We start from the raw sequence: 55,465 nt of genomic DNA, 5'->3' as shown, positions 1-55,465 counted from the left end.
AGCGCGTACGCGAGCAGCAGCCCGGCCACCAGGACCAGCGTGGAGTGCCGGTAGCCGAAGGACTTCTGGATGGTGCCGACCACGGGCGAGTGGTCGAGGTCGTAGTGGAAGTGCCGGAAGACCGGCCGGAAGACCTCCAGGTACTCGTTGAACAGCCGCCGCACCGCGTCCTGGCTGTTGCTGAACCTCCACACCGCCACCGCGACCAGCACGATGAACACCCCGCGAACGGCCCGCTCGATCGCCAGGAAGCGCAGGATGAACAGGTCGCGCAGCACCTTGCCGCGCGGCACGAGCGGGGCGTCGCCGGCCGGCCCCGAGCCGTGCGGCTCGCCGAGCACGAAGTCCCCGCAGCGCAGGCAGCGCCACACGTCCCCGAGTGCGGTCTGGGCGTGCAGCCGGATCCGCAGCCGGGGGTCGTCCGGCGCGTAGGTCACATGCCCGCGGCGCGCGCAGGTGCGCCGGTCCCAGTCGATCTTCATTGCCCCCGTGCCTCCCGCATGAAGGTGCCGTGCCGGTCGTTCCGGCACGGCACGGTAGTGCATGTCCTACGAGACGTAGGGCCAGCGCGCGGGGTTCCCGTCGAGGTCAGTGGCGCTCGGCGGTGACGAGTTCCCGCTCCGCGGCCTGTTCCTCAGCGGGCTGCGCGGGGCGGCTCTTGCGCGGCAGCAGCGCGGCAACCAGGACGGTGCCGACCCCGAGGATCACCGCGCCGACCAGGCTGGTGTGGGCGACGGCGTCCGCGAAGGACGAGCCGACCGCGTCGGCCATCTGCCGGGCGCCGTCCGCGAGCCCGCCGGCCTGCGCCTTGAGCTGTGCGGCCTGCTGGGCGCTGCCCGCGTGTGCGGCCTGCTCGGCGAGCTGCCGGGCCTTGTCGCCGATGCCCTGGGCCACCGCGTATCCGGCGCCGACGGAGTCCTGCGCGGTGGCCAGCGTGTTCGCCGGGAGCCGGCTGCCCGCGGTGGCGTCGGCCAGGTGCGAGGAGTAGGAGTCGGCGAGCACCGAACCGAGGAGGGCGATGCCGAGCGAGCCGCCGAGTTCGAGAGACGTGTCGTTGACGGCGCCGCCGACGCCCAGCTCGGACTCCGGGAACGCCCCCATGATCGCGTCGGTGCAGGGCGAGAGCGCGAGGCCGATCGCGAGCCCCAGGATCACCAGGGGCAGCACGAAGTCGCCGTAGGTGGATCCGGCGTCGACGCGGGTGAGCAGCGCGAGCGCCACCGTGCCGCCGACCATGCCCGCGGTGACGGTGATCCTCATCCCGACGCGCGGGGTGAGGAACCCGGTCAGCGCCGAGCCCACGAACACGGCTCCGGCGAGCGGCAGCATGCGCACCCCGGTCTGCAGGGCGTCGTAGCCGAGGACGAACTGCAGGTGCTGGGTGAGGTAGTAGAAGGCGCCGAAGACCGCCAGGAAGAACAGCGCGACGGCGAGGTTGGAGCCGGCGAAGCGGCGGTGGGCGAAGCGGCGCACGTCCAGGACCGGGCGCGGGTGGCGCAGCTCCCAGGCGACGAACAGCACGAGGCCGACGCCCGCGACCACGGCGGCCGCGACGGCCTTGGTGCCCCAGCCGAAGTGCGGTCCCTCGATGATCATGTAGACGAGCGAGCCGATCCAGACCACCGACAGCAGTCCGCCGACGACGTCGATCCGGTCGTGGTGGGCGGCCTTGGACGGCGGGACCAGGACGAGGGCGGCGACCAGGGCGACGGCGGCGATCGGCACGTTGATCAGGAAGGTCGAGGACCAGCCGTGGTCCTTGAGCAGCGCTCCGGCGACGACCGGTCCGGCCGCGATGGCGAGCCCCGCGGTCGCGGTCCACAGGGTGATCGCCTTGGCGCGTTCGGCACGCGGGAAGGTCGCGGCGAGCAGGGAGAGCGTGGCCGGCATGATCAGCGCGGCGCCGACTCCCATCACGGCGCGCGCCGCGATCACGGTGGCGGCACTGTCGGCTAGGTAGCCGAAGACGGCGCCTCCGCCGAAGACGACGAGCCCGAGGACCAGCGCCCCGCGTCGGCTGTACTTGTCGCCGATCGCGCCGAGCAGCAGCATCAGCGCCGCGTACGGGACGGTGTAGCCGTCGATGACCCACTGCAGGTCGGCGCTGGACAGGCCGAGGTCACGGGTCATGTCGGGGGCGGCGACGGTGAGGGCGGTGTTCGCCATCACGATGATCAGCAGGCTCAGGCAGAGCACGAGCAGCGCCCACCATCGCCGGGGGTAGGGCCGGTCCGTCCTCTCGACCGGTTCGTTCATGACGAGACGCATGAGTGCGGGCCTTCCTCTCCTCCATCGCCCATGACATGCACAGCGACTTGCACATCACCGTGCAACTGCACAACACTGTGCAAGGTACGGCATTGCACAGTTGTGTGCAAATAGAGGAGGTGGAGGCCCTGTGGAGGCGTACGGACACCACGCGGGGCCGTGCACAATGGCAGCCATGACCACGGGTAACGCCAGCCGGGCCGATGTAAACCGCCGCCGCATCCTGGACGTCGCGCTGGCCGAGCTGCTGCGCGACCCGGATGCGTCCATGGACCAGATCGCCCGGGCCGCGGGCGTCGTACGGCGCACGGTGTACGGGCACTTCCCGAGCCGCGAGGTGCTGATCAGCACCCTCGTCGACGGCGCGGTGGAGGCGGTGGCGGCGGCGCACGCGGCGGGCCGCGAGGGCGTCACGGACCCGGCCGAGGCGCTGGCCCGCTCTGCGCTCGCGGTGTGGGAGGTCGCCGACCGCTACCGGATCCTGGTGGCGCTGGCCCAGCGCAGCGTCACCGTGCAGGGCATCCGCGACCGGCTGGCACCGGTTCGCAAGGCGTGTGCGGAGATCCTGGCGCGCGGTCTGGAGCAGGGCGTCTTCACATCGCCGCTGCCGCCGCAGGCGCTGGCGTACGTCCACGAGCAGATGCTGTTCGCGCTGATGGAGGCGGTGAACGACGGCCTGCTGGCAGCGCGGGAGGCGGGCGGCTCGGCCGCGGTCACGCTGCTGACCGCGGCGGGGGTGCCCGCCGAGCGGGCCGGCGAGCTGGTGGCGGCGCTGAGGGGCTGAACTCCGAAAGGGTCCGGACATACGAAAGAACCGAGCGGCCGGGCCCACGGGGGGAGGCTCGACCGCTCGGCGTTCTTTCGGGAGGGCTGGGCTCACGCGCCCATAAGGGGCGCGAGGCCCGACCTCAGGGGCGCGGGGCCCGACCGCAAAGGGCGCGGGGCCCGACCGTCATGGGTGCGGGGCGCACTTCATGTGGCTGCGCCGCGGTGGGGGTCCCCCTGTTCGAGCGAAGCCGCGAACTTGGGGACCGGCCACAGACGGTCCGGGCTCCGGACCGCCGTTACAGCGGAGCGCCTACGCCTTGGCCAGCTCCTTGTCGCCGTCCTGCCCGGCCACCTCGGCCTCGTCGGCGGGGACCGCCGAGCGGCCCTCGTCCAGCAGCGTGGTCTCGTCGAAGGGCAGCTGTCCGGCGAGCACCTGCCGGACCCGCTCCTTGTCGATCTCCTTCGTCCAGGTGCCGATCAGGACGGTGGCCACGGCGTTGCCCGCGAAGTTCGTCAGGGCGCGGGCCTCGCTCATGAAGCGGTCGATGCCGACGATCAGGCCGACGCCGTCGACCAGCGCGGGCTTGTGGGACTGCAGACCGCCGGCCAGCGTGGCGAGGCCGGCGCCGCTGACGCCCGCCGCGCCCTTGGAGGCCACGAGGAGGAAGAGCAGCAGCGGGATCTGCTCGCCGACGGACATCGGCGTGCCCAGCGCGTCGGCGATGTAGAGCGACGCCATGGTCATGTAGATCATGGTGCCGTCGAGGTTGAAGGAGTAGCCGGTCGGGACGGTGATGCCGACCACCGGCTTGCTGACACCCAGGTGCTCCATCTTGGCGATGAGCCGCGGAAGGGCGGACTCGGAGGAGGACGTGGACAGGATCAGCAGGAACTCGCGGCCCAGGTACTTCAGCAGCGAGAAGATGTTCAGGCCCGAGACGATCCGCAGCACCGTGCCGAGCACGACGAAGACGAACAGGACACAGGTCACGTAGAAGCCGAGCATCAGCACGGCGAGGCTCTTGAGCGCGTCCAGACCGGCGGAGCCGACGACGGCCGCGATGGCACCGAAGGCGCCGATCGGCGCGGCCCACATCACCATGGCGAGGATGCGGAAGACGAGCCGCTGGATGTGCTCGATGCCGCGCAGCACCGGCGTGCCGACGGGGCCCATCGCCTGCAGCGCGAACCCGGCGAGGAGCGCGATGAGCAGGGTCTGCAGGACCTGGCCCTCGGTGAAGGCGGAGACGAACGTCGTCGGGATGATCGAGAGCGCGAAGTCGACCGGCGGCAGCGCGTCGGACGACACCTGCGCGTGGCCCGCCTGCTTGATCGCGTTCGTCAGGTGCAGGCCCTCACCCGGGTGCAGGACGTTCCCCACCACCAGGCCGATGGTGAGCGCCACCAGGGACATCACCAGGAAGTAGCCGAGGGCTATGCCGCCGACGGCCCCGACCTTGGCGGCCTTCCGTACCGAACCGATGCCCAGCACGATCGTGCAGAAGATGATCGGCGAGATCATCATCTTGATCAGGTTCACGAAGCCCGTGCCGAGGGGCTTGAGCTGGACCGCGGCATCGGGGGCGGCCAGGCCCACGGCGATGCCGAGCGCCACCGCGACGATCACGGCGATGTACAGGTAGTGGGTGCGGTCCCGCTTGGCTGCGGGCGCGGCAGGTGCCGTTCGGGCTGTGCTGGCCACGGCTGCCCTCCTCGACGACGTCGTCGGTTGATCCGGCGTGCGGCTCACGTCCGGGGGATGGCGGGAGGCGTAACTCCCGGGGTCCGGGAGGCGTGCTCCCAGGCTTCCGGGAGGCGTACTCCCGTGATCCGGGAGGTGTACTCCCGGGGTCCGGAAGGCGGCGCACGCCCCCCGGGGGATGCGGTGACTATCTCCCGGCCGTGTGAGGGCGGTCACCCTTCCGTTCATTTAGTTCTCACTTATACGGAGAGCGGGAACGGCGAGGCAGACTGAACCCATGCGCGTGCCCCACATACCGAGACCCCGCAGCCTCGCAGGTCAGCTCTTCGCCATGCAGGCCGTGCTGATCGCGGTGCTCGTCGCCGGGTACGCGCTCTTCACCTACCTCAGCGACCACAGCCAGGCCCGCCAGGCGGCCGACCGGCAGGCGACGGCGGTGGCCCGCTCGGTCGCGGACTCCCCGTCGGTCCGGGCGGCGATCCGCACCGCCCACCCGACGAAGTCGCTCCAGCCCTACGCGCTCCAGGTGCAGCGGCACACGGGCGTGGACTTCGTCACGATCATGAACCCGCAGGGCATCCGCTGGACCCACCCCAACCCCGAGCGCATCGGCGAGCACTTCCGCGGCCACATCGAGCGCGCGCTGAAGGGCGAGACCTTCACCGAGAGGTACACCGGCACGCTCGGCCCGTCCGAGCGCGCGGTCACCCCCATCTGGGACGGCGGCCGCATCGTCGGCCTGGTGAGCGCGGGCATCAAGGTCGAGACGGTCACGGCCCGGGTCCAGGACCAGGTGACCGCCATGGCCGGCGTCGCGGTCGGCGCACTGGTCCTGGGCGGCATCGGCACCTACGTGATCAACGCCCGGCTGCGCCGCTCCACCCACGGCATGAACGCCACTGAGCTGAGCCGTATGCACGACTACCACCAGGCCGCCCTGCACGCCGTGCGCGAGGGCCTGCTCATGCTGGACGGCCAGTTCCGGGTGGCGCTGATCAACGACGGCGGCCGGGAGTTGCTCGGGGTGAGCGGCGAGGTGGTGGGCCGCTCGGTGGCGGACCTCGCACTGCCGGCCCCGCTGACGGGTGCGCTGCTGTCCTCCGAGCCCCGGGTCGACGAGGTGCATCTGACGGCGACCCGGGTCCTGGTGGTGAACACCTCCCCGGTCTCCGGCGGCGAACGCCGGGGCACCGTCGTCACCCTGCGCGACGTGACCGAGCTGCAGGCGCTGACGGGCGAGCTGAACTCGGAGCGCGGCTTCACCCAGGCGCTGCGCTCCCAGGCGCACGAGGCGGCGAACCGGCTGCACACGGTGGTCTCTCTGATCGAGCTGGGCCGCGCCGAGGAGGCGGTCGACTTCGCCACGGCCGAGCTGGAACTGGCACAGGCCCTCACGGACCAGGTGGTCGCCGCGGTCAACGAGCCGGTGCTGGCGGCGCTGCTGCTCGGCAAGGCGGCGCAGGCGAACGAGCGGGGCGTGGAGCTGGTGGTGTCGGACGACAGCAGCATCGACGACGGTCTGCTGCCGCCCTCCCTCCCCTCCCGGGACCTGGTGACCATCCTCGGCAACCTGATCGACAACGCGGTGGACGCGGCCCAGGGCTCGGTGGGCGCCCGGGTGACGGTGACCGCGTACACGGAGGGCCCGGACCTGGTCCTGCGGGTGTCGGACACCGGGGACGGGGTGGACCCCGCGCACGCGGAGGCGGTGTTCGAACGCGGCTGGTCGACGAAGCCCGCCACCGCCTCGGGCGGCCGCGGCCTGGGCCTCGCCCTGGTCCGCCAGACGGTACGCCGCCACGACGGCACCCTCACGGTGTCGGAGGCGCCCGGAGGCGGGGCGGAGTTCGAGGCCCGGGTGCCGTTGCCTACCGTGGGGGCGGCCATCGCGGCTCCGCGGACGTCACCGGGCGCCGAGGCCGCCCTGCCCGGAGGTGACGCATGAGACGCACCCGCACCGCGCCCGCGCCCGGAGGTGACGCATGACCGAGCCCATCCGCGTCCTGGTCGTGGAGGACGACCCGGTCGCCGCCGACGCGCACGTGATGTACGTGGGCCGGGTCCCGGGCTTCACGGCGGTCGGCAAGGCCGCCACGGGCGCGGAGGCGCGCCGCGCCCTGGAGCGCACGCAGGTGGACCTCCTCCTGCTGGACCTGCACCTGCCCGACGTGCACGGCCTTCAACTGGCGCGCTCTCTGCGGGCGGCCGGGTACCACGCGGACGTCATCGCGGTGACCTCGGCGCGGGACCTGGCGGTGGTGCGGGAGGGCGTCTCCCTGGGGGTCGTCCAGTACGTGCTGAAGCCGTTCACGTTCGCGACGCTGCGGGACCGGCTGGTGCGGTACGCGGAGTTCCGCGAGGCGGTGGGCGAGGCGAGCGGCCAGGACGAGGTGGACCGCGCCCTGGCCACCCTGCGGGCGCCGGGCCCGGCGGCGCTGCCCAAGGGGCTCAGCGCGCCGACACTGGAGCGGGTGACGGGGGTGCTGCGGGACGCGGAGGAGGGGCTCACGGCGGCGGGGGTCGCCGAAGCCGTGGGGATCTCGCGGATCACGGCCCGGCGGTATCTGGAGCACCTGGTGGACGCGGGGCGGGCGGGGCGGAGTCCGTTGTACGGGCAGGTGGGGCGGCCGGAGTTGGTCTACCGGTGGGTCACGGCGGCGGAGCGGGGGCGGTAGCTTCTCGGGCCGGGCAGGCGAAGGATCCGTAGGTTCCTACGATGCGTGAGTATGGCTGAACAGTCCGTAGTCACAGGAGCCCCGCCGCTCTACCTTGTGCCCGTGCACCCACCGCAGGCCCAGCAACCGCCCCCACCCACCCCGCCCTTCGACGCCTCCGCCGCCCACCGCCTCCGAGTGGCCCTCGGCATGGAACCCGAGCACGTCGCCCACACCATGCGCTCCTCGTACGGGCTCCCCCATGTCACGCCCGACCTCGTGGTCGACTGGGAGGACGGGGCCGCCACTCCGAGGCCGCACGAACTGACCGCACTCGCCGGCGTGTTGTGGTGTGCCCCCGGCGAACTCGTCGGCGCGCCCCGCACCCTGCGCGAGCACCGTCTCGCGCGCGGGCTCGCGCAGGAGGACGTGGCGCACGCCGTGGGCCTCGAACTCCTCGCCTACGTGCGGATGGAGGAGGCGGACGCGTGGCGGGGCAACGACCGGCAGTCCGCCGCCCTCGCCGAGGTGCTCCAGCTGTCCCTGCCCGACTTCGTCACCGTGACGGGGCGCGACGCCCGGCTCGCCCAGCTGCTGCGCGGCGCGGTCACCACCCGCTGGCAGGCCCACGTCCGCCAGGTCGGCAAACTGCTGCCCCTGGAGCGGCCGCTCCTCGAGGACGTCCTCGAGGAGATGCACGCCGACTACCAGGGGCGGACGACCGCCACGCCGAACTGGGGCGCGGGATCCGCCGGGGCCGACGCCGGTGAGGCCGGCCGCGACTACCTCGACCGCGTGGTGGAGATCTTCTGGGAGACGGTCGAGAGGAACTCCTAGCGGCGGAGGCGGTGTTCTAGAAGACCGATTCCGCCTCGTCCATCCGGTCCTTCGGCACCGTCTTCAGCTCGGTCACCGCCTCCGCCAGCGGCACCATCACCACGTCGGTGCCGCGCAGCGCCGTCATCCTGCCGAACTCACCGCGGTGCGCCGCCTCGACCGCGTGCCAGCCGAAGCGGGTGGCGAGCACCCGGTCGTAGGCGGTCGGTACGCCACCGCGCTGGACGTGGCCGAGGATGACCGGCTTGGCCTCCTTGCCGAGCCGCCGCTCCAGCTCGTACGCGAGGGCCGTGCCGATGCCCTGGAAGCGCTCGTGGCCGTACTGGTCGATCGCGCCCTTGCTGTAGTCCATGGTGCCCTCGGCGGGGTGGGCGCCCTCGGCGACGCAGACCACCGCGAACTTCTTGCCGCGGGCGAAGCGTTCCTCGACCATCTTGACCAGGTCGGCCGGGTCGAAGGGGCGCTCGGGGAGGCAGATGCCGTGGGCGCCGGCCGCCATGCCCGACTCCAGGGCGATCCAGCCGGCGTGGCGGCCCATGACCTCCACGACCATCACGCGCTGGTGGGACTCGGCCGTCGTCTTCAGGCGGTCCATGGCCTCGGAGGCCACGGTGACCGCGGTGTCGAAGCCGAAGGTGCGGTCCGTGGAGGAGATGTCGTTGTCGATCGTCTTGGGCACGCCGACGACCGGCAGGCCCGCGTCGGAGAGCATGCGCGCCGCCGTCAGGGTGCCCTCGCCGCCGATCGGGATCAGGGCGTCGATGCCGAAGTCGCGGATCATGTCCGAGGCGTTCTCGCAGGCCTCGCGCAGCCGGTCGCGCTCCAGCCGGGAGGAGCCGAGAATGGTGCCGCCACGGGCGAGGATGCCGCTCACGGCGTCGAGGTCGAGGGTGCGGTAGTGGCCGTCGAGCAGGCCCCGGTAGCCGTCCTCGAAGCCGATGACCTCGTCGCCGTACTGCGCTACCGCTCGGTGCACGACCGACCGGATCACTGCGTTCAGGCCCGGGCAGTCGCCGCCTGCGGTGAGTACTCCGATGCGCATCGTGCTGTGTCTCCTGCTCGCTGTCGATACCGGTGAGCCAGTCCGATTGTTTCACGGCTCACAGGCCGGTGCCGATCGCGCATATCCACCCTTGATCCCTGGTACCTGAGGGGCGCCTTATCCGCGCCCAGGGGTATTGTCAAGAGGGTTCTGCTCACCCGCATGGAGGATTTTCAGCCTCCGCAGAACTCCACAAAAGCATTCGGAATCGGTCAAGACCACCCCCCTCGAGAGACGAAACGGAGAGCACGCGTGACGCGCTGCGTGTACGTGACCGGGATCGACCGCGGCGACGGCCGCCAGGTCGTCGAGCTGGGAGTCATGGAGCTCCTGACCCGGCAGGTCGACCGGGTCGGCGTCTTCCGTCCGCTCGTCCACGACGGCCCCGACCGCCTCTTCGAGCTGCTGCGCGCCCGGTACCGGCTGGCCCAGGACCCGGCGACCGTGTACGGCATGGGCTACCAGGAGGCGGCCGCGCTCCAGGCCGAGCGCGGCGCGGACGAGCTGGTGTCCACACTGGTCGACCGGTTCCACGCGGTGGCCCGCGACTACGAGGTCGTCCTCGTCCTCGGCACCGACTTCGCCGACACCCAGCTCCCGGACGAGCTGTCCCTGAACGCCCGGCTCGCCAACGAGTTCGGGGCGTCGGTGATCCCGGTCGTGGGCGGGCGCCGGCAGACCGCGGAGTCGGTGCGCGCCGAGACGGCGAACGCCTACCGCGCCTACGAGGGGCTGGGCTGCGATGTTCTCGCCATGGTCGTCAACCGGGTGGCCCGCGAGGACCGCGACGAGATCGCCGAAGGGCTCGACTCCCGGCTCCCGGTGCCCTGTTACGTGCTCCCCGACGAGCCCGCCCTCTCGGCGCCGACCGTGGCCCAGATCGCCCACGCCCTCGGCGCCAAGGTGCTGCTCGGCGACGACTCGGGCCTCGCGCGCGACGCCCTCGACTTCGTCTTCGGCGGCGCCATGCTGCCGAACTTCCTCGCCGCCCTGACCCCGGGTTGTCTGGTGGTCACCCCGGGCGACCGTGCGGACCTCGTCGTGGGCTCGCTGGCCGCGCACAGCGCCGGGACCCCGCCGATCGCGGGCGTGCTGCTGACGCTGAACGAGGTGCCCCGCGACGAGGTCCTCGCCCTCGCCGCGCGCCTCGCGCCGGGCACCCCGGTGCTCTCGGTCTCCGGCACCAGCTTCCCCACCGCCGAGCAGCTCTCCTCCATGGAGGGCAAGCTGAACGCGGCCACCCCGCGCAAGGCGGAGCGGGCGCTCGGGCTCTTCGAGCGGTACGTCGACACCGTGGACCTGAACAAGCGGGTGTCCGCGCCGAGCAGCGACCGGCTCACGCCGATGATGTTCGAGCACAAGCTGCTGGAGCAGGCTCGCACCGACAAGCGCCGGGTGGTCCTCCCGGAGGGCACCGAGGAGCGGGTGCTGCACGCCGCCGAGGTGCTGCTGCGCCGCGGGGTGTGCGACCTCACGCTGCTCGGGCCCGTCGACCAGATCCGCAAGAAGGCCGCCGACCTCGGCATCGACCTCGGCGACTCGCAGCTGATCGACCCGGCCACCTCTCAGCTGCGCGACGCCTTCGCCGAGAAGTACGCGGCGCTGCGCGCCCACAAGGGGGTCACGGTCGAGCTGGCGTACGACGTCGTCTCCGACGTGAACTACTTCGGCACCCTGATGGTCCAGGAGGGGCTCGCCGACGGCATGGTGTCCGGGTCCGTGCACTCCACGGCCGCCACCATCCGGCCCGCCTTCGAGATCATCAAGACCAAGCCGGACGCGAAGATCGTCAGCTCGGTCTTCTTCATGTGCCTCGCCGACAAGGTCCTCGTCTACGGCGACTGCGCCGTGAACCCGGACCCGAACGCCGAGCAGCTCGCCGACATCGCCATCCAGTCGGCCGCCACCGCCGAGCAGTTCGGGGTGGAGCCGCGGATCGCGATGCTGTCGTACTCCACGGGCAGCTCCGGCTTCGGCGCCGACGTCGACAAGGTGCGCGAGGCCACCGAGCTGGTGCGGCAGCGCCGCAGCGATCTGAAGATCGAGGGTCCGATCCAGTACGACGCCGCCGTCGAGCCCAGCGTCGCGGCCACCAAGCTGCCGGGCTCGGAGGTCGCCGGGCAGGCGTCGGTGCTGATCTTCCCGGACCTGAACACCGGCAACAACACCTACAAGGCCGTGCAGCGCTCGGCCGGCGCGATCGCCGTCGGACCGGTCCTGCAGGGCCTGCGCAAGCCCGTCAACGACCTGTCCCGGGGCGCCCTCGTCTCCGACATCGTCAACACCGTCGCCATCACGGCGATCCAGGCCCAGACCCCCGAGCAGAAGGCAACCGCCCAGTGAGCCCGACCCGTGTCCTCGTCCTCAACTCCGGCTCGTCCTCGGTGAAGTACCAGCTGCTGGACATGCGCGACGGCAGCCGGCTGGCCGTGGGCCTCGTCGAGCGCATCGGCGAGCAGACCTCGCGGATCAAGCACACGGCGCTCACCACGGGCGACACCCGGGAGCAGAACGGGCCGATCGCCGACCACCAGGCCGCCCTGAAGTCGGTCGCCGAGGAGCTGGGCAGGGACGGGCTGGGCGTCGACTCGCCGGAGCTCGCCGCCATCGGCCACCGGGTGGTGCACGGCGGCATGTTCTTCACCGAGCCCACCGTCATCGACGACGCCGTTCTCACCGAGATCGAGCGGCTGATCCCGGTCGCGCCGCTGCACAACCCGGCCAACCTCACCGGCATCCGCACGGCCATGGCGCTGCGCCCCGACCTGCCGCAGGTCGCCGTCTTCGACACGGCCTTCCACACGACGATGCCGGAGTCCGCGGCGCGCTACGCGATCGACACGAAGATCGCGGACCGGCACCGGATCCGGCGGTACGGGTTCCACGGGACCTCGCACGCGTATGTGTCCCGGGCGACCGCGAAGCTGCTGGGCAAGGCGCCGGAGGACGTCAACGTCATCGTGCTCCACCTGGGCAACGGGGCGTCCGCCTCGGCGGTCAGGGGCGGGAAGTGCGTGGACACCTCCATGGGGCTCACCCCCCTGGAGGGTCTGGTGATGGGGACGCGCTCCGGTGACCTGGATCCGGCCGTCATCTTCCATTTGCAGCGTGTTGGCGGAATGTCCATGGACGAGATCGACACTCTTCTCAACAAGAGGAGCGGTCTGTTCGGTCTGTGCGGCGACAACGACATGCGGGAGATCGGCCGGCGGATCGACGAGGGCGACGAGGAGGCGCGGCTCGCCTTCGACATCTACATCCATCGACTGAAGAAGTACATCGGCGCCTATTACGCGGTACTCGGCCGGGTGGACGCGGTCGCCTTCACGGCGGGTGTGGGCGAGAACGCCGCCGCGGTGCGTCAGGCCGCCGTCGCGGGCCTGGAGGGGCTGGGCCTTGCGGTGGACGGCGACCTCAACGCCGTGCGCGGCGACCAGCCGCGGCTGATCTCGCCCGCGTCCGCGCGGGTGGCGGTCGCGGTGGTGCCGACCGACGAGGAACTGGAGATCGCCACGCAGACCTACGCACTGGTCGGCAAGGGCGCCGAAAAGGGCAACTGAAGAAATTCGACGGCTCTCGCCTGAGCGCGAACCCGCCCATTTGTATTTTCCGCCAGACGGAATATTCCGTAGCGAAACAAACCGATAGGATCGCCCCATGCGCCGTTCGAAAATCGTCTGTACTCTCGGCCCCGCGGTCGACTCCCACGAGATGCTCGTCTCGCTGATCGAAGCCGGCATGAATGTGGCCCGCTTCAACTTCAGCCACGGCACGCACGAAGAGCACGAGAGCCGGTACGTCCGGGTCCGTGCCGCGTCCGCCGAGACCGGCAAGGCCATCGGTGTCCTCGCCGACCTGCAGGGCCCGAAGATCCGCCTGGAGACCTTCGCCGAGGGTCCGGTCGAGCTGGTGCGCGGTGACGAGTTCACCATCACCACCGAGGACGTGCCGGGCGACAAGTCGATCTGCGGCACGACGTACAAGGGCCTGCCGGGGGACGTCTCCAAGGGCGACCAGATCCTGATCAACGACGGCAACGTCGAGCTGAAGGTCCTGGACGTCGAGGGTCCCCGGGTGAGGACGATCGTCATCGAGGGCGGCGTCATCTCCGACCACAAGGGCATCAACCTGCCCGGTGCCGCGGTGAACGTGCCGGCGCTGTCCGAGAAGGACATCGAGGACCTGCGGTTCGCGCTGCGCATGGGCTGCGACATGGTCGCGCTGTCCTTCGTGCGGGACGCCAACGACGTCAAGGACGTCCACCGCGTCATGGACGAGGAGGGCCGCCGCGTCCCCGTCATCGCCAAGGTGGAGAAGCCGCAGGCGGTGGCGAACATGGAGGACGTCGTGATGGCGTTCGACGGCGTGATGGTCGCCCGCGGCGACCTGGCCGTCGAGTACCCGCTCGAGAAGGTCCCGATGGTGCAGAAGCGGCTCATCGAGCTGTGCCGCCGCAACGCCAAGCCGGTGATCGTGGCGACCCAGATGATGGAGTCGATGATCACCAACTCCCGCCCGACCCGTGCCGAGGCCTCCGACGTGGCCAACGCGATCCTGGACGGCGCCGACGCGGTCATGCTCTCCGCCGAGTCCAGCGTGGGCGCGTACCCGATCGAGACGGTCAAGACGATGTCGAAGATCGTCCAGGCGGCCGAGGAGGAGCTGCTCGCCAAGGGCCTGCAGCCGCTGGTCCCGGGCAAGAAGCCGCGCACACAGGGCGGTTCGGTGGCGCGCGCCGCGGCCGAGATCGCGGACTTCCTCGGCGGCAAGGGCCTGGTGGCCTTCACCCAGTCCGGCGACACCGCCCGCCGGCTGTCCCGCTACCGCGCGGCCCAGCCGATCCTGGCGTTCACCACGGACGAGTCGACCCGCAACCAGCTCACGCTGAGCTGGGGCGTGGAGTCGCACATCGTGCCGTTCGTGAACAGCACCGACGAGATGGTGGAGCTGGTCGACCAGGAGATGGTCAAGCTCAACCGGTTCAACGAGGGCGACATCGTGGTGATCACCGCCGGCTCCCCGCCCGGCGTCCCCGGCACCACGAACATGGTCCGCGTCCACCACCTGGGCGAGGGCGGGCGCAACTGACACACGCGAGGGCGCCCCCTGCCGTGCGGCGGGGGGCGCCCTCTGTGTGCGGCTCCCGAACGGGTTTTCAGGGGCGCTCAGTTCGCGCCGGTGACGTACTGGTGCATACCCGGGATGGTCAGCGTTCCACCGAACTGGCCGGCCTGGGTCACCTTCACGTTGGTCATGTAGATGAACGGGATGTTCAGCGGCGGCGGGCTGTCGGGGGTGAACGTGACGTGGACCAGACCCAGCAGGTTGCCGGAGATGCTCTCCGTGTACATCACCGTCTTGCCACCGGTGATCGTGGAGTCCATGCCCTTGGCGGACTGGACGTGGTAGGTCACGCCGTTGGGGCCGTCGACCAGCTGGTGCAGGTCACCGATGATGGTGCCGTCGGAGATGACGTACTTCAGGACGCGCTTGACCGTGCCGCTCGCGGTGCGCACCTTGACCACGCCCTGGTAGTCCGCGCCCCTGAGGGTCAGCGAGCTGGCCTCAAGGTGCCACGGCTTGTCCGGCAGGGCCACGATCTTCTCGACGCCGCCTTCGTCGTCGGTCGCCGCCGGGCAGTCCTCGGCGGACGTGCTGGAACTCGGGGACGGGCTCGCGGCCGCGGACTCGGCCGCCTTGACGGTGTCGCCCGCCGCCTTGGTCACCTGGGAGGCCGCCTTCGACGCCGTGTCCGTCGCGCCCTTCACGGTGTCCTCGACCGTGCCGGTGACCTTCCCGGTCGTGTCCTTGACGGTGCCGGACAGGTCCTTCGGCGCGTCGGTGCCCTTCGTGGCGGACGCCGAGGCCGAGGGGGACGGCGTGGCGGAGGGGCTCGCGGACGAGCCGGCACCGGATCCGGAGCCGCCGGTGAGGACGCCCGTGATGGCGTCGCCGATCGTCTCCAGCAGGTTCCCGCCGCTCGCGGAGGCCGAGGGGGTCGGTGCGGACGCACCGCCGCCCGACGACGTCCCGGACGCGCTCTTGGACGGCGTGGGCGCGGCCTTGTCGCCGGAACCTGAATCCGGCGAAGAGGTCGTGTCCGACGTCCTGCCCGAGGCCTTCCCAGCACTCGCCGCCGGGGACGCCGAGGACGTCGGCTCCGGCGTGCCGGTGGACTTGGAGGGGCTCGCCGAAGCGGACGACGACGGCGACGGCGAGGCCGAGGCGTCCTTGGAGTTGTCCAGGGCCTCCACGCACTTCTGGTACTCGTCGACCGTCAGGCTGTTGGACGACGGCGAGTGGTCGGCGGCACTGGCGAGCGTCGGCGTGAGCCCCATTCCCATGAGGACCGCCGTCGGCATCGCCGCCAGGGCTATCGCCTTCCCGGCCGGCATGTGGAACCTGGTGAACAGCGGCTTCCTGGGGGCCGCGTGGCGCGGCCCGGTTCTCACACGGGACGCGTCCACGTCCGTCCCGTGGGTCACCTCGTCAGCCGGCACTGTGCCTCCCGTTCGTCCCGTTGGCCGGGCTCGTTCCTGACAGATGGTTCGCCTCGCCCATCCCGTCCACGGCCCCGGGGGCGCCACCCTCGCCCAGGCCGTCCTCCTGCACCGCCTGCGGCTCGGGCGGTACACCTGGCGCCCACGCCACGGCCATCGCCCCACCGATGAGGGCAAACAGGAATCCGACGACGAAACCACCGAAGTTGGACACCGGAATGGACACCAGTGCCAGCAGGATCGCCGCGACGCCCGCGAAGACCCGTACGTGCTGCTGGAACCAGAGGGTCAGGCCCAGGACGACGAGGAGCACGCCGATGATCAGGGAGCCCGCCCCCGCGGTGGTCGCCATCGCCACCGTGAGCGCACCGATCTTTATGTGCGCGTAGGGGAAGTACATGATCGGGAAGCCGCCGAACAGGACGAAGAGTCCGGCCCAGAACGGACGGGCGCCCCGCCAGTCGCGGAAGCGCTGCCGGAAGACGCGGAGATAGTGCTCGTTCTGCGCGGGCGACTCGGCGTTCATCGAATAGCTCCCTGGAGCGGTGTTGCTGTGGTGAGGGGAGGTCCTGCGGCGGGGGTGGGTCGGGGGACGAGGTCAGAGAGACGACGGGCGGGGAGACCGGTGGCTCCCTCGCCCGTCACCGAGTGCCTAGTAGCACTCGATTCCCTCGCCGCTGCCCCACTGCAGTCCCATGTGCAGGTTGGCGAGCTTGAACGTGCCGGCGGTGGTCGCCCACGCCGTCTGGTGCACGTCGGTCAGCACCGCCTCGTCGGCCTGCTGGGCGAACCCGTAGGGGCTGGTCTTCTGCTGCTTGTACTCGTCGGCCTTGGGCTTCGGGCCCTTGGTGACGCTTCCGGCCGCGACGCCGATGTCGATGTTGCTGAAATCAGCCGTCTTCGCGTCGAGGTTGGCGACGTCGATGTAGAGCTGTTCCGCCTCGACGTCCGTTCCCTTGTCACCCGCGGTCAGCTTCAGGGTGACCGACTTGTCCAGGAACGGGATCGGGGTGACCACGGACTGGCACATCTTGGTGATGGTGGCGTTGTTGAACGCCGAGATCGCCACCGGGTGCGCCTGGTCCTTGCCGTCCAGACCCTTGCCCGTGTCGAGAGCGCCGTACTGGGTGAAACCGTGGCCGACCAGCTTCCCGGCACTGACCTTGAAATCCTGCCCCGACACGCTGAACGACGCGGCGAGAGCGCCCTGCGCGAGGGCGACACCTATTGCTGCTGTCGCGGCGACGCTGGGCACCATGACCACAGCGAACCGCTTCCATCTGGTCCCGCCACGCACCTGGGACTCCATATTTCCTCCTTCTCGGACGTACATCTCCTGATCCCGGCTTGCTGCCGGTCGGCGGCCTGGCCGGGCAGGGATGGGAGAAGTGCTACGTCCTCGGGAAGGAGAGCGCCCGCGCTCGGAGGCGCGAACCGCGCCCCAATCACCGGCGATCACCCCCGAGCGACAACCACTGGTCGCGCCTGACACGCATCACGCACAACCTCCGGACAGGCTCCGCCGCGGCGGAGACCCCCCTGTCCAGGAGCCGACGCCACTGCCGCCGGCTCCTGCTCGGTGGGGATCCACGAAAAGCCGTTGCCCCGGCTGGGTGTCGGGTACGGCGATGGACCGAGCGTGGCCGATCGTGGTGCATTCTCGCCGCCCCCGCAAGGGGGTTCGTTACTCACTAGTAACGGCCGGATAACCGCCCGACGACCACCCGGCATCGCCCGGCAACTCTTCGTGGCACAAAGGGAGATGGCGAAACGGTTGAAGAGCGGACAGAACCCGACAGAACAACGGGCTCGCCTTACTCGCAGTAACAGCGGCCGCGATTACCAAGATTTGGTAAAGCGCGACCGCCGTCAACCTCTGTCGGCAAATCTTTCACCCGGGCATCACAACCCCGGGCGTTTAGCGACTGGTCAGAACAAGGCCCTCGCGAGGGCCCTCCGCGCCGCCGCCACACGCGGGTCGTCGGCGCCCACCACCTCGAAGAGTTCCAGCAGCCGCAGCCGTGCGGCGTCCCGGTCGTCCCCCGCCGTGCGCCGCACCGTCTCGATGAGCCGCCCGAACGCGTCCTCCACGTGTCCGCCCACCAGATCCAGGTCGGCCGCGGCGATCTGTGCCGCCACGTCACCGGGCTTCTCCGCGGCCTCCTTGCGCACCTGCTGCGGGTCGGCCCCCTGCACCCGCTGCAGCAACTCGGCCTGGGCGAGGCCCAGTTTGGCCTCCGTGTTGCCCGGGTCGTCGCTCAGCACGTTCTTGTACGCCTGGATCGCGCCGCCCAAGTCGCCCGCGTCCAGCGCCTCCACGGCCGCTTCGAGCGCCGCGTCATAAGGGCCCACCGGGGCCTGAGGGGCCGGCTGGGCGGCGCCCGGCTCGGCGTCGGGGTCGACGGTCAGACCGGTCAGGCCGAAGCGCTGCTCGGCGACCTGGACGAGCTGGTCGAGGGTCGCGCGGATCTGCTGTTCGGGGGCGGCGCCCTGGAAGAGGGGCAGCGCCTGCCCGGCGACGACGGCGAAGACGGCCGGGATCCCCTGGATGCCGAACTGCTGCATCAGCATCTGGTTGGCGTCGACGTCGATCTTGGCGAGCACGAACCGGCCGCTGTACTCGAGGGCCAGCCGCTCCAGGACCGGGCTCAGCTGCTTGCAGGGCTGGCACCACTCGGCCCAGAAGTCGATGACGACGGGCACCTCGGTGGACCGCTGCAGGACGTCGCGCTCGAACCCCGCCTCGTCGACGTCGATGACGAGGTCGGCCGGGGAGACCGCCCCTCCCCCGCCCTGCCGGGCCGCTTCGGCGCGCGCCTGCTCCGCCTTCGCCTTCGCCTCCTGGGCTGCCTTCACCGCGGCGAGGTCGACGACTCCGCTCATGGACATGTTCCGTGGCTGCATGAGTACATCCTCCCCCTTCCGTACGCCGCTGTGAAAAGCATGGTCAAAGCCGTGCCCGGGACCGCCCCCGGCGGGTGGTGCTCCGTGGCCGGGTCCCCACCCGGCGCCAGTGGTCGTCGCTCGCGAACACGGCACGCCCGGTGCGCGCGCACGCTTTCGCTACGAGTCGTAGCGTAACTGCCTCCGGGGGTGGTTGTGACCAGTCCGCCGGTGATCTCCCTCACCACTTCACACGACGCACGGATATCGCCATCGACGGGGCCGGATATGGTCACTGACATGCAGAGCAGCCCGTCAGCCGGCCGACCGGGGCGCCCCCGCAGCGCCGCGGCGGACGCCGCGATCCTGCAGGCCACGCGCGAGGCGCTGGTCGAGCTGGGCTGGTCGAAGCTCACGCTGGGAGACGTGGCGACACGGGCGGGGGTGGCGAAGACGACCCTCTACCGCCGCTGGGCGGGCAAGAACGAGCTCGTGGTCGACGCGGTGGCCGAACTCTTCGACGAGCTGGAGCTGCCCGACCGGGGCAGCCTGGCCGCGGACATCGAGGGCGTGGTGCTGCAGTTCGCGGCGATCCTGGACCGACCGGAGGCCAAGAGCGGCCTGATGGCGGTGGTGGCGGAGTCCACCCGGGACGACGCCCTGCGCGAACGGATCCGCGCCTTGATCGTCGACCGCCAGAAACGCCTGGTCCTGGCGGGCCGCGCCCGCGCGACGGCCCGCGGGGAGCTGCCCCCCGAGACCGACCCGGAGGAGACGGCCCGCACGGCCGACCTGATCTTCGACATGGTGGCAGGCGCGGTGGTCCACCGCACCCTGGTGAGCGCCCGCCCGGCGGACGAGGAATGGGTGCGGAGCTTCACCCGAGTCCTGTTGCTGGGGCTGACCGCCGACGGCTCGTCCGGCGCTTGAGGACGAGGCCGTTCAGCCCGAAGCGGGGGTTCGGGGGCGCAGCCCCCAGGGACGGGACGGGCAGGGGCGGCGCGGGCGAACCCGGACAACCGCCACCCCCGCCCACCCGCGCCTAGAAACCGGCCGGCTCCGTGTACACCCCCCACTCGTCCCGCAGCACGCCGCAGATCTCCCCCAGGGTCGCCTCCGCGCGTACGGCGTTCAGCATCGGCTCGATCATGTTGGAGCCGTCGCGCGCCGCAGCCAGCATCACGTCCAGAGCGGAGCGAACCGCCGCCTCGTCCCGCGCCGCCCGCCGGGCGCCCAGCACCCGCACCTGCTCCCGCTCCACCTCATGGCTGACCCGAAGGATCTCCAGGTCCCCGGTGACCGACCCGGTGTGGACGTTCACGCCCACCACCTTCTTGTCGCCCTTCTCCAGCGCCTGCTGGTACCGGAACGCGGACTCCGCGATCTCCCCGGTGAACCACCCGTCCTCGATGCCCCGCAGGATCCCGGAGGTCATCGGCCCGATCGGGTGCTGCCCGTCGGGGTGGGCCCTGAGGCCCCGCTCCTTGATCTGCTCGAAGATCTTCTCCGCGTCCGCCTCGATCCGGTCCGTCAGCTGCTCCACGTACCAGGAACCGCCCAGCGGATCGGCCACGTTGGCGACCCCGGTCTCCTCCATCAGCACCTGCTGGGTCCGCAGCGCGATCTCCGCCGCCTGCTCGGACGGCAGCGCGAGCGTCTCGTCCAGGGCGTTGGTGTGCAGGGAGTTGGTGCCGCCGAGCACCGCCGCCAGCGCCTCCACCGCCGTACGCACCACGTTGTTGTACGGCTGCTGCGCGGTCAGCGAGACCCCGGCCGTCTGCGTGTGGAAGCGCAGCCACTGCGCCTTCTCGCTCGTCGCCCCGTACACGTCCCGCATCCAGCGCGCCCAGATGCGCCGCGCCGCGCGGAACTTGGCGATCTCCTCGAAGAAATCGACGTGCGCGTCGAAGAAGAAGGACAGGCCCGGCGCGAACACGTTCACGTCGAGCCCGCGGCTGAGCCCCAGCTCCACGTACCCGAACCCGTCGGCGAGCGTGTACGCCAGCTCCTGCGCGGCCGTCGCGCCCGCCTCCCGGATGTGGTAGCCGGAGACGGACAGCGGCTTGTAGGCGGGGATGCGGGACGCGCAGTGCTCCATCAGGTCGCCGATGAGGCGCAGATGCGGCTCGGGCTGGAAGAGCCACTCCTTCTGGGCGATGTACTCCTTGAAGATGTCGGTCTGGAGCGTGCCGTTGAGCACGGAGGGGTCCACGCCCTGGCGCTCGGCGGCGACCAGGTACATGCAGAAGACGGGGACCGCCGGCCCGCTGATCGTCATCGAGGTGGTGACGTCGCCGAGGGGGATGTCCTTGAACAGGACCTCCATGTCTGCGGCCGAGTCGATCGCGACGCCGCAGTGCCCGACCTCGCCGAGCGAACGCGGGTCGTCGGAGTCGCGGCCCATGAGGGTCGGCATGTCGAAGGCGACGCTCAGGCCTCCGCCGCCGGCGTCCAGAATCATCTTGTAGCGCTCGTTCGTCTGCTCGGCGTTGCCGAACCCGGCGAACTGGCGGATGGTCCAGGTCCGCCCCCGGTAGCCGGTCGGGTACAGGCCGCGGGTGAAGGGGTACTCACCGGGCCAGCCGATCCGCTCGAAACCCTCGTACGTGTCTCCGGACCGGGGCCCGTACACAGGCTCCACGGGATCGCCGGAGAGCGTCGTGAAATCGGCCTCGCGCTTGCGTGAGGCGTCGTACCGGGCCTGCCAGCGTCGGCGGCCCTCCTCGATGGCGTCAGCGTCCATACCCCCGAATTTACTAGGACGTCCAAGTAAATGTCGACGGCAGACCGCCGTACGGCTTCCGTACGGCGGTGTCCGCTACGCCTTCGCGACCGCGGGAGCGTCCTCCGCGATCTTCGACTCGAGCTCGTGGGTGACCTTGCGCTCCACGAAGAAGGCGGCCGTCGGGATCGTCCCCGCGAGCAGGACCCACAGCTGCTTGCCGACCGGCCACTTGGCCTTCGAGCCCAGGTCGAACGCGAAGACCAGGTAGATGACGTACAGCCAGCCGTGGGCGATGCCGACGACGCGGGTGAAGTCGGAGGCGCCGTTCACGTCGAGGATGTACTTGGCGATGACGCCGAGGGTCAGCAGGACCAGCAGCACACCGGTGACGTAGGCCATCACGCGGTAGCGGGTCAGCACGCTCTTTTTCATGGCTCCGAGCGTAACGGCCGGTTTGCGTCGATCTTCCGGCACCCCCGGCGCCGTACGACCGCCGGTCAGCCCTCCTTGAAGTCCCCCGCGGCGATGCGCAGCGGACGCAGCATCGCGAAGATCTCGCCGCACTCCTCCGCGTCGTAGCAGCCGAGCCCGAAGTCCATCGCCATCAGGTCCCGGGTGGCCGCGTCGCAGACCTCGCGGCCCTTGTCGGTGATGGAGGCCAGGGTGCCGCGGCCGTCGTTGGGGTTGGGCCGCTTGGCGACCAGACCGGACCTGACCAGGCGGTCCACTGTGTTGGTGACCGACGTGGGGTGCACCATGAGCCGCTCGCCGATCTTGGACATGGGCAGCTCGCCCGCCTTGGAGAAGGTGAGCAGTACCAGCGCCTCGTAGCGCGCGAAGGTCAGTCCGTACGGTTTCACCACCGCGTCGACCTCGGCCAGCAGGATCTGCTGCGCCCGCATGATCGAGGTGATCGCGGCCATGGACGGCACGTTTCCCCACCGCTGCTTCCAGTGCTCGTCGGCGCGGGCGATGGGGTCGAAGGACAGACTGAGGGGCTTCGGCACGCCATCGACCTTACCGGCCGGTCACATGCTGGTCAGCCCCGTCTCGCTTTTCGGTCCACGGGCTGTCGCCGGGCGCACACTGGAAGCAGAAGGCAGGAGGGGGGCGAACCGAACGCGGAGGTCAGCCATGAGCACCCTCGAAGAACACGTCGATGTGGGAGTCCCGATCGACACGGCCTGGGAGAGCCTGCACCGGGTGGAGAATTATCCGCGCTTCGTGGACGGACTGCGGGACGCCCGCACGGAGGCGGGCGGCCGGGCGCATCTGGACGTCGAGGCGGGCGGCCGGGCCCGGGAGATCGAGGCGGAGGTCTCCGACCGCGGCGGGGAACGCGTGATGGAGTGGCGCACCACGGGCGAGCCCGAGCTGAAGGGCTCCTTCTCACTGCAGTCGATCGACAGCGACCACACCCGGGTGCAGGCCCGGCTCGCATACGACCCGGGCGCGGTCAGGGAGACGTTCGGCGGTCCGAGGGGCTTCGCCCAGGCGAGCGCCATCGAACGGCTGGTGCGCAGCGATCTGGAGCACTTCAAGGAGTACGTGGAGCAGAGCAGCTGAGCGAGAGTCCTTCGGCACGGTCCCGCAAGGGCGGGCGTGAAGAAAACCCCGGCCCTGGGGCCGGGGTTGCGCCTTCCGTCGTCGGGCGGCGGCGCCTCACCCTCCGGCCAGGTGCCGCTCCACCGTCTCCACCTTGGAGGTGAGGCCGTCCGTCACGCCCGGGCGGATGTCCGCCTTGAGGACCACGGAGACACGCGGCGCCCGCTCCTCGACCACCGCGACGGCACGCCTCACCACCTCCATCACCTCGTCCCACTCCCCCTCGATCGAGGTGAACATGGCGTCGGTGCGGTTCGGCAGACCGGATTCCCGTACGACCCGGACGGCTTCGGCGACGTACTCCCCCACGTCCTCGCCGACGCCCAGCGGCGTCACGGAGAAGGCGACGATCACGCGTTCACGACCCCTTCCTTGCGGGCGCGGGCCGCGATGACCGCGTCCTCGGCCTCGCGGCGCAGCTTGCGCTCGGCGAAGAAGCCGCCGGTCGGCAGCACCGAGAGGACGAAGTAGACGGCGGCGGCCTTCAGCGGCCACTTGGTGCGGTTCCAGGCGTCCGCCCAGAAGAGCACGTACAGGATGAACAGGACGCCGTGGATCGAGCCCATCACGGGCACGGCGTTGAAGTCGGTGGTGCGCTTCAGTACCGAGCAGACGAGCAGCAGCAGGAAGGAGACGGCCTCGGGGGCCGAGACCAGGCGGAGCCGGCGGAGGGCGGTGGCGGTCTTTATGTCCACGGGTCACCTTCGGTGGGAGGTTCGTCCGGAAGGGGCGGGCGCTTTGTGAACGCACGCACAAGCGCCCGCCCATTGTGACATCCGGGACGCGGCGGGCCGGGCACGGGGGTACGGGGTGTCGGCGACACGCCGACTCATCCCCTACCCGCCCGCTGGACACCCCTAGGGGTGGTCTCAGGGTGCGGATCCACCTTCGGGCTCTGTCCGCTGCGCCCACCCGGCCGTTACCTTCGCTCCGTGGCGATGTTCCGACTCCAAGGCAGCAAGGTGCTGGCCGTCGACATGACCGGGGACGGCGTGAAGGCGAAGAACGGCTCCATGGTCGCGTACGACGGCCAGATGACCTTCAAGAAGCTCACCGGCGGCGGTGAGGGCATCCGGGGGATGGTGACCCGGCGGCTCACCGGCGAGCAGATGACCGTGATGGAGGTGAAGGGGCACGGGACGTGCTGGTTCGCGGACCGGGCGTCCGAGATCAACCTCGTCAGCCTCCAGGGGGACAAGCTGTTCGTCGAGTCGAGCAACCTGCTCGCGACGGACGCCGGCCTGCGCACGGGCACGACGTTCACCGGCCTGCGCGGCGCCTCGCAGGGCAACGGCCTGTTCACGACGACGGTCGAGGGCCACGGCCAGGCGGCGATCATGTCGGACGGCCCGGCGGTGGTGCTGCGGGTCAGCGCGCAGTACCCGCTGACCGTCGACCCGGGCGCGTACGTCGCGCACCAGGGGAACCTGCGGCAGTCGTTCCAGTCGGGCGTGACGTTCCGCACATTCCTCGGCGAGGGCGGCGGTGAGGCCTTCCAGATCCGCTTCGAGGGGGACGGACTGGTGTACGTGCAGCCCAGCGAGCGCAACACGATCGCGGGGGACCTCTGACATGGCCTTCCGCGAAGTGAACTCCAAGATGATCGAGGCGACGGTGATCCCCGGGCAACGGCTGTTCAGCCAGCGCGGCGCGATGCTCGCCTACAAGGGCGACGTCTCCTTCACGCCCAACATCCAGGGCGGCCAGGGCGGGGTCATGTCGATGGTCGGCCGCCGCATCGCGGGCGAGGCGACGCCGCTGATGACGGTCGAGGGCAGCGGCACGGTGCTGTTCGGGCACGGCGGCCACCACATCCAGGTGATCAACCTGACCGGCGACACGCTGTGCGTCGAGGCGGACCGGCTGCTCGCCTTCGAGGGCACCCTCCAGCAGGGCACGATGTTCATGGGCTCCCAGGGCGGCGTCATGGGGCTGGTGCGGGGCCAGGTCACCGGCCAGGGCCTGTTCACGACCACCCTGACGGGGCACGGCGCGGTCGCCGTCATGGCGCACGGCGGAGTCTTCGAGGTGCCGATCACCCCGCAGCGCCCGGTCCACGTCGACCCCCAGGCGTATGTCGCGCACCACGGCGACGTGCGGAACAAGCTGTCCACCGCGCTCGGCTGGCGCGACATGGTGGGCCGCGGCTCCGGCGAGGCGTTCCAGCTGGAGCTGAGCGGCAGTGGTGTGGTGTACGTGCAGGCGTCGGAGGAGAAGCTGTGACCACCTACCCGGGCGCGGGGCCCGTCGTGTACGACCCGATGACGCTGCCGGCCGACGACAACGTCGACAAGTACACCTTCTGCGTGGAGCTCAAGGGGAGCCAGTGGTTCCTGCAGAAGGGCAAGATGATCGCCTACTACGGCTCGATGGAGTTCAACGGCATCGGGCACGGCCGTCTGGACCGTCTCGTCCGTACGTCGTTCCATTCGCCACTGCACGCGAGCGACTGGGTGGTGGCGGAGGGCTCGGGCAAGATGCTGCTCGCCGACCGGACCTTCGACGTGAATTCGTACGACCTCGAGGACGGCAATCTGACCATTCGCTCGGGCAACCTGCTCGCTTTTCAGCCAAGTCTGTCGCTGAAGCAGTCGATCATTCCCGGCTTCCTCACGCTCATCGGAACCGGGAAGTTCGTGGCCGCGTCCAACGGTCCGGTGGTGTTCATGGAACCCCCGATCCGGGTGGACCCGCAGGCGCTGGTCGGCTGGGCGGACTGCCCCTCGCCGTGCCACCACTACGACCATGGGTATCTCACGGGCGTATGGGGCGGTCTACGTGCGATGACGGGGCTCGGCGGGGCCTCCGGGGAGGAGCACCAGTTCGAGTTCGTCGGGGCGGGCACGGTGCTGCTGCAGTCCACGGAGACGCTGATGGCGGAGCAGGACACGGGGGTGGTTCCGCAGGAGCCCGGCGTGCCGGGCGGCGGTGGGGTACCCGGCCACCAGGGGCAGCCGGGGACACCGCGTCTTCCCGGACAGCTGGGGGACCTCCAGCGTCGCTTCGGGCTGTGAGCGGTAGTCTGCGGAGTGTGACGTCGAACGCGTGCGCACAGTCACACCACCCTCACTAGTTCGCCTTTCAACCTTTTAGGTAGACTTCACTTATGGAGACCGAGACGGCCACGCGCTGGCTGACGGATGCGGAACAGTGCGCCTGGCGCACCCACTTGGAGGTCAACAAGCTGCTGACCTATCAGCTGGAAAGGGATCTGCAGCCGTTCGGCCTGACGATGAACGACTACGAGATCCTGGTGAACCTCTCGGAGTCGGAGGGCCTGCGAATGCGGATGAGCGACCTCGCGGCCGCCACCCTCCAGTCCAAGAGCCGGCTCTCGCACCAGATCACCCGTATGGAGAACGCGGACCTGGTACGCCGGGAGAACTGCGAGTCCGACCGCCGGGGTCTGTACGCGGTCCTGACGGACCACGGCATGGAGACGATGAAGAAGGTCGCGCCACACCACGTGGCGTCCGTGCGGCGCCACTTCATCGACCTGCTGCCCCCGGACGACCTGGAACACCTCCACAAGTCCCTGCGACCCATCGCGGAACATCTGCGGGGGCAGCGGGGCAAGCCGTAGCGCTGCGCCGGGTGGAGCCGTGGGGGGCGCGCGTCAGTGCTCGTCCGCGGGCCCGTCGGGGCTGGTCGCGCAGTTCCCCGCGCCCCTTCGGGCGCGGGGACGGCCACCGCGGCCTTTCCTGTACCCACCCGTGGACCCCAGGCAGCCGGCCAGACCCGCGGCAGCCACTGTGACCGCCCCCGGCACCGCGAAGCACCACTCCAGCGGCAGATGCCCCAGCAACGCCCCTGCCGCTGCGGAGCCCGCCGAGATGCCGCCGTTCACGGCCATGTTCACCCAGGCACCCGCCCGGGTGGAGAAGCCCTCGGGGGACGACTCGTCCGCGAGCAGGTACGACGTCGTCAGGGCCGGGGCGATGAACAGGCCCCCGCAGACCACCGTCGCCGTGAGGACGCCGAGGCCCGGGGCGAGCCCCGCCGCCGCCACCGCCAGCCCCAGACCCGCGCCCAGCAGCGGCAGGCGCACCCGGGCGCTCCCCCGCCACTCGACCGCCCCGTTCAGCAGCCCGCCGACCGCGCTGCCCGCGGACAGCGCCGCGAGCACCCAGGCCACCACGTCGTCGCCATGCCCCCGCTGCTCGGCGAACGCCATGACCAGGAGGTCCAGCGCGCCGACGGCCAGTCCGGCGCCCGCGGCCACGAGCACCGGCTGCGCCAGTCCCCGCACACCCCGCAGCCGCCCGTGCGGGCGCGCCGGTGTCCCCGCGGGCGGCCGCACACGCGCCACCCCCGGGGAGGTGACGAAGGCGATCGTCCCGGCCGTCACCAACAGCGCGCTCAGCGCCACTCCGGCCGCCGGTGGCGCATACCGGACCGCCGTGCCGACCAGCAGCGGGCCCGTGACGAAGGTCAGCTCCTCGACCACGGCATCCAGTCCGTACGCCCGCTGCACCAGCCGGCGGTCGTCGAAGAGGGCGCTCCACACGGCCCGCACGGTGGGCCCGAGCGGAGGCGGAAAGACCCCGGCGGCGGTGCCCAGGGCGCACAGCAGCAGCGCCGGGGCCCCGGGCCGCCGGCTGACCACCGCGAGCAGGCCCAGGACGCAGGCGTACAGCAGGGCCATCGACAGCAGCGCCCGCCGGGGCCCGTAGCGGTCGACGAACGCCGCCCTCAGCGGTGACAGCAGGACCGTCGTGGCCCCGAACAGCGCCAGGACCGTCCCGGCCACGGCGTAGGACCCGCTCGCCCGGGTCACGGCGAGCATCACGGAGAGGGGAGCCGTCCCGTACGACAGCCGCGCGACCAGGGAGGCGGCGAGGGTACGGCGGACGTGCGGGGCACGGAGAACGGCGGCGTAGGAAGGCCGCACGGAGGCAGCGGAAGGAGGCGCAGACACGCGGAAGTCCTCGGCTCGAGGCGATGAGGGGACGCCGGAATGCCGCGACGACCAGAGCAGCTGCTGCTCGTCGATCGCGGTCCTGGGCGGCCCTAGGCCAAGAGGCGGAACATGCGGATCAAGGTATCAACGCACCCGAGTGCGGACCACACACTTTTCCGTCAGCCCTGCGTGAGCCCCGCCACCAGCTCGTCCGCCGCCCGGTACGGGTCCAGCTCCCCCGCGACGATGCGTTCCGCCAGGGCGCTCAGGCGGCGGTCTCCGTGGAGGTCGCCGATGCGTTCCCTCAGGGCCGTCACGGCGATCGTCTCGACCTCGTGGGCCGCGCGGGAGAGCCGGCGCTCCGCCAGGACGCCCCGCTCCTCCATCCACGCCCGGTGCTTCTCCAGCGCCTCCACGACCTCGTCGACGCCCTCGGCGCGGGCCGCGACCGTCTTCACGATCGGCGGGCGCCAGTCGCCGGGAGCCCGCGACTCGCCGAGGCCCAGCATGTGGTTCAGCTCACGCGCGGTGGCGTCCGCGCCGTCCCGGTCGGCCTTGTTGACGACGTACACGTCACCGATCTCGAGGATGCCCGCCTTCGCCGCCTGGATGCCGTCCCCCATCCCGGGGGCCAGCAGGACGACCGAGGTGTCCGCCTGGGAGGCGATCTCGACCTCCGACTGGCCGACACCGACCGTCTCCACCAGGATCACGTCGCAGCCCGCCGCGTCCAGGACCCGGATCGCCTGCGGAGCCGCCCACGCCAGGCCGCCCAGGTGGCCGCGGGTGGCCATCGAGCGGATGTACACGCCGGGGTCGGAGGCGTGCTCCGACATCCGGACCCGGTCGCCGAGCAGCGCGCCGCCCGAGAAGGGCGAGGACGGGTCGACGGCGAGCACGCCGACCCGCTTGCCCTGCTTGCGGTACGCGGTCACGAGCGCCGACGTGGACGTGGACTTGCCGACGCCCGGCGACCCCGTGAGGCCCACCACGTATGCGTTGCCCGTCAGCGGGGCCAACGCCGCCATGACCTCCCTGAGCTGCGGGGACGCCCCCTCCACCAGGGAGATCAGCCGGGCCACGGCCCGCGGTCGGCCTTCCCTGGCCTGGGCCACCAGCGAGGAGACGTCCTGCATCACAGCTCCGTTCACGTGTTCACGCGGAAGAGGTCGGTTCGAGGGTGCTCAGGCCTTGGGTACCCGCACGATCAGCGCGTCACCCTGGCCGCCGCCCCCGCACAGCGCCGCCGCGCCCACGCCGCCACCGCGCCGCTTCAGCTCCAGGGCGAGGTGCAGGACGAGCCGGGCGCCGGACATCCCGATCGGGTGACCCAGGGCAATGGCACCGCCATTGACATTCACCTTTTCGGTGGAAACCCCAAGGTCCTTCATTGACTGCACGGCGACCGCCGCGAAGGCCTCGTTGATCTCGATCAGGTCGAGGTCGGCGACCTCCAGGCCCTCCTTCTTCAGGGCGTGCAGGATCGCGTTCGACGGCTGCGACTGCAGGGAGTTGTCCGGCCCCGCCACGTTGCCGTGGGCGCCGATCTCCGCGATCCAGTCCAGGCCCAGCTCCTGCGCCTTGGCCTTGCTCATCACGACCACGGCCGCCGCACCGTCCGAGATCTGCGAGGAGGAACCGGCCGTGATCGTGCCGTCCTTGCTGAACGCCGGCCGCAGCTTGCCCAGCGACTCCACCGTCGTGTCGCCACGGATGCCCTCGTCCTTGGCGAAGACGACCGGCTCGCCCTTGCGCTGCGGGATCTCCACGGGGGTGATCTCCGCCTCGAAGACGCCGTTCTTCTGGGCGGCGGCGGCCCGCTGGTGGGAGAGGGCGGCGATCTCGTCCTGCTCCTGGCGGCCGATGCCGAGTCGGGTGTTGTGCTTCTCCGTGGACTCGCCCATGGCGATGCCCTCGAAGGAGTCGGTCAGCCCGTCGTACGCCATCGCGTCCAGCATCTGGACCGCGCCGTACTTGAAGCCGTCCCGGGACTTCGGCAGCAGGTGGGGGGCGTTGGTCATGGACTCCTGCCCGCCCGCGACGATCACGTCGAACTCACCCGCACGGATCAACTGGTCCGCGAGCGCGATGGCGTCGAGACCCGACAGACACACCTTGTTGATCGTCAGGGCCGGGACGCTCATCGGGATGCCCGCCTTGACCGCGGCCTGGCGTGCCGGGATCTGCCCGGCCCCGGCCTGGAGCACCTGGCCCATGATGACGTACTGCACCTGGTCGCCACCGATCCCCGCACGGTCGAGGGCGGCCTTGATCGCGAAGCCGCCGAGGTCGGCTCCGGAGAAGGACTTCAGCGAGCCGAGCAGCCGCCCCATCGGGGTGCGCGCCCCCGCGACGATGACGCTGGTCGTGCTGTTCGTTCCAGACATGAGCTGCGATCCCCTTCCGGCCTGCACAGCCGAGGAGTGAACGAGGGTTTACTTCGAATGTACTGAGCGGTAGGGCAAACCGTCACCGGGCTGTCAGTGTGATCGCGCGCACGTTGCGTAACCACTCCAGGAGCGCTGCACTGAATCCATGCTGACGCGAATCGACCACATCGGAATCGCCTGTTTCGACCTCGAGAAGACCGTCGAGTTCTACACCTCGACGTACGGCTTCTCCGTGTTCCACACCGAGGTCAACGAGGAACAGGGTGTCCGCGAGGCCATGCTGAAGATCAACAACACGGACGACGGCGGCGCCTCCTACCTGCAGCTGCTGGAACCCATCCGCGAGGACTCCACCGTCGCCAAGTGGCTAGCGAAGAACGGCGAGGGCGTGCACCACATCGCCTTCGGCACGGCGGACGTGGACGGCGACTCCGCCGAGATCAGGGACAAGGGCGTGCGGGTGCTCTACGACGAGCCGCGGCGCGGCTCCATGGGCTCGCGGATCACCTTCCTGCACCCCAAGGACTGCCATGGCGTTCTCACAGAACTGGTCACATCGGCGGCCGTTGAGACACCTGAGCACTGACTCCCGTACATAGGGGCCGGTAGGGTTGGGGGCGGTCGCCGCTCCACCAGGGCGACCGGGTCCCGCCGTGAAACCGGCGGGACGTGCCGGGGTCCGGGTTTCGGGGGACGAGCGCCGGGGCAGCAGCCCATGCTCCGCCGTTGATCTGACACCATTCCCCGGGGGCCCCGTTCGGCGGATGGACGGAGCTCGTTTGGAGAGACTTGCGACCAGGGGACGGATGGGACCGCGCAGTGCGGGGCTACGAACGCCAGGAGCGAGAGCCGGCGGCTGACGTCGACCACCTCTCTCGGTTCGAGGCCGAGATGGAGCGGCTGAAGACCGAGCGGGAAAAGGCGATCCAGCACGCCGAGGACCTCGGCTACCAGGTCGAGGTGCTGCGCGCCAAGCTGCACGAGGCGCGCCGCACCCTCATGTCCCGTCCCGCGTACGACGGGGCCGACATCGGCTACCAGGCCGAGCAGATGCTGCGCACCGCCCAGATGCAGGCGGACCAGCTGCGGGCGGAGGCCGAGCGCGAGCTGAGCCAGGCTCGCGCGCAGACCCAGCGCATCCTCCAGGAGCACGCCGAGCAGGCCGCCCGCCTCCAGGCGGAGCTGCACGCCGAGGCGGTCGCCCGCCGCCAGCAGCTCGACCAGGAGCTGGCCGAGCGCCGGGCGACCGTCGAGTCGCACGTCAACGAGAACGTGGCCTGGGCGGAGCAGCTGCGCGCCCGCTCCGAGGCCCAGGCCCGCCGCCTGGTCGAGGAGTCCCGCGCCGAGGCCGAGCAGGCCCTCGCCGCCGCCCGCGCCGAGGCCGAGCGGCTGGTCGCCGAGGCCCGGCAGCGGCTGCAGAGCGACGCCGAGTCCGCCCGTGCGGAGGCCGACCAGATCCTGCGCCGCGCCCGCGCGGACGCCGAGCGGCTGCTGAACGCCGCCTCCACCCAGGCCCAGGAGGCCACCGACCACGCCGAACAGCTGCGCTCCAGCTCCGCCACCGAGTCGGAGGCCGCCCGCCGGCAGGCGTCCGAGCTGAGCCGGGCCGCCGAGCAGCGGATGGCCGAGGCGGAGGCCGCGCTGCGCGAGGCGCGCGCCCAGGCCGACAAGGTCGTCGCGGAGGCCAAGGAGGCCGCCGCCAAGGCCCTTTCGAGCGCCGAGACGGAGGGCGAGCAGCGCACCCGTACCGCCAAGGAGCAGGTCGCCCGGCTGGTCAGCGAGGCCACCAAGGAGGCCGAGGCCACCAAGGCCGAGGCCGAGCAGGTCGTCGCGGACGCGCGCGCCGAGGCCGAGAAGATCGTCGCGGAGGCCGCCGAGAAGGCCCGCACGATCACGGCCGAGGAGACCGCCTCCCAGCTCGGCAAGGCGGCCCGTACGGCGGAGGAGGTCCTCAACAAGGCGTCCCAGGACGCCGCGGCGACCACCAAGGCCGCCGCCGAGGAGGCCGACCGTATCCGCAAGGAGGCCGAGGCCGAGGCGGACCGCCTGCGTGCCGAGGCGCACGACATCGCCGAGCAGCTCAAGGGCGCCGCCAAGGACGACACCAAGGAGTACCGCGCCAAGACCGTCGAGCTGCAGGAGGAGGCCCGCCGGCTGCGCGGCGAGGCCGAGCAGCTGCGCGCCGAGGCCGTCGCCGAGGGCGAGAAGATCCGCGCCGAGGCGCGCCGCGAGGCCGTCCAGCAGATCGAGGAGGCGGCCAAGACCGCCGAGGAGCTGCTCGCCAAGGCGAAGGCCGACGCGGACGAGCTGCGCACCACCGCCACCGCCGACAGCGAGAAGGTCCGCACCGAGGCCATCGAACGCGCCTCGATGCTGCGCCGCCAGGCCGAGGAGACCCTGGAGCGCACCCGCAAGGAGGCCGAGACCCAGCGCGCCGAGGCCGTCGAGCTGGCGGACGCGATCAAGGAAGAGGCCGAGAAGGTCGCGCGCGCCCTGCGCGAGGAGAGCGAGCGGGCCGTGGAGGCCCGCCGCGCGGAGGCCGCCGAGGAGCTGGCCCGCCTGCAGTCGGAGGCCGAGCAGCGGCTCGCCTCGGCCGAGCAGGCCCTCTCCGACGCCCGTGCGGAGGCGGAGCGGATCCGCCGGGAGGCCGTCGAGGAGACCGACCGCCTGCGCACGGAGTCCTCCGAGCGCATTCGTACGCTGCAGGCGCAGGCCGAGGCCGAGGCCGAGCGGCTGCGCACCGAGGCCGCCTCGGACGCGTCGGCCTCGCGCGCGGAGGGCGAGGCCATCGCCGTCCGGCTGCGCTCGGAGGCGGCGGCCGAGGCCGAGCGGCTGAAGTCGGAGGCGCAGGACACCGCCGACCGGGTCCGCGCGGAGGCGCAGGCCGCGGCCGAGCGGCTGAGCGCGGAGGCCTCGGAGACGCTGGCCGCCGCCCAGGAGGAGGCCGCCCGGCGCCGCCGGGAGGCCGAGGAACTCCTCGGCGCCGCCCGCCAGGAGGCCGACCAGGAGCGCGAGCGCGCCCGGGAGCAGAGCGAGGAGCTGCTCGCGGTGGCGCGCGGCCGGGTCGAGGAGGCCCAGGCCGAGGCCGTACGGCTGGTGGAAGAGGCCGACCGGCGCGCCACGGAGATGGTGTCGGCGGCCGAACAGCACGCCCAGCAGGTGCGGGACTCCGTGGCCGGGCTCCACGAGCAGGCGCAGGAGGAGATCACCGGCCTGCGCTCGGCCGCCGAGCACGCGGCGGAGCGTACGCGCATCGAGGCGCAGGAGGAGGCCGACCGGGTCCGCTCCGACGCCTACGCGGAGCGCGAGCGGGCCACCGAGGACGCGAACCGCATCCGGCGGCAGGCCACCGAGGAGTCCGAGGCCGCCAAGGCGCTGGCGGAGCGGACGGTCTCGGAGGCGATCGCCGAGGCGGAGCGGCTCCGTACGGACGCCGCCGAGCACGCGCAGCGCGTGCGGACCGAGGCATCGGACACTCTCGCCGAGGCCGACCAGGCAGCGGTGCGCACCCGTGCGGAGGCCCGGGAGGACGCCAACCGGATCCGGTCGGACGCGGCCACGCAGGCGGACACCCTCATCACCGAGGCGCGCGCGGAGGCCGAGCGACTCACCACGGAGACCGCCGCCGAGGCCGAGCGGGTGCGCGCGGAGTCCGTGGCCAAGGCGGAGAAGCTGCTGTCGGACGCCACCGACGAGGCGGAGCGGCTGCGTGCCGAGGCCGCCGAGACGGTCGGCTCCGCGCAGGCGCACGCCGAGCGGATCCGCACCGAGTCGGAGCGGGTCAAGGCGGACGCGGAGGCGGAGGCGGAGCGGATCACGACAGCGGCCCGCGAGGAGGCCGAGCGCACCCTGGACGAGGCCCGCAAGGACGCCAACAAGCGGCGCTCCGAGGCGGCCGAGCAGGTGGACAAGCTCATCACGGAGACCGCCGCCGAGGCCGACAAGCTCCTCACGGAGGCCCAGCAGAGCGCCCGCAAGACGACCGCGGACGCCGAGGCGCAGGCCGACACGATGGTGGGTGCCGCCCGCACGGAGGCCGACCGTCTGGTCGCCGAGGCGACGGTCGAGGGCAACACCCTGGTGGAGCGGGCCAGGGCGGACGCGGACGAACTGCTCGTCGGCGCGCGCCGGGACGCCACCCAGATCCGGGAGCGCGCTCAGGAGCTGCGCGAGCGCATCACCGCCGAGATCGAGGAGCTGCACGAGCGGGCGCGGCGCGAGTCGGCCGAGGCGATGAAGTCGGCGGGCGAGCGGTGCGACGCACTGGTCAAGGCCGCCGAGGAGCAGCTGGAGAAGGCCAAGGCCCAGGCCAAGGAACTGCTGTCGGAGGCCAACTCCGAGGCGGGCAAGGTCCGTATCGCCGCCGTCAAGAAGGCCGAGGGGCTGCTGAAGGAGGCCGAGCAGAAGAAGGCCACGCTGGTCGCCGAGGCCGAGCAGATCAAGGCCGAGGCGATCCGCGAGGCCCGCAAGGCCGTCGAGGAGGGCAAGCGGGAGCTGGAGATCCTGGTGCGCCGGCGGGAGGACATCAACGCGGAGATCTCCCGTGTCCAGGACGTCCTGGAGGCGCTCGAGTCCTTCGAGGCGCCGTCCGTCGGCAAGGACTCGGGTGTCAAGGCGGGCGCCACCGTGGGTGCACCTCGTTCGGGTGGCAAGACGTCAGAAAGCTAGCCAGAAGCGCCGTTCTATGCTTGCCAGGGGGCTTCGTACAGCTCCTGGCAAGCCCCCCGACAGCTCAGCCACTCAAAAGGAGTGTCATTCTCCAGATCAAACACGCATCCGCTCGATGACACGCCGCTTTGCGCCCTAGGATTCCCCTATCACCTCACCGGTCTCATTCGACAGGAACCCCATGAGCGACACTTCCCCCTACGGCTTCGAGCTTGTGCGGCGTGGGTACGACCGCGCTCAGGTGGACGAACGAATCTCCAAGCTCGTCTCCGACCGTGACAGTGCTCTCGCCCGCATCACCGCCCTGGAGAAGCGCATCGAGGAGCTCCACCTCGAGACGCAGAACGCCCAGGCCGCCGTCAGCGACGCGGAGCCGTCCTACGCGGGTCTCGGCGCGCGCGTCGAGAAGATCCTCCGCCTCGCCGAGGAAGAGGCCAAGGACCTGCGCGAGGAGGCCCGCCGCGCCGCCGAGCAGCACCGCGAACTCGCGGAGTCGGCCGCCCAGCAGGTGCGCAACGACGCGGAGTCGTTCGCGGCGGACCGCAAGGCCAAGGCCGAGGAAGAGGGCATCCGCATCGTCGAGAAGGCCAAGAGCGACGCCTCTCAGCTGCGTGCCGAGGCCCAGAAGGACGCCCAGTCCAAGCGCGAGGAGGCGGACGCCCTCTTCGAGGAGACCCGCGCCAAGGCCGCGCAGGCCGCCGCCGACTTCGAGACGAACCTCGCCAAGCGGCGTGAGCAGTCCGAGCGGGACCTGGCGTCCCGTCAGGCCAAGGCGGAGAAGCGCCTCGCGGAGATCGAGCACCGCGCCGAGCAGCTGCGCCTGGAGGCGGAGAAGCTGCGCACGGACGCCGAGCGCCGCGCCCGCCAGACGGTGGAGACGGCCCAGCGCCAGGCCGAGGACATCGTCGCGGACGCGAACGCCAAGGCCGACCGCATCCGTTCGGAATCCGAGCGCGAGCTGGCGGCGCTGACGAACCGTCGCGACTCCATCAACGCCCAGCTCACCAACGTGCGCGAGATGCTGGCGACGCTCACGGGCGCCGCGGTCGCCGCGACCGGCACGCCGGCCGAGGACGAGCCGATCTCCCGCGGGGTCCCGGCGCAGCAGTCCCGGTAACACCGGGCCGTACGGCGTCTGAACATCCGCGAAGCCCTCCGCCAGTCAAGTGGCGGGGGGCTTTGCGCCGTTTTAGCGTGGGCCGCATGATCGAGCTCGAGGGGCTGACCAAGCGGTACGGCGACAAAGTGGCGGTCGACGGCCTCACGTTCACCGTCAGACCGGGCGTCGTCACGGGCTTCCTCGGTCCGAACGGCGCCGGTAAGTCCACCACCATGCGGATGGTGCTCGGGCTCGACCACCCCACCGCCGGCGACGTCCGTATCGACGGCAGGCACTACGACCGGCTCAAGAACCCGCTGCGGTCCATCGGCGCCCTGCTCGACGCGAAGGCCGTGCACGGCGGGCGCAGCGCCTGGAACCATCTGCTGTACCTGGCGCAGAGCAACGGCATCCCCACCTCCCGGGTGCACGAGGTCCTGGACACGGTGGGGCTGACCTCCGTGGCCCGTAAGAAGGCCAAGGGCTTCTCGCTCGGCATGGCCCAGCGGCTCGGCATCGCGGCGGCGCTGCTCGGCGATCCGCGGATCCTGATGTTCGACGAGCCGGTCAACGGCCTCGACCCCGAGGGCATCCACTGGATCCGGAGCCTGATGAAATCGCTGGCGGCGCAGGGCCGGACGGTGTTCGTCTCCAGCCACCTGATGAGCGAGATGGCGCTGACCGCCGACCATCTGGTGGTCATCGGACAGGGACGGCTGCTCGCCGACACCTCCATAGCCGACTTCATCCGGCGCAACTCGCGCGCGTATGTGCGCATTCGTTCACCGCAGCGCGAGCGGCTGCTCGACGTCGCGCACGAGGCGGGCGTCACGGTCGTCGAGACGGGCAGCGGGGCGCTGGAGGTGGACGGCGGCAAGGCCGAGCTGATCGGCGAGCTGGCGGCCCGGCACCACATCGTGCTGCACGAGCTGAGCACCCAGCAGGCATCGCTGGAGGAGGCGTTCATGCAACTGACGGCCGCGTCGGTGGAGTACCACGCCCGCGCGGACGCGCCCGCCGGGGAGTGGGGAGCCGACTGGAAGAGGGGAGCCTGACCATGGCGGCCACCGAGGTCCAGGTCCGCGTGCAGGTCCTCAGGTCCGAGTGGACCAAGATCCGGTCGGTGGCGTCCACGGTGTGGACGCTGTCCGTCGCGCTGGTCGTCACCGTCGCCCTGGGCATGCTGATCTCGGCGCTGACCCGGAACGAGTTCGACAGCGTGGGCCCGCGGGAGCGGCTCACCTTCGACCCGACGTTCATCAGCTTCGCCGGGATGAGCCTCGGTCAGCTCGCGATGATCGTGTTCGGGGTGCTGGTCGTGTCGAACGAGTACAGCACCGGCATGATCCGCACCTCGCTGGCCGCGGTCCCCCAGCGCGGCACCTTCCTGTCCGGCAAGATCGCGGTGGCGACCGCGCTCGCCCTCGTCGTCGGACTGGTCACCGGTTTCGTCGCCTTCCTCCTCGGCCAGGCGATGCTCGGCCCGCACCGGGCGTCGATCGGCGACCCCGGGGTGCTGCGCGCGGTCATCGGCGCCGGGCTGTACATGACGCTCATCGCGGTGTTCTCGATGGGGGTCGCCACGATGCTGCGCTCGCCCATGCTGTCGCTCGGCATCCTGATGCCGTTCTTCTTCCTGATCTCGAACATCCTGGGCCATGTCTCGGCGACGAAGAAGATCGGCCGCTTCCTGCCGGACCAGGCGGGCAGCAGAATCATGCAGGTCGTCCCCACGGCCGGAGACGACACCCCGTACGGGCCCTGGGGCGGCCTCGGGATCATGGCGCTGTGGGTGATCGCGGCGCTCGCCGGCGGCTATGTCCTGCTGAAACGACGCGACGCCTGACCGCCGGTGGTTTTTACCTGCCCTTGGGCGGAACCGTCAGCGCCCCGATATCCTCCTAACCCTTACGGGGGGCGTGCGCCCCGCTGTGCTGAACCTTGCGATGGGTGCGGAGCATGATCGAGGCAGTCGGCCTGACCAAGCGCTACGGCGACAAGACCGCTGTGTACAACCTCTCCTTCCAGGTGCGGCCGGGAGCCGTCACCGGCTTCCTCGGGCCGAACGGCTCGGGCAAGTCGACGACCATGCGGATGATCCTCGGCCTGGACAACCCGACCTCGGGGACGGTGACGATCGGCGGCTACCCGTACCGCAAGCTGCCCAACGCGCCCCGCCAGGTCGGCGCCCTGCTCGACGCCAAGGCCGTGCACGGCGGCCGGGCCGCCCGCAACCATCTGCTGTCCCTCGCCCAGCTCTCCGGCATCCCGGCCCGCCGCGTGGACGAGGTGCTGGCCGTCGTGGGCCTGCAGGAGGTGGCCGGAAAGCGGTCCAAGGGCTTCTCGCTCGGTATGGGACAGCGGCTCGGCATCGCCGCCGCGCTGCTCGGCGACCCTCAGGTGCTGCTGTTCGACGAACCGGTCAACGGCCTCGACCCCGAGGGCATCCTGTGGGTCCGCAACCTGATGAAGTCCCTCGCGGCCGAGGGCCGTACGGTCTTCGTCTCCTCGCACCTGATGAGCGAGATGGCGCTCACCGCCGACCACCTGATCGTGATCGGGCGCGGGCAGCTGCTCGCCGACATGAGCGTCAAGGACTTCATCTCCGCCAACTCCGCCGACTTCGCCCGCGTCCGCACCCCCGACACCGAGCCGCAGCAGCGGGAGAAGCTGACGGCCGCGCTCACCGAGGCGGGCGGGCACGTGCTGCCCGAGCAGGACGGCGCGCTGCGGGTCACCGGGCTGCCGCTGCCCCGCATCAGCGACATCGCGCACGACACCGACGTACGCCTGTGGGAACTGTCGCCGCACCAGGCCTCGCTCGAGGAGGCGTACATGCGGATGACGCAGGGAGCCGTCGACTACCGCTCGAGCATCGACCAGAAGGCGGGCCTGATGCAGCCGGTGCCGCCCGGCGTCCAGCCGCCGGTCCCGGTGCCGGGCCAGGGCCAGCCGGGCTGGTACGCCCCACCGCCGCCGCAGCAGGGCGGACAGCCGTTCTCCATGCCGGGGCAGCCCGGGCAGCCGCCCACGGGGCCGTACGCCGCCCCGGCCGCACCGTCCGCCGGGCAGCAGCCGAACCCCTACGCGCAGCCGGCGCCCCAGGACCGGGCACCGGCCCCCGCCGCCCCGCAGGCGCCCACCGCCGACGCCACCGCCGCTGCCGCTGCCGACCCGACCAAGTCCGAGGACGCCCGATGAGCACGCCCCAGCCCCCCATGCCGCAGGCCGCGCCCACCTGGCAGGCGGCGCCCGGTTCCGCGTACCCCACCTACACCTCGCCGATCCCCGTGGTGCGCACCCACCTCGGACACGCCCTCGCCTCGGAGTGGACGAAGATCAGGTCGGTGCGCTCCACGATCTGGACGCTGGGTGTCTTCCTCGTCCTCATGATCGGCATCGGGACGCTGTTCGCCGCCATCGCCGCCGCCTCGGATGCCCGCCTGGAGGGCAACTCACCGCTGGGCCTCGGGATCGGCGGAGTCCTGACCGGCAGCATCTGCATCATCACGCTCGGCGTGCTGACCACCGCCTCCGAGTACGGCACCGGGATGATCCGGACGACCATGACCGCGTGCCCGAGCCGGACCAGGGTGCTGCTGGCGAAGGCGATCGTGTTCTTCGCCGTGGCGTTCGTGATCACGACGGTGTCCGCGCTGCTCGTCGGCATCATCCAGACAGCCATGCTGAAGAGCTACGGCCTGGCCCAGCCCACCGGCATGGAGTGGCTGAAGGGGACGGTCGGCATCGGCCTGTACGTGGCGCTGCTCGGCCTGCTCTCGCTGTTCGTGGGCTCCGTCATCCGGCACTCGGCGGGGGCCATCACCATCATGATCGGCCTGGTGCTCGCCCCGCTGGTCATCGCGATGTTCCTGTTCTCGGAGTCGATGCGGGGCCTGCAGAGGTTCCTGCTGGAGTACTCGATCCCGAGCCAGCTCAGCGCCCTGTACGGCGACTCCCTGGGCGGCTCGGGCCCCACGGGCTGGGAGCCGGTGTGGATCGTCCTCGGCCTCGCGGCCGTCGCCTTCGCCGGCGCCTGGCTGCTGCTGGAGCGGCGGGACGTGTAGGCCCCGGGCCCCGGCCTCAGTACTTCGGCGCGTTACGGGACCGCTGCACCCGCGTGGTGCGGCGGTCCTTCGCGTTCCAGCAGGACTTGTGCCAGTGCCGGCGTTCGTCCACCCCCGCGAACTCGGGCCAGGCCACCACGTGCGGGACGCCCGAGGAGATCACCTGGTCGCAGCCGGGGCACCGGTAGGTCTTGCCGTCGGCGCTCGCGCCCGCCACATGGCGCACGCTCCACTCCTCGCCCTGCCAGCTCTCGGTGGACTGCCAGCCGCCGTACCGCTCCCTGTCGTCGTCCGCGCTCCGGCCGGACGAGCCTGGGCCCTTGGGTCGGTTGCGACGCGGGGACACGGGACACCTCACAGGGCTATACAGGAAGCAAGCGGCCCCATCCAGCCTACGCGGCGCCGACGGGGGTACGCGTACGTCACCGACTCCACGGATCCGCCCCCCACCGGCCCATTCGGCAGACAATCCGCAAATCTCTCCGCCAGCCCGTGACTTGGGCACATGTCAGGCAGTTATGCCGCGTGGGGGAGCTCCGCGTCGGAGCCAGGAAAGCAGGAAGTGCGATGCGCGTTGGAAGTTTTGTACTGGCGGCCCAGTTTCCGGGACAGGGCCAAGGGGAGGCGCTGCACCGCGCGGTGCGCTCGGCCGAGGCCGCCGAGGAGGCTGGCCTGGACACGGTGTGGCTGGCCGAGCACCACTTCGTGCCCTACGGGACCTGCCCGTCGGCGATCACGCTGGCTGCCCTCCTGCTGGGCCGCACCCGCCGCATCCGGGTCGGCACGGCGGTGAGCGTCCTGCCCACCGCGCACCCGGTGGCACTCGGCGAGCAGGCCGCTCTGCTGCACATCACCTCCGGCGGGCGGTTCTCGCTCGGGGTGGGACGCGGCGGACCGTGGGTGGACCTGGAGGTGTTCGGCGCGGGCCTGAAGGCGTACGAGACGGGCTTCCCGGAATCACTCGATCTGCTGGTGCGCTGGCTGCGCGAACCGTCCGTCGCCGCCGCGGGGGAACGATTCACCTTCCGTGAAGTCCCGGTCGTCCCGCGCCCGTCTGAGTCGCTCACGGACACTGGGGGCCCGGAGGTCGTCGTCGCCTGCACCTCTCCGGCGAGCGTACGGCTGGCTGCCGAGCGCGGGCTGCCGATGCTGCTCGGCATGCACGTCGGGGACGAGGAGAAGGCGGACATGGTCGCGCTGTGGCGGAGTCACGCGCGGGCGGCCGGAGTCGACGGCGACACGATCGCCGACGCCGCCCATGTCTCGGCCGGTGTCTGCCAGATCGCCGACCGGCGCACCGACGCCGTCGAGGCACTGACGAAGGCGATGCCAGGCTGGCTGAAACAGGGGCTCGACGCGCATGTGACGGTGGACGGGCGGGCCCGCGCGATGCGGGACCCGCTCGCGTACACCGAACTGCTCTGCGGGCTGCACCCGGTGGGCACCCCGCGGCTGTGCGCCGACCGGCTCGCGGCGACCTCCGAGCGGACCGGCATCACACGCTTCGCGCTGCTCGTCGAGGGCTCCGGCGACCTTGCGGCGACGGTGGAGAACGTCCGCAGGCTGGGCGCCGAGGTACTCCCCCACCTCCGCTGAACCCACCGGGCCGGTCACGGATGCGGGAGCTCGCCGCCTTGCTGCACACGCGGGAGCTTGCCGCTCCGGAACCGATGCACTTCCCGCGCACGGAGCGGCAAGCCGTACGACTTCGGGGTCTCAGCAGTCGCGCAGCTCCGGTGACTGGTTGAGGAGCTGACTGCGGACCGAGGTGAAGCGGGCCAGCCTGTCGTCCACCGAGGAGTCCAGCGGGAACACCGCCACTCGGTGGCAGTTCTGGAACGCCAGGCGCACTCCGAAGTGCCGCTGCAACGCGCCGCGTATCGCGTCGCTCGCGAGCGCGCGCAGCAGCTGTCCACGTGCCTGCTCGTCCGGCGGGGGCGTCTGGTTGTCGGCGAAGTCACCGCCGTCCACCTTCAGCTGGGCCACCAGGGAGCTGATCATCTCCCACGCATAGGGCAGGGAGGTCCGGACGCAGTCGACGAAGTCCGCTTCATCGACCTCGCCTCGCTCGGCCTGTTCGAGTAGGGCCGGTGAGACGTCGAGCGACATGGGTTCTCCTCTCGCACCCCGAGACAACAGGGGTTGATGGACAGGTAAGGGAGTTCGCGATATCGAACACGCTGAGTACACACCTCGCGACCTCCTGTTTACTACGGTAGGCAACCGCCGATGGCGGCACCAGGAAAATGCGAACACAGCGAAATCCCACTGGGCACACAACCAGCCATTGCCGAACGGGGGCATCTCGGGAAAAAGGGAGGAGCCCCGGCGGCCGGCCCGCACAAGGTCGAATCGCGTGCGGACGGGGACGTCGAGTAGCGTTGCCGACCATGCGTCTCGTCATTGCCCGGTGTTCCGTCGACTACGCGGGCCGTCTCACCGCCCACCTCCCCTCCGCTCCCCGCCTGATCCTGGTGAAGGCGGACGGAAGCGTCTCGATCCACGCGGACGACCGTGCCTACAAGCCCCTCAACTGGATGTCGCCGCCCTGCACGCTGAAGGAGGGTTCGGGCGACGAGGAGGGCGTGTGGACCGTGATCAACAAGACGGGCGAGAAACTGATCATCACGATGGAGGAGATCCTCCACGACTCCTCGCACGAACTCGGCGTCGACCCGGGGCTGATCAAGGACGGCGTGGAAGCACACCTTCAGGAACTGCTCGCCGACCGCATCGAGACCCTCGGTGAGGGCTACACGCTGATCCGCCGCGAGTACATGACGGCGATCGGGCCGGTGGACATCCTGTGCCGGGACGCCGAGGGGCAGACCGTGGCGGTGGAGATCAAACGGCGCGGCGAGATCGACGGCGTGGAACAGCTCACGCGCTACCTGGAGCTCCTGAACCGCGACCCGCACCTCGCGCCGGTGCGCGGGATCTTCGCGGCCCAGGAGATCAAGCCGCAGGCCCGCGTGCTGGCCACGGACCGCGGGATCAGCTGTGCGGTGCTGGACTACGACGCCCTGAGGGGCATCGAGGACGACAAGCTCCGCCTGTTCTGAGGGCGGTTCGTCCCGAGGGACGGTACGACGACGGAGGGCCGGGTCCGGGAGGCGGACTCGGCCCTCTTACGTCGCCGGGGCGCTACATCACCGTGCCGGTGCTGCTCGGGGTGCCGGAGCCGGTGGTGGTGGGGGCGCTGGCCGAGCTGCTCGACGTGGCGGGGGCGCTGGAGGCCGGGCCGCTGGCCGAGTTGGAAGTACTCGGCGTGCTCGTGGTGGGCGCCGGGGGCGTGGACGTGCTCGGCCCGGAGTTCGTGGGGGTTGGAGTGGGGGCAGGGCTCGACGACTTCGTAGGCGGCGTCGACGGCTTCGTAGGCGACGTGGAAGGCGGCTTCGACGGCGACTTGGAGGGAGTCGTCCCCTGCGTCCCCGTGGGGTTGCCCGACGGCACGTCACCAGTGCTGCCCGGCGTCGGGCTGTCCGTGGTACCGGGCGTGCCGGCGCCGCCGGAAGCCTTCGCCGTCGCCGCGCCCACCGAGCCCGAACCGGCCTTCCCTCCCGAGTCGTCGCCCGCCTTGTCCGCGTCCAAGCCTGCGCCGTCCGTGCCCTGGCTTGCCGACGGGCCCACGCGGACCTGGTCCGCCGGGGCCTTGCCGTCGTTGTTGGACGTCATGCCGAGCGTGACCACCGTGCCGAGCACCGCGACCAGCGCCGCGCCCGCGCCCGCGGCCACCAGGTTGCGCCGGGTGCCCTTGGCCACGCCTCGCAGGCCGCCGGACGGGCGGGCCGGTGCCTGCCGGGTGAGCAGGGTCCCCATGTCGTCGGAGGGCGTGGGCACCAGGAAGCCGGTCGGCGGCGTCGGTTCCGCGGGCAGCTCCACACCGGGCGGTGTCTCACCGGAGCGGTCGGCGACCAGCGCCAGGGCGCGCCGCCCCGCGACCGTGCCGCGCTTGTCGGCGAGGGCGCCGCGCAGCCCGATGGACGCCTCCAGCTCGGCCCGCGCCCGGTCGAGCTGTCCGCCGCAGAGCGCGAGGACGCCCAGCTCGTGGTGGAAGTAGGCCTGCTCGCCGACCTCACCGGCCAGCCGGGACGCCTCCGCGCCGGAGCGCAGTGCCCGCTCCCAGGCGCCCCAGTGCAGCCCCGCGGCCAGGGCGGGCGCCGCCTGCCGGGCCAGTCGTACCGCTGCGCTGTCCTCGCCCTCGGCGGGCGATGGGGGTCCCCCCTGCTCGAGCGAAGGCGAGAGCTTGGGGGAGGTGACGGGTACGAGGGCGGTCAGCGCGGCCAGTATGGCGTCGGCCTCCGCGGAGACCCTCTCGGGCGTGACCGAGGGGTGCCCGGCCCACCAGGAGTAGTGCTGGGCGGCCTTGAGCGCGTACTCCTCCGCGCCGGTCGCGTATCCGGCGGCCTCCAGCTGGGTCAGCACCCCCGCCGCGAGCCGGTAGCGGGAGCCGACCGGGGAGACCAGGGCGCAGCCGACGAGTTCGGCGAGCGCCGCGTCCGCGTGGGTGTCGTCGACGAGGGCCGGCAGGTGCGTCTGGTGCGGCACCTCTCCGCCGAGCGCGACCGCGAACTTCAGCGTCTCGCGCGCGGAGGCGCTGAGCCGGGAGGCCAGCAGCGGGGCGGGCGCGGCGGCCTCGGCGAGCGACGGCAGCGGCACGTCACGGCCGTCTACGGCGTCGAAGGGCGCGTCGACGGGGACGTCGACGTCCTGGAAGACGCCGAACTCGTCGACGGCGCCCTCGTCGGCCCGCTGCCGGTCGCGCTGTCTGAGCAGCGCCCCGGCCTGCACGAAGCGCAGCGGCAGTCCCTCGGACTCGAACCACAGGTCGCCCGCCCAGTTCGCCTCGTCCTCGGTGAGGTCGCGGCCGACGGCGTGTTCGAGGAGTTCCAGGCCTCCGGCGCGGGCGAGCCCGCCGAGGAAGACCTCCTCCACGTGCGAGTCGGCGGAGGGCGCCGGCACGTCGGGCGTGGCGGAGAGCAGGAACGCGCACTCGGGTGTGGCGTCAAGCAGCTCGTCGAGGGCGCTGCCGCCGAACTCCAGATCGTCAAGGACGACGACGGCGCCGATCTCGCGGACGTACTCGAGCAGCTCCTCCCGGTCGGGCCGGTGCCCAGGCGCCTTGTAAACGGCGGCGAAGAGGTCGTACAGCAGGTCGCCGGTGGTGCGCCGGTAGCCGGTCAGGCGTACGACGCCGTCGGGCGCGAGATCCGCGCAGTCCTCGGCGACGACGTCGAGGAGCGTGGTGCGGCCGGATCCGGAGGGTCCGGTGAGCCGGACCGAGCGGCCGCGGGCGAGCAGCCGCACCAGCCGCTCGCGCTCCTCCTGGCGCTCGAGCAGCGGCAGCCGTGCCTGCGAGGGCCCGGGCGGTACGGGCGGCCTGGCGGCGCGCTCGCGGCCGCTGCGCTCGTCGGCGGTGTACTTGGCCGGGCGCGCGGGGCGCTCCCCGGGCGGGCACACCTCGATCTCGCTGCCGTCGACGGGGTTGACGGTGAGCAGGAGGTCGCCCGTCACGAGCTGGACGGTACGGGCGAGTGCCGGTGCCGGCTGTCCGAAGTCGGGTGTGATGGGGTCCCGCGGCGGTCGCCGGCCCGGCGCGTCGCCAGCGCCGTCCCGGCCGTACTGCTGGGGTCCCGCGTTGTTCGGGTCCATAGGTCCAAGCCCCCCAAAAGCGTCGTGTGCTGAGCCCCTCCCGGCCTTGCCGCACACTGCGCTGTCGCTTCTGGTCCGGTGCCCGCTCGAGGGCCTGAGGGCGGCGGGCAGCCGAACCCTAAACCTTCGGTCAGTATCTCCGACAGGCCGGGGTACCGCGCCGTCCGAGACATCACAGTCTCGTGAGGATTGCGCGCGACGCACGTTTCGTCGGCGTTCACCCCTGCGGGCCGGTCTCCGGGTCACCCGTGTCGCGCCGGTGAAACCCGTGCCGTCCGGTCACCGCCCGGTCAGACCCGGGGCAGTGACTCCACCCCGATGCCGCCCTCGATGGCCAGGATCCGGTGCAGCCGGGTGGCCACCAGCAGGCGCTGCATCTGCGGCGGTACACCGCGCAGCACCAGCCGCCGGCCGCACCGCCCGGCCCGCCGGTGGGCACCCATGATCACCCCTAGCCCGGTGGCGTCCCAGGAGTCCAGTTCGGACAGGTCGAGCACCAGGTCGCCGACGCCGTCGTCGACGGCCGAGTGCAGGACCGTACGGGCGTCCGCCGCGCTGTGGACGTCGAGGCGGCCCCCGACGACCAGCTCGGCGTGGTCGCCCCTGATGTGCATATGCGCTCCCCGAGAGTGCGTCGCTGTGTACTCCGCGTTGTGGTTGTGCAACGTCTGACTGCCTGGAGAGCGGCCAGGTTGCCGATCGTTGGCGAACCGATACCGAATTCACCCGGGAGGGTGATCCCCGAGGGGGCTCGCGGTGTCAGTACGTGTAGAAGCCCTGCCCGCTCTTGCGGCCGATGTCACCGGCGTCAACCATCCGGCGCATCAGCTCGGGCGGAGCGAACTTCTCGTCCTGGGTCTCGGTGTAGATGTTGCTGGTGGCGTGCAGCAGGATGTCGACGCCGGTGAGGTCGGCGGTGGCCAGGGGTCCCATGGCGTGGCCGAAGCCCAGCTTGCAGGCGAGGTCGATGTCCTCGGCGGTGGCCACGCCCGATTCGTACAGCTTGGTGGCCTCGACGACGAGTGCCGAGATGAGACGGGTTGTCACGAAACCGGCGACGTCGCGGTTGACGACGATACAGGTCTTGCCGACGGACTCCGCGAACTCACGGGCGGTGGCCAGGGTTTGGTCGCTCGTCTTGTAGCCGCGGACGAGTTCGACGAGCTGCATCATCGGAACCGGCGAGAAGAAGTGCACGCCGACGACGCGCTCCGGGTGCTCGGTGGCCGCCGCGATCTTGGTGATCGGGATGGCGGAGGTGTTGGACGCGAGCACGGTGTCCTCGCGTACGAGCTTGTCGAGCGTCCGGAAGATCTCGTGCTTGACCTCGAGCTTCTCGAAGACGGCCTCGATGACGACGTCCGCGTCGGCGGCGGCGTCGAGGTCGGTGGTCGCCGTGATGCGGGCGAGCGCCGCGTCGGCGTCGTGCGCCTCCAGCTTTCCCTTGCTCACGAACTTGTCGTACGACGCCTTGATGGCGTCCGTGCCACGGTTCAGCGCCTCGTCCGTGACGTCCCTGAGGACGACGTCCCAGCCGGCCTGGGCCGATACCTGGGCAATACCGGAACCCATGAGTCCGGCCCCGATGACGGCAAGCTTCCGTGCCACTGTGCGACTCCCCTGACGCGCTGTCCGTGTATGCCTCTCGGGCGGACACTAGCGCTCGTGAGGGCCGGTGTGACCGGTTAGTAACGCGCGTCACGTCTCACATGACGGACATCACACCGGCACGAGTCATTCCGGGGCACGGACGGCGTACTTGAGCACCTTCTGGCTCAACAGCTCCTCGATGTCATCGTAAATTCCAGGACCTCTCGGGACACTTCGCACGGATCGTGCCCCTTGACCATCTCGCGTCCGGTGACGGCCATGGCGGTGCTGCACACCCAGCCGATCTGACCCACCATCAGATGGGCACCGGATCGGCCTCGGCCGGGCCGGTCTCCTCCCGCAGCGCCTGCTCCAGGTTGCACCATGGAGAACGCTCAGCGGATTGTCGTCCCCGTTCCGCTATCTGTTGACATCCTCTCCCTCTTGGAAGAGGGGGATACCAACCCGGTTGGGTTGAGGTTCACGGGCGTTCGAACGGCTCGCGGCCGCTGTCACCCCTCCGACACCGGCTGAGCGCCGGGGGCGGGGAATCCCGCCCTGTCCTGCCGCGACGTTGGCTGCTGCGTTGTTGTCCGCGTTGCAGGTGAAGCCGCAGGATACGCACTCGAAGTCGGCTTGGCTCTTGCGTGACTTCTTCTCGATCCATCCGCAGGCGCTGCACCGCAGACTGGTGTAGGGGGCGGGAACGTCCTCGACCCTGCCGGGTGCTTTGTGCTCGGTGCGCTGCCGGAGCAGACCCCAGCCTTGGGCAAGTATCGCCCGGTTCAGGCCGGCCTTCTGCGCCACGTTCTTGCCGGGCTGCTCCACGGTTCCCTTCGCGGAGCGGGTCATGTTCTTGATGTTCAGCTTCTCGAACCGGACGAGGCCATAGGAGCGGGCGAGCATGGTGCTGGTCTTCTCGCACCAGTCTTTACGCCGGTTCGCCTCCCGCGCCTTGAGCTTGGCGGCCTTCGCGTACGCGGCCGCCTTCTCGGGGCTGTTCTTCCTCGCTCTGGCCGCCCGCCGCTCATGCTTTCGGATCTGGGCGCGTTCCTTGACGGTCAGCACCGAGGCCCGGCGGGAGAGCGAGTGGCTGGGCTCTGGGAACGCGGACGTGCAGCAACAGGCACTGAAGGACTTCGCCAGCGCCAAGCGCGCCACGTTCACGTCGGGGTTCGGTGAGCCGACCTGGCGCAAGAAGTTCCGGCATGAGGCTTCCGGGTCATCGGCACCGACCGCGTACCGGAGTGCAACGCAGACGGGTCGCCGAAGCTGAAACCTAGCGACCCCGTTCCCCTCCCGAGCACGCCTCTGCTCAAGATCACCCGCGAGAGTGACCGACACATCGGCGATTCCTCCAACCCTGCCCGCTACGCGGGCAAGGGCACTCACCCCCGTCCTGAAGGCCGGGACGCCCGCCTGGAAAGAGAGGTGGACGCGGTGCGCGACGCCTGCGTCGGCCAGTGCACGAGCGCGCACATGCTCTACGGCGTCCTCGTCGCCGTCGGCTTCGCGGCGCTCGCCGTGACGGTGGGCACACTGGTGTTCCGGACGGCCGGGGCGTAACTACGCTGGTCGCATGGTCAATCTCACGCGCATCTACACGCGGACCGGCGACAAGGGCACGACGCACCTCGGGGACATGAGCCGGGTGCCGAAGACCGACCTGCGGATCGCCGCCTACGCGGACGCCAACGAGGCGAACGCGGTGATCGGCACCGCGATCGCGCTGGGCGGCCTCGACGAGGAGGTCGTCAAGGTCCTCACCCGCCTGCAGAACGACCTGTTCGACGTGGGTGCGGACCTGTCGACGCCGGTGGTCGAGAACCCGGAGTTCGCGCCGCTGAGGGTCGAGCAGTTCTACATCGACCGGCTGGAGGCGGACTGCGACCGCTTCCTGGCCGACCTGGAGAAGCTGCGCTCGTTCATCCTGCCCGGCGGCACCCCGGGCGCGGCCCTGCTGCACCAGGCGTGCACGGTCGTACGGCGCGCCGAGCGCTCCACGTGGGCCGCGCTCGAGGTCCACGGCGAGGTGATGAACCCCCTGACGGCCACGTATCTCAACCGGCTCTCGGACCTGCTGTTCATCCTGGCCCGGTACGCGAACAAGGAGACCGGGGACGTGCTGTGGGTGCCCGGCGGCGAGCGCTGACCCCGACGCCCCTCCGGTCGTGCCGGGTGGGAGCGCTGAGCCCGCGCCCCCACCCGCTCAGCGGCCGGTGCCGTCCTGGGCCGCGTCCCGGTCCGCCTGCGCGAGCGCGGACTCCGCGGCGGCCACCTTCTTCTGCATGTCCGCGAACCCGGACGCGGCCGCGGACGGGGCCGCGGACGGCGTCGCTGACGGGCCACCGGACGACGCCGGGGTGGCCGCCGTGCCGTGGTCCCGTGCGCAGCCGGCCGTGAGGCCCACGAGGAGGGCCACCACGGGGGCGCCCGCCCGCAGCGCTCGCATCAGCTCGCCGCCTTGCCGTTGTCGTTGTCCGCGCACCACGTCTTGACCCCGGCCAGGTCCTTCTGCCGCTGCTGCAGCGTGGTCACCAGCGACTTGCGGAAGGTGAGCCGGTCCTGGAGATAGGTCGCGATCTCCTCGTGGCCCGCCTTCTTCGCGTTGTCCACGCGCTGCTGCAACCGGGCGATGGAACCGCGCACGTCGGCGCCGCCCTCCAGCCGCTTCAGCGCGCGGTCGATGCGCCGGTCGATCTTCGGCACCCGCTTGCACAGCGCCTTCGCCCCGTCGCCGCTGGGCGCCGCCTTGGCCGTGTGCGGGGACGCGGGCGTGGGTGACGTCTCCGCCACGGCCGCCCCGGTCCCGCTCACCAGCAGCACGGCCGTGGCCAGACCCGCTAGCAGGGTGCGCCGTCGTCGTGCGTCCATGTCCTCCTCCGTTCCCGGACGGCCCGTCGTCCGTCCGACGCCGCGGAGGCTAGGAGCCGTCTTTGTGGGAACTCTGTGACCGGTTCGCCCCTGCCGTACCGATCAGCCAGTCCCGCCGTTCGGGCAGCGCCCCGCCCGCCCTGGGCAGCCGTACCTCGAAGCGCGCCCCCGCCCCGTCCGGGCCGTCCGTCACCGTGACGCTCCCCCGGTGCAGCGCCGCCTGCTGCGCGACCAGGGTGAGGCCGAGCCCGGAGCCGGCACTGTCCGGCCCCCGCTGGAACCGTTCGAAGATCCGGGCGCGGGACTCGGGCGGGACCCCGGGCCCCTGGTCGTCCACCGTGATCATCACCTCTCGGCCGTCTTCCCGTACGCCGACCGTCACGGCCGCCCTGCCCTGCCGGTCCCGTCCGTGGGCCAGCGCGTTGGCGAGCAGGTTGTCCAGCAGCAGCCGCAGTCCGGGCTCCCAGCCGTGCACGGTGAGCCCCGGCTGCGCGCTCGACGTGATGCGGGCGTCCGGGGCGCGGCGCCGGGCCTCGGCGACCGCCGCGTCCGCGGCCTCCGTCACGTCGACCGCGCGGAACGCCTCCGCCTCCACCAGGTCCCCGCGCCCCAGCTCGCGCAGCATCACCAGCAGTCCCAGCAGCCGGGCGTGCTCCCGGCGCAGGTCGGTGAGCACTTCCGCGCGGTCCGGCTCGGGCAGGTCGGGGTGACCGGCGAGGATGTCGAGGTTGGTGCCCATGCTCATCAGCGGGGTGCGCAGTTCATGGGAGGCGGCGGCGGAGAAGGAGCGGGCGGTGTCCAGGGCCTCGGCGGTGCGGGCGGCCTGTTCGTCGTAGCGGGCGAGGACGGTGCGCAGGGTGGCCGCGAGTTCGTCGACCTCCTTCACACCGGTCGGCTCGTGGCGCAGCCGGGTGGTGCTGGTGCGGGGGTCGAGGCCCGCGGTACGGCGGCCGAGGCGGCGCAGCGGGCCGGTGGCGCCGGTGGCGAGGCCCCAGGCGAGCAGGCCGGACAGGGGCGCGGCGAGCAGGGCGGCCATGACGACGCGGCGCCGTACGAGGCGGAGTTGGTTCCGGTCGGCGGTGTCGGGCTGGAAGACCCACAGGGTGCCGGAGACCTGGGGGCCCTCGATCGGCTTGGACAGGGCCCGCCAGCTGCGCCCGGCGTCCCGGACGGTGACCGGTGCGGTGGCCTCGGCCGGCAGGGCGACCGAGGTGTCGGGCTGGGGCCCGCCGCTGAAGGTGGCGTCCGGTGCGACGACGCGTACGCCGACGTCGAGGGCGGCGGTGTAGAGCCGGCGTTCCCGGGTGTCGGCGGCCTTGGGCCGGCCGGCGGCGGCCGCGCGCAGCAGGGAGCGCGCGTCCGGGGCGACGGCGGCGGCCCGGGTGCGCAGATGGCGGTCCTCCTCCTGGTGCAGGTCGCGGGCGACCATGCGCAGCAGCAGCCAGCCGGAGGCCAGCACGAGGAGCGGGACGGTGAGTCCCACGGCGAGTCCGATGCGGGTCGAGAGTCTCACGGCTGTTCCCGCAGGACGAAGCCCACTCCGCGCACGGTGTGGATCAGCCGTGGCCGCCCCTGTGCCTCCAGCTTGCGCCGCAGATAGCTGACGAAGGTGTCGACGGCGTCGGTGCGGACGTCGAAGTCGTAGCCCCACACGCGTTCCAGGAGCTGGTCGCGGGTGAGGACGAGGCCGGCGTTGCGGGCGAGCACCTCGAGGAGTTCGAACTCGCGTCGGGTCAGCTCCAGTGGACGGCCGTCGCGGTGGGAGGTGCGGGCCGCCGGGTCGATCACCAGGCCGGCCACGCGCAGCACGTCCCGGTCGGCGGGCGGGCGGCGGCGCAGCAGGGCGCGCAGCCTGAGCACGAGTTCCTGCAGGGCGAAGGGTTTGACGAGGTAGTCGTCGCCACCCGCCTGGAGGCCGGCTATGCGGTCGGCGGTCTCGTCGAGTGCGGAGAGCATGAGGACGGGCAGGTCCTGGCCGTCCTCACGGAGCCGGGTGCACACCTCGATGCCGCTCATACCGGGCATCGACACATCGAGGACCAGGACGTCGGGGGGTGCGTCCCGGATGACGGCGAGCGCCTCGGCCCCGCCCTCGGCGGTCCGCACCCGGAAACCGCTGAGCCTGAGGCCGCGCTCCAGCGAACGACGGATGGCCGCGTCGTCGTCCACGACCAGCACCGCCCCGACCGCGTCGCTCATACGCCCTCCCTGGACCGCCTGTCGCTGGGTCAGCGTACGGCGCTCCTGTGAGAGGGCGGCATCGGCGTCCGGGCATCGCGGGTTCAGAGCCGACGGTGGATCTCCCGGCGATGCCCCCTGTCCGCCGGCAGCTGTGCCAGGGTGGCGCGGGGCGCGTCGCCCTCCTCGGCAAGGGTCTGCAGCGCCTTGCGCGACGTTGCGTACACAAGGCATGCCGTACATCGAAAGATGCAGTCCGGGCCCCTTCCCGAGACGCACGCAGCCGACCCGTGTGCCGTGTTGGATGGAGCCATGCCCCTACCACTCCCCCGCCCGCACCGTGACGACATACGCATCGCGGTCGGCGGGCTGCTCGGTGGGCTGCTGCTGTGGGGCATCGGGCTCAGCCCCCGGGGACCGCAGGAAGCAGTCGTGCTCTGGCCGGCCGGCTGGGCGCTGCTCGTGCCGCTCGTCGTCACCGCCGGCTGCGAGCTGCTGCGCCGTACCCGGCCCAAGGCGGCCCTGCTGATCGGCACCGCCGCCCTGGTCGCCGACACGGTGACCCGGGGAAGCCTGGTCACCGTCGTGATGTTCACGGACCTGATGTACGCGGCCGTCCTCTACGGCACCCCCGCATCCGCCCGCCGCCTGCCGTGGGTCACGGGGCTCCTCACCGTCGCCAGTGCTCTCGTCCCCCTCGCCATCTGGCGCGTCCCCCAGACCCTGCTGATCGGCGTCGGTGTCGGCGTGGTCGCCCTCGCGCCCGCCGCCACCGGGTGGGTCGTCCGCAACCACCGCGACGCCGCCGAGGCGGCCCGCCTGCGTGCCGAACAGACGGCCCTGCTCGCCGAGATGGACCGCGCCCAGGCCGTGACCACCGAACGTGCGCGGGTGGCACGGGAGTTGCACGACATGGTCGCCAACCACCTGTCCGCGATCGCCATCCACTCCACCGCCGCGCTCTCCCTCGACACCCCGGAGACCTCCCGGGAGGCCCTCGCCGTCATCCGCGAGAACAGCGTGGCCGGGCTGGAGGACATGCGGCGGCTGATCGGCATCCTGCGCGACGGGGGCGCCGAGCGCGACCCGGCCGCCACCCCCACCCTGGACGGGCTCGCCGCCCTGGTCGGCAGCGCCCGCGCCAACGGACTCGACGTCACCCTCGACGCCGGGTACGAGAGGGTCCCGGCGCCCGTGGAGCTGGCCGCGTACCGAATCGTTCAGGAGTCGCTGACCAACGCCCTCAAGCACGCCCGCCCGGGCAGGGTCACCGTGTGTCTCGTCCAGCGCGACGGCGTGCTCGACATACGTGTGACCAGCCCGTACGGCCACCGGGACGGCCCACGCGCTCCCGGTTCCGGTGCCGGGCTCACCGGGATGCGGGAGCGGATCGCACTGCTGGGCGGCACGTTCGCGGCCGGTCCCGACAGCGCCTGGTGGACCGTACGCGCCACTCTCCCCCTGACCGAAGGAGACCCCGCATGATCCGCGTCCTCGTCGCCGAGGACCAGTCCGCCGTACGCGCCGGGCTGGTGCTCATCCTGCGCAGCGCGCCCGACATCGAGGTGGTCGGGGAGGCCGCGGACGGCGAGCAGGCGGTGGCGCTCGCCCGTGAGCTACGGCCGGACGTCGTCCTGATGGATGTTCAGATGCCGAAGCTGGACGGGGTGTCGGCGACCCGGCAGGTGGTTCAGCAGGGGGTCGCCGACGTTCTCGTCCTGACCACCTTCGACCTGGACGAATACGTCTTCGGCGCGCTGCGGGCGGGCGCGGCCGGCTTCCTGCTGAAGAACACGGAGGCGAAGGACCTCATCGACGCCGTGCGGACGGTGGCGCGCGGTGAGGGGCTGATCGCTCCCGCGGTGACACGGCGGCTGATCGCGGAGTTCGCCGCGGGGTCGGCACAGGAACCCAAGACCGATCCGGCCGTCCTTGACGCCCTCACCCGGCGCGAGCGCGAGGTGCTGTCATGCCTCGGTGAGGGGCTGTCCAACGCCGAGATCGCGGGGCACCTGAACATGGCCGAGGCCACGGTGAAGACGCACGTCAGTCGCCTCCTCGGCAAGCTGGGGCTGCGCAGCCGGGTCCAAGCCGCGGTTCTTGCACAGGAGTTGGGGATCTAGCGCACCGACCGGTGCAGTGGTCCAGACCTATTGACCTCTGGTCCAGACCTTTCTATTCTCGCGGCACCGTGGGCGTGAAGGCTCAGTCATGCCCACCACTCCCCATCCCCAAGACAGGGAGGCGCAGCATGCGCTTCAGACACAGAGCCGCGGCAGGGTTCGCGACCCTGTTGCTCCCGCTGGCCGGGCTCGTCGGACTCGCCGCGGGCCCCGCCCACGCCGCCTCGACCGCCACCGCCACCTATGCCAAGACGCAGGACTGGGGCACCGGCTTCGAAGGCAAGTGGACGGTACAGAACACCGGCTCCACGACCATCAACTCCTGGACCGTCGAGTGGGACTTCCCCTCCGGCACGTCCGTCACCTCGGCGTGGGACGCGGACGTCACCAACTCCGGCACCCACTGGACCGCCAAGAACAAGTCCTACAACGGCACCCTGGCCCCCGGCGCCTCCGTCTCCTTCGGCTTCAACGGCAGCGGCTCCGGCTCACCGTCCAACTGCAGGCTCAACGGCGGCAGCTGTGACGGCGGCACGACCGTCCCCGGCGACAACCCGCCCTCCGCGCCCGGCACCCCCACCGCCTCGAGCATCACCGACACCTCGGTGAAGCTCAGTTGGAGCGCGGCCACCGACGACAAGGGCGTCAAGAACTACGACGTCCTGCGCGACGGCAAGACCGTCGCCACCGTGACGACCACCTCGTACGCGGACACCGGCCTGACCGCCGGCACCGACTACTCCTACACCGTCCAGGCCCGTGACACCGCCGGCCAGACCGGGCCGGTCAGCGGCGCGGTCGCCGTGCACACCACCGGGGGCACCACCACTCCCCCGACCACCGGCGAGAAGGTCAAGCTCGGCTACTTCACCGAGTGGGGCATCTACGGCCGCAACTACAACGTCAAGAACCTGGTGACGTCCGGGTCGGCCGCGAAGAT

53 protein-coding genes and 1 pseudogene (2 of these 54 running past the window's edge) are annotated in these 55,465 nt (G+C 71.3%); 27 read left to right on the top strand and 27 right to left on the bottom strand.

Annotated features, from left to right (window positions below; genetic code table 11):
- Together ACIRC0_RS12150 and ACIRC0_RS12145 are read right to left on the bottom strand one after the other, a co-directional pair.
- Positions 1-482, bottom strand: partial view of a DUF2127 domain-containing protein gene (locus tag ACIRC0_RS12150; protein WP_403614628.1) — the 5' portion only. Its footprint begins 289 nt before the window's first position; 482 of the gene's 771 nt are visible here — the first part of the coding sequence; the start codon lies at positions 480-482; its stop codon lies off the left edge, out of view.
- Positions 483-588: 106 nt separating this feature from the next.
- Complete coding sequence (locus tag ACIRC0_RS12145) at positions 589-2,268, bottom strand: MFS transporter (protein WP_403614626.1); 1,680 nt, start codon at positions 2,266-2,268, stop codon at positions 589-591.
- A gap of 166 nt (positions 2,269-2,434) precedes the next feature.
- Here ACIRC0_RS12145 and ACIRC0_RS12140 point away from each other — a divergent pair, with 166 nt between their 5' ends.
- Positions 2,435-3,052, top strand: a complete 618-nt coding sequence (locus ACIRC0_RS12140; RefSeq protein ID WP_403614623.1) for a TetR/AcrR family transcriptional regulator — start codon at positions 2,435-2,437, stop codon at positions 3,050-3,052.
- A 294-nt stretch (positions 3,053-3,346) separates the two neighbouring features.
- On the opposite strand, the gene ACIRC0_RS12135 is transcribed toward ACIRC0_RS12140, so the two are convergent.
- Positions 3,347-4,738, bottom strand: a complete 1,392-nt coding sequence (locus ACIRC0_RS12135) for a cation:dicarboxylate symporter family transporter (protein WP_403614621.1) — start codon at positions 4,736-4,738, stop codon at positions 3,347-3,349.
- A gap of 277 nt (positions 4,739-5,015) precedes the next feature.
- Between ACIRC0_RS12135 and ACIRC0_RS12130 the strand changes: the two genes are divergently transcribed.
- The 3 genes from ACIRC0_RS12130 to ACIRC0_RS12120 all read left to right on the top strand — a co-directional run bounded on the left by ACIRC0_RS12130 (position 5,016) and on the right by ACIRC0_RS12120 (position 8,229).
- The gene (locus ACIRC0_RS12130; RefSeq protein ID WP_403614619.1) at positions 5,016-6,683 is read left to right on the top strand and encodes an ATP-binding protein; all 1,668 of its coding nucleotides are present in this window, start codon (positions 5,016-5,018) and stop codon (positions 6,681-6,683) included.
- A gap of 37 nt (positions 6,684-6,720) precedes the next feature.
- Positions 6,721-7,413 carry a response regulator gene (locus tag ACIRC0_RS12125; RefSeq protein ID WP_366023467.1) on the top strand — a complete coding sequence of 231 codons (693 nt, stop codon included), beginning with the start codon at positions 6,721-6,723 and terminating at the stop codon, positions 7,411-7,413.
- Between the two features lie 96 nt (positions 7,414-7,509).
- A complete protein-coding gene (locus tag ACIRC0_RS12120) occupies positions 7,510-8,229 on the top strand; it encodes a helix-turn-helix domain-containing protein (RefSeq protein ID WP_403614746.1) in 720 nt (239 codons plus the stop codon).
- 16 nt (positions 8,230-8,245) lie between these two features.
- Here ACIRC0_RS12120 and ACIRC0_RS12115 read toward each other — a convergent pair whose 3' ends face one another.
- A complete protein-coding gene (locus ACIRC0_RS12115; RefSeq protein WP_403614616.1) occupies positions 8,246-9,271 on the bottom strand; it encodes an ATP-dependent 6-phosphofructokinase in 1,026 nt (341 codons plus the stop codon).
- Positions 9,272-9,523: 252 nt separating this feature from the next.
- Here ACIRC0_RS12115 and pta point away from each other — a divergent pair, with 252 nt between their 5' ends.
- From pta to pyk, 3 genes are all read left to right on the top strand, one after another.
- On the top strand, positions 9,524-11,614 hold the full coding sequence (gene pta, locus ACIRC0_RS12110) for a phosphate acetyltransferase (protein ID WP_403614613.1): 2,091 nt from the start codon (positions 9,524-9,526) through the stop codon (positions 11,612-11,614).
- Positions 11,611-12,831 (top strand): acetate kinase, encoded by a 1,221-nt coding sequence (locus tag ACIRC0_RS12105; protein WP_403614611.1) that lies wholly within the window; start codon positions 11,611-11,613, stop codon positions 12,829-12,831. The genes pta and ACIRC0_RS12105 overlap by 4 nt, the downstream gene beginning before the upstream one ends.
- Positions 12,832-12,928: 97 nt before the next feature.
- A complete protein-coding gene (gene pyk, locus ACIRC0_RS12100) occupies positions 12,929-14,359 on the top strand; it encodes a pyruvate kinase (protein ID WP_403614609.1) in 1,431 nt (476 codons plus the stop codon).
- A 77-nt stretch (positions 14,360-14,436) separates the two neighbouring features.
- Here pyk and ACIRC0_RS12095 read toward each other — a convergent pair whose 3' ends face one another.
- The 4 genes from ACIRC0_RS12095 to ACIRC0_RS12080 all read right to left on the bottom strand — a co-directional run bounded on the left by ACIRC0_RS12095 (position 14,437) and on the right by ACIRC0_RS12080 (position 18,675).
- Positions 14,437-15,771 (bottom strand): hypothetical protein, encoded by a 1,335-nt coding sequence (locus tag ACIRC0_RS12095; RefSeq protein WP_403614607.1) that lies wholly within the window; start codon positions 15,769-15,771, stop codon positions 14,437-14,439.
- Positions 15,761-16,297 carry a DUF6114 domain-containing protein gene (locus tag ACIRC0_RS12090; protein WP_403614606.1) on the bottom strand — a complete coding sequence of 179 codons (537 nt, stop codon included), beginning with the start codon at positions 16,295-16,297 and terminating at the stop codon, positions 15,761-15,763. The genes ACIRC0_RS12095 and ACIRC0_RS12090 overlap by 11 nt, the downstream gene beginning before the upstream one ends.
- A 126-nt stretch (positions 16,298-16,423) precedes the next feature.
- Complete coding sequence (locus tag ACIRC0_RS12085) at positions 16,424-17,080, bottom strand: DUF6230 family protein (RefSeq protein ID WP_403614603.1); 657 nt, start codon at positions 17,078-17,080, stop codon at positions 16,424-16,426.
- 620 nt (positions 17,081-17,700) lie between these two features.
- The gene (locus tag ACIRC0_RS12080; protein WP_403614600.1) at positions 17,701-18,675 is read right to left on the bottom strand and encodes a tetratricopeptide repeat protein; all 975 of its coding nucleotides are present in this window, start codon (positions 18,673-18,675) and stop codon (positions 17,701-17,703) included.
- A gap of 279 nt (positions 18,676-18,954) precedes the next feature.
- Here ACIRC0_RS12080 and ACIRC0_RS12075 point away from each other — a divergent pair, with 279 nt between their 5' ends.
- Entirely contained in the window at positions 18,955-19,584 is a 630-nt protein-coding gene (locus ACIRC0_RS12075) for a TetR/AcrR family transcriptional regulator (protein ID WP_403614597.1), read from the top strand.
- Positions 19,585-19,696: 112 nt separating this feature from the next.
- Here ACIRC0_RS12075 and ACIRC0_RS12070 read toward each other — a convergent pair whose 3' ends face one another.
- The 3 genes from ACIRC0_RS12070 to ACIRC0_RS12060 all read right to left on the bottom strand — a co-directional run bounded on the left by ACIRC0_RS12070 (position 19,697) and on the right by ACIRC0_RS12060 (position 22,386).
- A complete protein-coding gene (locus ACIRC0_RS12070) occupies positions 19,697-21,397 on the bottom strand; it encodes a methylmalonyl-CoA mutase (protein ID WP_403614595.1) in 1,701 nt (566 codons plus the stop codon).
- A gap of 75 nt (positions 21,398-21,472) precedes the next feature.
- Entirely contained in the window at positions 21,473-21,811 is a 339-nt protein-coding gene (locus ACIRC0_RS12065; protein ID WP_403614592.1) for a DUF3817 domain-containing protein, read from the bottom strand.
- Between the two features lie 65 nt (positions 21,812-21,876).
- Positions 21,877-22,386: a MarR family winged helix-turn-helix transcriptional regulator gene (locus ACIRC0_RS12060; protein ID WP_403614590.1), complete on the bottom strand. Its 510-nt coding sequence runs from the start codon at positions 22,384-22,386 to the stop codon at positions 21,877-21,879.
- Between the two features lie 127 nt (positions 22,387-22,513).
- Here ACIRC0_RS12060 and ACIRC0_RS12055 point away from each other — a divergent pair, with 127 nt between their 5' ends.
- On the top strand, positions 22,514-22,945 hold the full coding sequence (locus ACIRC0_RS12055; protein WP_403614587.1) for an SRPBCC family protein: 432 nt from the start codon (positions 22,514-22,516) through the stop codon (positions 22,943-22,945).
- A gap of 96 nt (positions 22,946-23,041) precedes the next feature.
- Here ACIRC0_RS12055 and ACIRC0_RS12050 read toward each other — a convergent pair whose 3' ends face one another.
- Positions 23,042-23,338, bottom strand: a complete 297-nt coding sequence (locus ACIRC0_RS12050; protein ID WP_403614584.1) for an MTH1187 family thiamine-binding protein — start codon at positions 23,336-23,338, stop codon at positions 23,042-23,044.
- Positions 23,335-23,679 (bottom strand): DUF3817 domain-containing protein, encoded by a 345-nt coding sequence (locus tag ACIRC0_RS12045; protein WP_403614581.1) that lies wholly within the window; start codon positions 23,677-23,679, stop codon positions 23,335-23,337. The genes ACIRC0_RS12050 and ACIRC0_RS12045 overlap by 4 nt, the downstream gene beginning before the upstream one ends.
- 243 nt (positions 23,680-23,922) lie before the next feature.
- On the opposite strand from ACIRC0_RS12045, the gene ACIRC0_RS12040 reads away from it, so the two are divergent.
- The 4 genes from ACIRC0_RS12040 (at position 23,923) to ACIRC0_RS12025 (ending at position 26,567) form a co-directional block, all read left to right on the top strand.
- Positions 23,923-24,555 (top strand): AIM24 family protein, encoded by a 633-nt coding sequence (locus tag ACIRC0_RS12040; RefSeq protein ID WP_200419462.1) that lies wholly within the window; start codon positions 23,923-23,925, stop codon positions 24,553-24,555.
- Position 24,556: 1 nt separating this feature from the next.
- On the top strand, positions 24,557-25,207 hold the full coding sequence (locus ACIRC0_RS12035; protein WP_403614578.1) for an AIM24 family protein: 651 nt from the start codon (positions 24,557-24,559) through the stop codon (positions 25,205-25,207).
- A complete protein-coding gene (locus ACIRC0_RS12030; RefSeq protein WP_403614577.1) occupies positions 25,204-25,998 on the top strand; it encodes an AIM24 family protein in 795 nt (264 codons plus the stop codon). Before ACIRC0_RS12035 ends, ACIRC0_RS12030 begins: the two co-directional genes overlap by 4 nt.
- Before the next feature lie 92 nt (positions 25,999-26,090).
- The gene (locus ACIRC0_RS12025) at positions 26,091-26,567 is read left to right on the top strand and encodes a MarR family winged helix-turn-helix transcriptional regulator (RefSeq protein WP_403614575.1); all 477 of its coding nucleotides are present in this window, start codon (positions 26,091-26,093) and stop codon (positions 26,565-26,567) included.
- Between the two features lie 33 nt (positions 26,568-26,600).
- On the opposite strand, the gene ACIRC0_RS12020 is transcribed toward ACIRC0_RS12025, so the two are convergent.
- The 3 genes from ACIRC0_RS12020 to ACIRC0_RS12010 form a co-directional block, all read right to left on the bottom strand.
- A complete protein-coding gene (locus tag ACIRC0_RS12020; protein WP_403614573.1) occupies positions 26,601-27,875 on the bottom strand; it encodes an MFS transporter in 1,275 nt (424 codons plus the stop codon).
- Between the two features lie 188 nt (positions 27,876-28,063).
- Positions 28,064-29,020, bottom strand: a complete 957-nt coding sequence (gene meaB, locus ACIRC0_RS12015) for a methylmalonyl Co-A mutase-associated GTPase MeaB (RefSeq protein ID WP_103838630.1) — start codon at positions 29,018-29,020, stop codon at positions 28,064-28,066.
- 48 nt (positions 29,021-29,068) lie between these two features.
- Positions 29,069-30,271 carry an acetyl-CoA C-acetyltransferase gene (locus ACIRC0_RS12010; RefSeq protein WP_403614570.1) on the bottom strand — a complete coding sequence of 401 codons (1,203 nt, stop codon included), beginning with the start codon at positions 30,269-30,271 and terminating at the stop codon, positions 29,069-29,071.
- Between the two features lie 148 nt (positions 30,272-30,419).
- Between ACIRC0_RS12010 and mce the strand changes: the two genes are divergently transcribed.
- From mce to ACIRC0_RS11975, 7 genes are all read left to right on the top strand, one after another.
- Complete coding sequence (gene mce, locus ACIRC0_RS12005; RefSeq protein ID WP_403614567.1) at positions 30,420-30,860, top strand: methylmalonyl-CoA epimerase; 441 nt, start codon at positions 30,420-30,422, stop codon at positions 30,858-30,860.
- A gap of 233 nt (positions 30,861-31,093) precedes the next feature.
- Positions 31,094-34,942, top strand: coding sequence for a polarized growth protein Scy (scy, locus tag ACIRC0_RS12000; RefSeq protein ID WP_403614564.1), 3,849 nt, complete (start codon positions 31,094-31,096; stop codon positions 34,940-34,942).
- A gap of 181 nt (positions 34,943-35,123) precedes the next feature.
- On the top strand, positions 35,124-36,059 hold the full coding sequence (locus tag ACIRC0_RS11995; RefSeq protein ID WP_200419358.1) for a cellulose-binding protein: 936 nt from the start codon (positions 35,124-35,126) through the stop codon (positions 36,057-36,059).
- A gap of 86 nt (positions 36,060-36,145) precedes the next feature.
- The gene (locus ACIRC0_RS11990) at positions 36,146-37,096 is read left to right on the top strand and encodes an ABC transporter ATP-binding protein (protein ID WP_403614560.1); all 951 of its coding nucleotides are present in this window, start codon (positions 36,146-36,148) and stop codon (positions 37,094-37,096) included.
- A gap of 2 nt (positions 37,097-37,098) precedes the next feature.
- The gene (locus ACIRC0_RS11985; RefSeq protein WP_403614557.1) at positions 37,099-37,887 is read left to right on the top strand and encodes an ABC transporter permease subunit; all 789 of its coding nucleotides are present in this window, start codon (positions 37,099-37,101) and stop codon (positions 37,885-37,887) included.
- Between the two features lie 113 nt (positions 37,888-38,000).
- On the top strand, positions 38,001-39,242 hold the full coding sequence (locus tag ACIRC0_RS11980) for an ABC transporter ATP-binding protein (protein WP_403614554.1): 1,242 nt from the start codon (positions 38,001-38,003) through the stop codon (positions 39,240-39,242).
- Positions 39,239-40,108, top strand: coding sequence for an ABC transporter permease subunit (locus tag ACIRC0_RS11975; protein WP_403614551.1), 870 nt, complete (start codon positions 39,239-39,241; stop codon positions 40,106-40,108). Before ACIRC0_RS11980 ends, ACIRC0_RS11975 begins: the two co-directional genes overlap by 4 nt.
- A gap of 16 nt (positions 40,109-40,124) precedes the next feature.
- Here the strand turns inward: ACIRC0_RS11975 and ACIRC0_RS11970 are convergent, their stop codons facing one another.
- The gene (locus ACIRC0_RS11970) at positions 40,125-40,454 is read right to left on the bottom strand and encodes an ATP/GTP-binding protein (protein WP_403614548.1); all 330 of its coding nucleotides are present in this window, start codon (positions 40,452-40,454) and stop codon (positions 40,125-40,127) included.
- A 221-nt stretch (positions 40,455-40,675) separates the two neighbouring features.
- Here ACIRC0_RS11970 and ACIRC0_RS11965 point away from each other — a divergent pair, with 221 nt between their 5' ends.
- A complete protein-coding gene (locus tag ACIRC0_RS11965) occupies positions 40,676-41,704 on the top strand; it encodes an LLM class flavin-dependent oxidoreductase (protein WP_403614546.1) in 1,029 nt (342 codons plus the stop codon).
- A 120-nt stretch (positions 41,705-41,824) separates the two neighbouring features.
- Here the strand turns inward: ACIRC0_RS11965 and ACIRC0_RS11960 are convergent, their stop codons facing one another.
- On the bottom strand, positions 41,825-42,217 hold the full coding sequence (locus tag ACIRC0_RS11960; RefSeq protein ID WP_403614544.1) for an SCO5389 family protein: 393 nt from the start codon (positions 42,215-42,217) through the stop codon (positions 41,825-41,827).
- Positions 42,218-42,498: 281 nt separating this feature from the next.
- On the opposite strand from ACIRC0_RS11960, the gene nucS reads away from it, so the two are divergent.
- Complete coding sequence (gene nucS / locus ACIRC0_RS11955; protein ID WP_103838620.1) at positions 42,499-43,170, top strand: endonuclease NucS; 672 nt, start codon at positions 42,499-42,501, stop codon at positions 43,168-43,170.
- A gap of 82 nt (positions 43,171-43,252) precedes the next feature.
- On the opposite strand, the gene ACIRC0_RS11950 is transcribed toward nucS, so the two are convergent.
- The 4 genes from ACIRC0_RS11950 to ACIRC0_RS11935 all read right to left on the bottom strand — a co-directional run bounded on the left by ACIRC0_RS11950 (position 43,253) and on the right by ACIRC0_RS11935 (position 48,502).
- The gene (locus tag ACIRC0_RS11950; protein ID WP_403614542.1) at positions 43,253-45,760 is read right to left on the bottom strand and encodes an ATP-binding protein; all 2,508 of its coding nucleotides are present in this window, start codon (positions 45,758-45,760) and stop codon (positions 43,253-43,255) included.
- Positions 45,761-46,050: 290 nt separating this feature from the next.
- Entirely contained in the window at positions 46,051-46,374 is a 324-nt protein-coding gene (locus tag ACIRC0_RS11945; RefSeq protein WP_103838618.1) for an STAS domain-containing protein, read from the bottom strand.
- Between the two features lie 145 nt (positions 46,375-46,519).
- The gene (locus tag ACIRC0_RS11940) at positions 46,520-47,368 is read right to left on the bottom strand and encodes a 3-hydroxyacyl-CoA dehydrogenase family protein (protein WP_403614539.1); all 849 of its coding nucleotides are present in this window, start codon (positions 47,366-47,368) and stop codon (positions 46,520-46,522) included.
- Positions 47,369-47,770: 402 nt separating this feature from the next.
- Complete coding sequence (locus tag ACIRC0_RS11935; protein WP_403614537.1) at positions 47,771-48,502, bottom strand: RNA-guided endonuclease InsQ/TnpB family protein; 732 nt, start codon at positions 48,500-48,502, stop codon at positions 47,771-47,773.
- Between the two features lie 279 nt (positions 48,503-48,781).
- Between ACIRC0_RS11935 and ACIRC0_RS11930 the strand changes: the two are divergent.
- A pseudogene (locus ACIRC0_RS11930) lies at positions 48,782-48,916 on the top strand (ABC transporter permease); the annotation flags it as partial.
- A 13-nt stretch (positions 48,917-48,929) separates the two neighbouring features.
- Positions 48,930-49,502 carry a cob(I)yrinic acid a,c-diamide adenosyltransferase gene (locus ACIRC0_RS11925; protein WP_403614534.1) on the top strand — a complete coding sequence of 191 codons (573 nt, stop codon included), beginning with the start codon at positions 48,930-48,932 and terminating at the stop codon, positions 49,500-49,502.
- Positions 49,503-49,559: 57 nt separating this feature from the next.
- On the opposite strand, the gene ACIRC0_RS11920 is transcribed toward ACIRC0_RS11925, so the two are convergent.
- The 5 genes from ACIRC0_RS11920 to ACIRC0_RS11900 form a co-directional block, all read right to left on the bottom strand.
- Entirely contained in the window at positions 49,560-49,802 is a 243-nt protein-coding gene (locus ACIRC0_RS11920) for a hypothetical protein (protein ID WP_403614531.1), read from the bottom strand.
- On the bottom strand, positions 49,802-50,224 hold the full coding sequence (locus ACIRC0_RS11915; RefSeq protein WP_403614529.1) for a hypothetical protein: 423 nt from the start codon (positions 50,222-50,224) through the stop codon (positions 49,802-49,804). Before ACIRC0_RS11915 ends, ACIRC0_RS11920 begins: the two co-directional genes overlap by 1 nt.
- A gap of 49 nt (positions 50,225-50,273) precedes the next feature.
- The gene (locus ACIRC0_RS11910) at positions 50,274-51,737 is read right to left on the bottom strand and encodes a sensor histidine kinase (protein WP_403614526.1); all 1,464 of its coding nucleotides are present in this window, start codon (positions 51,735-51,737) and stop codon (positions 50,274-50,276) included.
- Positions 51,734-52,423 (bottom strand): response regulator transcription factor, encoded by a 690-nt coding sequence (locus tag ACIRC0_RS11905; RefSeq protein WP_403614523.1) that lies wholly within the window; start codon positions 52,421-52,423, stop codon positions 51,734-51,736. The genes ACIRC0_RS11910 and ACIRC0_RS11905 overlap by 4 nt, the downstream gene beginning before the upstream one ends.
- Positions 52,424-52,506: 83 nt before the next feature.
- Positions 52,507-52,629, bottom strand: coding sequence for a hypothetical protein (locus ACIRC0_RS11900; RefSeq protein WP_403614520.1), 123 nt, complete (start codon positions 52,627-52,629; stop codon positions 52,507-52,509).
- A gap of 85 nt (positions 52,630-52,714) precedes the next feature.
- On the opposite strand from ACIRC0_RS11900, the gene ACIRC0_RS11895 reads away from it, so the two are divergent.
- From ACIRC0_RS11895 to ACIRC0_RS11885, 3 genes are all read left to right on the top strand, one after another.
- A complete protein-coding gene (locus ACIRC0_RS11895; protein WP_403614517.1) occupies positions 52,715-53,887 on the top strand; it encodes a sensor histidine kinase in 1,173 nt (390 codons plus the stop codon).
- Positions 53,884-54,525 carry a response regulator gene (locus tag ACIRC0_RS11890; protein WP_403614515.1) on the top strand — a complete coding sequence of 214 codons (642 nt, stop codon included), beginning with the start codon at positions 53,884-53,886 and terminating at the stop codon, positions 54,523-54,525. The genes ACIRC0_RS11895 and ACIRC0_RS11890 overlap by 4 nt, the downstream gene beginning before the upstream one ends.
- A 128-nt stretch (positions 54,526-54,653) precedes the next feature.
- Positions 54,654-55,465, top strand: partial view of a glycosyl hydrolase family 18 protein gene (locus ACIRC0_RS11885; RefSeq protein WP_403614513.1) — the 5' end (the start) only. The gene runs 1,018 nt beyond the window's last position; 812 of the gene's 1,830 nt are visible here — the first part of the coding sequence; its start codon is at positions 54,654-54,656; its stop codon lies beyond the right edge, outside the window.

This window comes from Streptomyces sp. NPDC093984, assembly GCF_044764595.1.
Lineage (GTDB): Bacteria > Actinomycetota > Actinomycetes > Streptomycetales > Streptomycetaceae > Streptomyces > Streptomyces cynarae.
The sequence above is the reverse complement of the archived record's forward strand: the minus strand, read 5'-3'. Positions and strand labels throughout refer to the sequence as shown.

What these genes read in the sequence shown, in the direction of transcription:
- ACIRC0_RS11950 (WP_403614542.1), bottom strand. Translation starts at nt 45,760, where the DNA reads ATGGACCCGAACAACGCGGGACCCCAGCAGTACGGCCGGGACGGCGCT.
- ACIRC0_RS11965 (WP_403614546.1), top strand. Translation starts at nt 40,676, where the DNA reads ATGCGCGTTGGAAGTTTTGTACTGGCGGCCCAGTTTCCGGGACAGGGC.
- ACIRC0_RS12125 (WP_366023467.1), top strand. Translation starts at nt 6,721, where the DNA reads ATGACCGAGCCCATCCGCGTCCTGGTCGTGGAGGACGACCCGGTCGCC.
- ACIRC0_RS11985 (WP_403614557.1), top strand. Translation starts at nt 37,099, where the DNA reads ATGGCGGCCACCGAGGTCCAGGTCCGCGTGCAGGTCCTCAGGTCCGAG.
- ACIRC0_RS12075 (WP_403614597.1), top strand. Translation starts at nt 18,955, where the DNA reads ATGCAGAGCAGCCCGTCAGCCGGCCGACCGGGGCGCCCCCGCAGCGCC.
- ACIRC0_RS12010 (WP_403614570.1), bottom strand. Translation starts at nt 30,271, where the DNA reads ATGTCTGGAACGAACAGCACGACCAGCGTCATCGTCGCGGGGGCGCGC.
- ACIRC0_RS12040 (WP_200419462.1), top strand. Translation starts at nt 23,923, where the DNA reads ATGTTCCGACTCCAAGGCAGCAAGGTGCTGGCCGTCGACATGACCGGG.
- ACIRC0_RS12035 (WP_403614578.1), top strand. Translation starts at nt 24,557, where the DNA reads ATGGCCTTCCGCGAAGTGAACTCCAAGATGATCGAGGCGACGGTGATC.
- mce (WP_403614567.1), top strand. Translation starts at nt 30,420, where the DNA reads ATGCTGACGCGAATCGACCACATCGGAATCGCCTGTTTCGACCTCGAG.
- ACIRC0_RS11925 (WP_403614534.1), top strand. Translation starts at nt 48,930, where the DNA reads ATGGTCAATCTCACGCGCATCTACACGCGGACCGGCGACAAGGGCACG.
- ACIRC0_RS12115 (WP_403614616.1), bottom strand. Translation starts at nt 9,271, where the DNA reads ATGCGCATCGGAGTACTCACCGCAGGCGGCGACTGCCCGGGCCTGAAC.
- nucS (WP_103838620.1), top strand. Translation starts at nt 42,499, where the DNA reads ATGCGTCTCGTCATTGCCCGGTGTTCCGTCGACTACGCGGGCCGTCTC.
- ACIRC0_RS12145 (WP_403614626.1), bottom strand. Translation starts at nt 2,268, where the DNA reads ATGCGTCTCGTCATGAACGAACCGGTCGAGAGGACGGACCGGCCCTAC.
- ACIRC0_RS12080 (WP_403614600.1), bottom strand. Translation starts at nt 18,675, where the DNA reads ATGCAGCCACGGAACATGTCCATGAGCGGAGTCGTCGACCTCGCCGCG.
- ACIRC0_RS11960 (WP_403614544.1), bottom strand. Translation starts at nt 42,217, where the DNA reads ATGTCGCTCGACGTCTCACCGGCCCTACTCGAACAGGCCGAGCGAGGC.
- ACIRC0_RS12070 (WP_403614595.1), bottom strand. Translation starts at nt 21,397, where the DNA reads ATGGACGCTGACGCCATCGAGGAGGGCCGCCGACGCTGGCAGGCCCGG.
- ACIRC0_RS12140 (WP_403614623.1), top strand. Translation starts at nt 2,435, where the DNA reads ATGGCAGCCATGACCACGGGTAACGCCAGCCGGGCCGATGTAAACCGC.
- ACIRC0_RS11975 (WP_403614551.1), top strand. Translation starts at nt 39,239, where the DNA reads ATGAGCACGCCCCAGCCCCCCATGCCGCAGGCCGCGCCCACCTGGCAG.
- ACIRC0_RS11980 (WP_403614554.1), top strand. Translation starts at nt 38,001, where the DNA reads ATGATCGAGGCAGTCGGCCTGACCAAGCGCTACGGCGACAAGACCGCT.
- ACIRC0_RS11895 (WP_403614517.1), top strand. Translation starts at nt 52,715, where the DNA reads ATGCCCCTACCACTCCCCCGCCCGCACCGTGACGACATACGCATCGCG.
- ACIRC0_RS11890 (WP_403614515.1), top strand. Translation starts at nt 53,884, where the DNA reads ATGATCCGCGTCCTCGTCGCCGAGGACCAGTCCGCCGTACGCGCCGGG.
- ACIRC0_RS11990 (WP_403614560.1), top strand. Translation starts at nt 36,146, where the DNA reads ATGATCGAGCTCGAGGGGCTGACCAAGCGGTACGGCGACAAAGTGGCG.
- ACIRC0_RS11995 (WP_200419358.1), top strand. Translation starts at nt 35,124, where the DNA reads ATGAGCGACACTTCCCCCTACGGCTTCGAGCTTGTGCGGCGTGGGTAC.
- ACIRC0_RS12055 (WP_403614587.1), top strand. Translation starts at nt 22,514, where the DNA reads ATGAGCACCCTCGAAGAACACGTCGATGTGGGAGTCCCGATCGACACG.
- ACIRC0_RS11915 (WP_403614529.1), bottom strand. Translation starts at nt 50,224, where the DNA reads ATGGACGCACGACGACGGCGCACCCTGCTAGCGGGTCTGGCCACGGCC.
- pyk (WP_403614609.1), top strand. Translation starts at nt 12,929, where the DNA reads ATGCGCCGTTCGAAAATCGTCTGTACTCTCGGCCCCGCGGTCGACTCC.
- ACIRC0_RS11945 (WP_103838618.1), bottom strand. Translation starts at nt 46,374, where the DNA reads ATGCACATCAGGGGCGACCACGCCGAGCTGGTCGTCGGGGGCCGCCTC.
- ACIRC0_RS11920 (WP_403614531.1), bottom strand. Translation starts at nt 49,802, where the DNA reads ATGCGAGCGCTGCGGGCGGGCGCCCCCGTGGTGGCCCTCCTCGTGGGC.
- ACIRC0_RS12025 (WP_403614575.1), top strand. Translation starts at nt 26,091, where the DNA reads ATGGAGACCGAGACGGCCACGCGCTGGCTGACGGATGCGGAACAGTGC.
- ACIRC0_RS12065 (WP_403614592.1), bottom strand. Translation starts at nt 21,811, where the DNA reads ATGAAAAAGAGCGTGCTGACCCGCTACCGCGTGATGGCCTACGTCACC.
- meaB (WP_103838630.1), bottom strand. Translation starts at nt 29,020, where the DNA reads ATGCAGGACGTCTCCTCGCTGGTGGCCCAGGCCAGGGAAGGCCGACCG.
- ACIRC0_RS12090 (WP_403614606.1), bottom strand. Translation starts at nt 16,297, where the DNA reads ATGAACGCCGAGTCGCCCGCGCAGAACGAGCACTATCTCCGCGTCTTC.
- ACIRC0_RS12130 (WP_403614619.1), top strand. Translation starts at nt 5,016, where the DNA reads ATGCGCGTGCCCCACATACCGAGACCCCGCAGCCTCGCAGGTCAGCTC.
- ACIRC0_RS12085 (WP_403614603.1), bottom strand. Translation starts at nt 17,080, where the DNA reads ATGGAGTCCCAGGTGCGTGGCGGGACCAGATGGAAGCGGTTCGCTGTG.
- ACIRC0_RS11905 (WP_403614523.1), bottom strand. Translation starts at nt 52,423, where the DNA reads ATGAGCGACGCGGTCGGGGCGGTGCTGGTCGTGGACGACGACGCGGCC.